This window comes from Stenotrophomonas sp. STEN087, from assembly GCF_056759115.1.
In genome coordinates this window covers 1-56,500 of record NZ_JBRRCR010000016.1, presented here as the reverse complement: position 1 = coordinate 56,500, position 56,500 = coordinate 1, and the positions used below count along the sequence as shown (strand labels likewise).

52 protein-coding genes and 1 pseudogene (1 of these 53 cut by a window edge) are annotated in these 56,500 nt (G+C 66.4%); 30 read left to right on the top strand and 23 right to left on the bottom strand.

Features of this window, described 5'->3' with window-relative positions:
- From ACVOK1_RS06575 to ACVOK1_RS06560, 4 genes are all read left to right on the top strand, one after another.
- Positions 1–194, top strand: the end of a protein-coding gene (locus ACVOK1_RS06575) for a leucyl aminopeptidase (protein WP_481561494.1). It extends 1,285 nt beyond the left edge of the window; 194 of the gene's 1,479 nt are visible here — the last part of the coding sequence; its start codon lies off the left edge, out of view; the stop codon is at positions 192–194.
- Between the two features lie 96 nt (positions 195–290).
- A complete protein-coding gene (locus tag ACVOK1_RS06570) occupies positions 291–716 on the top strand; it encodes a DNA polymerase III subunit chi (RefSeq protein WP_108745936.1) in 426 nt (141 codons plus the stop codon).
- Between the two features lie 72 nt (positions 717–788).
- Entirely contained in the window at positions 789–3,617 is a 2,829-nt protein-coding gene (locus ACVOK1_RS06565) for a valine--tRNA ligase (RefSeq protein WP_481561493.1), read from the top strand.
- A 106-nt stretch (positions 3,618–3,723) separates the two neighbouring features.
- The gene (locus ACVOK1_RS06560) at positions 3,724–4,545 is read left to right on the top strand and encodes an EamA family transporter (protein ID WP_481561492.1); all 822 of its coding nucleotides are present in this window, start codon (positions 3,724–3,726) and stop codon (positions 4,543–4,545) included.
- A 45-nt stretch (positions 4,546–4,590) separates the two neighbouring features.
- Here the strand turns inward: ACVOK1_RS06560 and rimI are convergent, their stop codons facing one another.
- From rimI to pssA, 3 genes are read right to left on the bottom strand one after another with little or no spacing between them, the layout of a single operon-like run.
- Complete coding sequence (rimI, locus tag ACVOK1_RS06555; RefSeq protein WP_481561491.1) at positions 4,591–5,088, bottom strand: ribosomal protein S18-alanine N-acetyltransferase; 498 nt, start codon at positions 5,086–5,088, stop codon at positions 4,591–4,593.
- The gene (locus ACVOK1_RS06550) at positions 5,085–5,534 is read right to left on the bottom strand and encodes a hypothetical protein (protein WP_481561499.1); all 450 of its coding nucleotides are present in this window, start codon (positions 5,532–5,534) and stop codon (positions 5,085–5,087) included. The genes rimI and ACVOK1_RS06550 overlap by 4 nt, the downstream gene beginning before the upstream one ends.
- Before the next feature lie 53 nt (positions 5,535–5,587).
- Positions 5,588–6,364, bottom strand: a complete 777-nt coding sequence (pssA, locus tag ACVOK1_RS06545) for a CDP-diacylglycerol--serine O-phosphatidyltransferase (RefSeq protein WP_079220566.1) — start codon at positions 6,362–6,364, stop codon at positions 5,588–5,590.
- An 80-nt stretch (positions 6,365–6,444) separates the two neighbouring features.
- On the opposite strand from pssA, the gene ACVOK1_RS06540 reads away from it, so the two are divergent.
- The 3 genes and pseudogenes from ACVOK1_RS06540 to ACVOK1_RS06530 form a co-directional block, all read left to right on the top strand.
- Positions 6,445–6,822: a DUF4124 domain-containing protein gene (locus tag ACVOK1_RS06540; protein WP_200751791.1), complete on the top strand. Its 378-nt coding sequence runs from the start codon at positions 6,445–6,447 to the stop codon at positions 6,820–6,822.
- Between the two features lie 680 nt (positions 6,823–7,502).
- Positions 7,503–9,194, top strand: coding sequence for a proline--tRNA ligase (locus ACVOK1_RS06535; protein ID WP_481561490.1), 1,692 nt, complete (start codon positions 7,503–7,505; stop codon positions 9,192–9,194).
- Positions 9,195–9,416: 222 nt separating this feature from the next.
- A pseudogene (locus ACVOK1_RS06530) lies at positions 9,417–9,797 on the top strand (H-NS histone family protein); the annotation flags it as partial.
- 66 nt (positions 9,798–9,863) lie between these two features.
- Here ACVOK1_RS06530 and ACVOK1_RS06525 read toward each other — a convergent pair.
- Complete coding sequence (locus tag ACVOK1_RS06525; RefSeq protein WP_108767663.1) at positions 9,864–11,123, bottom strand: threonine/serine exporter family protein; 1,260 nt, start codon at positions 11,121–11,123, stop codon at positions 9,864–9,866.
- 92 nt (positions 11,124–11,215) lie between these two features.
- Between ACVOK1_RS06525 and ACVOK1_RS06520 the strand changes: the two genes are divergently transcribed.
- Genes ACVOK1_RS06520 through ACVOK1_RS06505 form a run of 4 tightly spaced genes read left to right on the top strand, consistent with a single transcriptional unit; the run spans position 11,216 to position 14,734 of the window.
- On the top strand, positions 11,216–12,337 hold the full coding sequence (locus ACVOK1_RS06520; RefSeq protein ID WP_481561489.1) for an MlaE family ABC transporter permease: 1,122 nt from the start codon (positions 11,216–11,218) through the stop codon (positions 12,335–12,337).
- Between the two features lies 1 nt (position 12,338).
- The gene (locus ACVOK1_RS06515; RefSeq protein ID WP_108767661.1) at positions 12,339–13,166 is read left to right on the top strand and encodes an ABC transporter ATP-binding protein; all 828 of its coding nucleotides are present in this window, start codon (positions 12,339–12,341) and stop codon (positions 13,164–13,166) included.
- 3 nt (positions 13,167–13,169) lie between these two features.
- Positions 13,170–14,096: an MlaD family protein gene (locus tag ACVOK1_RS06510; RefSeq protein WP_079220561.1), complete on the top strand. Its 927-nt coding sequence runs from the start codon at positions 13,170–13,172 to the stop codon at positions 14,094–14,096.
- Positions 14,093–14,734, top strand: a complete 642-nt coding sequence (locus ACVOK1_RS06505; protein ID WP_481561488.1) for an ABC-type transport auxiliary lipoprotein family protein — start codon at positions 14,093–14,095, stop codon at positions 14,732–14,734. The genes ACVOK1_RS06510 and ACVOK1_RS06505 overlap by 4 nt, the downstream gene beginning before the upstream one ends.
- Before the next feature lie 58 nt (positions 14,735–14,792).
- Here ACVOK1_RS06505 and ACVOK1_RS06500 read toward each other — a convergent pair whose 3' ends face one another.
- From ACVOK1_RS06500 to ACVOK1_RS06490, 3 genes are read right to left on the bottom strand one after another with little or no spacing between them, the layout of a single operon-like run.
- Positions 14,793–15,383, bottom strand: a complete 591-nt coding sequence (locus ACVOK1_RS06500; RefSeq protein WP_481561487.1) for an alpha-ketoglutarate-dependent dioxygenase AlkB family protein — start codon at positions 15,381–15,383, stop codon at positions 14,793–14,795.
- A gap of 50 nt (positions 15,384–15,433) precedes the next feature.
- Complete coding sequence (locus ACVOK1_RS06495) at positions 15,434–16,066, bottom strand: CoA transferase subunit B (RefSeq protein WP_481561486.1); 633 nt, start codon at positions 16,064–16,066, stop codon at positions 15,434–15,436.
- Position 16,067: 1 nt separating this feature from the next.
- Positions 16,068–16,802 carry a CoA transferase subunit A gene (locus ACVOK1_RS06490; protein WP_313179814.1) on the bottom strand — a complete coding sequence of 245 codons (735 nt, stop codon included), beginning with the start codon at positions 16,800–16,802 and terminating at the stop codon, positions 16,068–16,070.
- Between the two features lie 139 nt (positions 16,803–16,941).
- Between ACVOK1_RS06490 and ACVOK1_RS06485 the strand changes: the two genes are divergently transcribed.
- A complete protein-coding gene (locus ACVOK1_RS06485) occupies positions 16,942–18,288 on the top strand; it encodes a phosphohexomutase domain-containing protein (RefSeq protein ID WP_481561485.1) in 1,347 nt (448 codons plus the stop codon).
- A gap of 11 nt (positions 18,289–18,299) precedes the next feature.
- Entirely contained in the window at positions 18,300–19,703 is a 1,404-nt protein-coding gene (locus ACVOK1_RS06480) for a mannose-1-phosphate guanylyltransferase/mannose-6-phosphate isomerase (RefSeq protein ID WP_481561484.1), read from the top strand.
- 48 nt (positions 19,704–19,751) lie between these two features.
- Here the strand turns inward: ACVOK1_RS06480 and rfbD are convergent, their stop codons facing one another.
- From rfbD to rfbB, 4 genes are read right to left on the bottom strand one after another with little or no spacing between them, the layout of a single operon-like run.
- A complete protein-coding gene (gene rfbD / locus ACVOK1_RS06475) occupies positions 19,752–20,645 on the bottom strand; it encodes a dTDP-4-dehydrorhamnose reductase (RefSeq protein ID WP_481561483.1) in 894 nt (297 codons plus the stop codon).
- Positions 20,642–21,199 (bottom strand): dTDP-4-dehydrorhamnose 3,5-epimerase, encoded by a 558-nt coding sequence (rfbC, locus tag ACVOK1_RS06470; protein ID WP_481561482.1) that lies wholly within the window; start codon positions 21,197–21,199, stop codon positions 20,642–20,644. Before rfbC ends, rfbD begins: the two co-directional genes overlap by 4 nt.
- On the bottom strand, positions 21,196–22,083 hold the full coding sequence (rfbA, locus tag ACVOK1_RS06465; RefSeq protein ID WP_481561481.1) for a glucose-1-phosphate thymidylyltransferase RfbA: 888 nt from the start codon (positions 22,081–22,083) through the stop codon (positions 21,196–21,198). Before rfbA ends, rfbC begins: the two co-directional genes overlap by 4 nt.
- A 14-nt stretch (positions 22,084–22,097) precedes the next feature.
- Positions 22,098–23,153 carry a dTDP-glucose 4,6-dehydratase gene (gene rfbB, locus ACVOK1_RS06460; protein ID WP_481561480.1) on the bottom strand — a complete coding sequence of 352 codons (1,056 nt, stop codon included), beginning with the start codon at positions 23,151–23,153 and terminating at the stop codon, positions 22,098–22,100.
- Positions 23,154–23,440: 287 nt separating this feature from the next.
- Between rfbB and ACVOK1_RS06455 the strand changes: the two genes are divergently transcribed.
- The 13 genes from ACVOK1_RS06455 to ACVOK1_RS06395 all read left to right on the top strand — a co-directional run bounded on the left by ACVOK1_RS06455 (position 23,441) and on the right by ACVOK1_RS06395 (position 35,716).
- Positions 23,441–24,202 carry an electron transfer flavoprotein subunit beta/FixA family protein gene (locus ACVOK1_RS06455; RefSeq protein WP_481561479.1) on the top strand — a complete coding sequence of 254 codons (762 nt, stop codon included), beginning with the start codon at positions 23,441–23,443 and terminating at the stop codon, positions 24,200–24,202.
- A complete protein-coding gene (locus ACVOK1_RS06450) occupies positions 24,202–25,143 on the top strand; it encodes an electron transfer flavoprotein subunit alpha/FixB family protein (protein ID WP_481561478.1) in 942 nt (313 codons plus the stop codon). The genes ACVOK1_RS06455 and ACVOK1_RS06450 overlap by 1 nt, the downstream gene beginning before the upstream one ends.
- Positions 25,144–25,569: 426 nt before the next feature.
- Complete coding sequence (locus ACVOK1_RS06445) at positions 25,570–26,562, top strand: glycosyltransferase family 2 protein (protein WP_481561477.1); 993 nt, start codon at positions 25,570–25,572, stop codon at positions 26,560–26,562.
- A complete protein-coding gene (locus ACVOK1_RS06440) occupies positions 26,559–27,317 on the top strand; it encodes an N-acetyltransferase family protein (RefSeq protein WP_481561476.1) in 759 nt (252 codons plus the stop codon). The genes ACVOK1_RS06445 and ACVOK1_RS06440 overlap by 4 nt, the downstream gene beginning before the upstream one ends.
- Complete coding sequence (locus ACVOK1_RS06435) at positions 27,314–27,562, top strand: acyl carrier protein (protein WP_317217998.1); 249 nt, start codon at positions 27,314–27,316, stop codon at positions 27,560–27,562. The genes ACVOK1_RS06440 and ACVOK1_RS06435 overlap by 4 nt, the downstream gene beginning before the upstream one ends.
- A gap of 2 nt (positions 27,563–27,564) precedes the next feature.
- On the top strand, positions 27,565–28,308 hold the full coding sequence (locus ACVOK1_RS06430) for an SDR family NAD(P)-dependent oxidoreductase (RefSeq protein WP_406233123.1): 744 nt from the start codon (positions 27,565–27,567) through the stop codon (positions 28,306–28,308).
- Position 28,309: 1 nt separating this feature from the next.
- Positions 28,310–29,710: an AMP-binding protein gene (locus ACVOK1_RS06425; RefSeq protein WP_481561475.1), complete on the top strand. Its 1,401-nt coding sequence runs from the start codon at positions 28,310–28,312 to the stop codon at positions 29,708–29,710.
- A complete protein-coding gene (locus ACVOK1_RS06420; RefSeq protein ID WP_481561474.1) occupies positions 29,707–30,813 on the top strand; it encodes a LuxE/PaaK family acyltransferase in 1,107 nt (368 codons plus the stop codon). Before ACVOK1_RS06425 ends, ACVOK1_RS06420 begins: the two co-directional genes overlap by 4 nt.
- On the top strand, positions 30,810–32,033 hold the full coding sequence (locus ACVOK1_RS06415; protein ID WP_406233129.1) for an acyl-CoA reductase: 1,224 nt from the start codon (positions 30,810–30,812) through the stop codon (positions 32,031–32,033). Before ACVOK1_RS06420 ends, ACVOK1_RS06415 begins: the two co-directional genes overlap by 4 nt.
- 4 nt (positions 32,034–32,037) lie before the next feature.
- Positions 32,038–32,403, top strand: coding sequence for an EamA family transporter (locus tag ACVOK1_RS06410; protein ID WP_317218003.1), 366 nt, complete (start codon positions 32,038–32,040; stop codon positions 32,401–32,403).
- 3 nt (positions 32,404–32,406) lie between these two features.
- Positions 32,407–33,033 carry an SAM-dependent methyltransferase gene (locus ACVOK1_RS06405; RefSeq protein ID WP_481561473.1) on the top strand — a complete coding sequence of 209 codons (627 nt, stop codon included), beginning with the start codon at positions 32,407–32,409 and terminating at the stop codon, positions 33,031–33,033.
- Entirely contained in the window at positions 33,021–34,190 is a 1,170-nt protein-coding gene (rffA, locus tag ACVOK1_RS06400) for a dTDP-4-amino-4,6-dideoxygalactose transaminase (RefSeq protein WP_481561472.1), read from the top strand. The genes ACVOK1_RS06405 and rffA overlap by 13 nt, the downstream gene beginning before the upstream one ends.
- 2 nt (positions 34,191–34,192) lie before the next feature.
- A complete protein-coding gene (locus ACVOK1_RS06395; RefSeq protein ID WP_406233135.1) occupies positions 34,193–35,716 on the top strand; it encodes a hypothetical protein in 1,524 nt (507 codons plus the stop codon).
- Positions 35,717–35,721: 5 nt separating this feature from the next.
- Here ACVOK1_RS06395 and ACVOK1_RS06390 read toward each other — a convergent pair whose 3' ends face one another.
- Positions 35,722–36,132 carry a hypothetical protein gene (locus ACVOK1_RS06390; RefSeq protein WP_406233137.1) on the bottom strand — a complete coding sequence of 137 codons (411 nt, stop codon included), beginning with the start codon at positions 36,130–36,132 and terminating at the stop codon, positions 35,722–35,724.
- A gap of 167 nt (positions 36,133–36,299) precedes the next feature.
- On the opposite strand from ACVOK1_RS06390, the gene wecB reads away from it, so the two are divergent.
- Entirely contained in the window at positions 36,300–37,430 is a 1,131-nt protein-coding gene (gene wecB / locus ACVOK1_RS06385; protein WP_481561471.1) for a non-hydrolyzing UDP-N-acetylglucosamine 2-epimerase, read from the top strand.
- Positions 37,431–37,504: 74 nt separating this feature from the next.
- Here the strand turns inward: wecB and ACVOK1_RS06380 are convergent, their stop codons facing one another.
- The 8 genes from ACVOK1_RS06380 to ACVOK1_RS06345 form a co-directional block, all read right to left on the bottom strand.
- On the bottom strand, positions 37,505–40,924 hold the full coding sequence (locus ACVOK1_RS06380) for a glycosyltransferase (protein WP_481561470.1): 3,420 nt from the start codon (positions 40,922–40,924) through the stop codon (positions 37,505–37,507).
- Positions 40,917–42,218, bottom strand: coding sequence for an ABC transporter ATP-binding protein (locus tag ACVOK1_RS06375; RefSeq protein ID WP_481561469.1), 1,302 nt, complete (start codon positions 42,216–42,218; stop codon positions 40,917–40,919). Before ACVOK1_RS06375 ends, ACVOK1_RS06380 begins: the two co-directional genes overlap by 8 nt.
- 40 nt (positions 42,219–42,258) lie before the next feature.
- The gene (locus ACVOK1_RS06370) at positions 42,259–43,077 is read right to left on the bottom strand and encodes an ABC transporter permease (RefSeq protein WP_406233145.1); all 819 of its coding nucleotides are present in this window, start codon (positions 43,075–43,077) and stop codon (positions 42,259–42,261) included.
- Complete coding sequence (locus tag ACVOK1_RS06365; RefSeq protein ID WP_481561468.1) at positions 43,074–44,246, bottom strand: cystathionine gamma-synthase; 1,173 nt, start codon at positions 44,244–44,246, stop codon at positions 43,074–43,076. The genes ACVOK1_RS06370 and ACVOK1_RS06365 overlap by 4 nt, the downstream gene beginning before the upstream one ends.
- Positions 44,247–44,369: 123 nt before the next feature.
- Complete coding sequence (locus tag ACVOK1_RS06360) at positions 44,370–45,740, bottom strand: pyridoxal-phosphate dependent enzyme (protein WP_108767639.1); 1,371 nt, start codon at positions 45,738–45,740, stop codon at positions 44,370–44,372.
- A 372-nt stretch (positions 45,741–46,112) separates the two neighbouring features.
- Positions 46,113–46,349, bottom strand: coding sequence for an HP1242/YdcH family protein (locus ACVOK1_RS06355; protein WP_079220527.1), 237 nt, complete (start codon positions 46,347–46,349; stop codon positions 46,113–46,115).
- Between the two features lie 324 nt (positions 46,350–46,673).
- A complete protein-coding gene (locus tag ACVOK1_RS06350) occupies positions 46,674–47,558 on the bottom strand; it encodes an OmpA family protein (RefSeq protein WP_406233149.1) in 885 nt (294 codons plus the stop codon).
- Positions 47,555–47,920: a DUF4398 domain-containing protein gene (locus ACVOK1_RS06345; RefSeq protein ID WP_108767637.1), complete on the bottom strand. Its 366-nt coding sequence runs from the start codon at positions 47,918–47,920 to the stop codon at positions 47,555–47,557. The genes ACVOK1_RS06350 and ACVOK1_RS06345 overlap by 4 nt, the downstream gene beginning before the upstream one ends.
- 121 nt (positions 47,921–48,041) lie before the next feature.
- On the opposite strand from ACVOK1_RS06345, the gene ACVOK1_RS06340 reads away from it, so the two are divergent.
- The 3 genes from ACVOK1_RS06340 to ACVOK1_RS06330 all read left to right on the top strand — a co-directional run bounded on the left by ACVOK1_RS06340 (position 48,042) and on the right by ACVOK1_RS06330 (position 52,036).
- The gene (locus ACVOK1_RS06340; RefSeq protein ID WP_108767636.1) at positions 48,042–49,172 is read left to right on the top strand and encodes a PilT/PilU family type 4a pilus ATPase; all 1,131 of its coding nucleotides are present in this window, start codon (positions 48,042–48,044) and stop codon (positions 49,170–49,172) included.
- Positions 49,173–49,299: 127 nt separating this feature from the next.
- Positions 49,300–50,583, top strand: a complete 1,284-nt coding sequence (locus tag ACVOK1_RS06335; protein WP_481561467.1) for a putative DNA modification/repair radical SAM protein — start codon at positions 49,300–49,302, stop codon at positions 50,581–50,583.
- Positions 50,564–52,036: a UdgX family uracil-DNA binding protein gene (locus tag ACVOK1_RS06330; protein WP_481561466.1), complete on the top strand. Its 1,473-nt coding sequence runs from the start codon at positions 50,564–50,566 to the stop codon at positions 52,034–52,036. The genes ACVOK1_RS06335 and ACVOK1_RS06330 overlap by 20 nt, the downstream gene beginning before the upstream one ends.
- Before the next feature lie 49 nt (positions 52,037–52,085).
- On the opposite strand, the gene ACVOK1_RS06325 is transcribed toward ACVOK1_RS06330, so the two are convergent.
- The 3 genes from ACVOK1_RS06325 to ACVOK1_RS06315 all read right to left on the bottom strand — a co-directional run bounded on the left by ACVOK1_RS06325 (position 52,086) and on the right by ACVOK1_RS06315 (position 55,850).
- A complete protein-coding gene (locus tag ACVOK1_RS06325) occupies positions 52,086–54,023 on the bottom strand; it encodes a hypothetical protein (RefSeq protein ID WP_481561465.1) in 1,938 nt (645 codons plus the stop codon).
- Between the two features lie 139 nt (positions 54,024–54,162).
- The gene (maiA, locus tag ACVOK1_RS06320; protein WP_481561464.1) at positions 54,163–54,846 is read right to left on the bottom strand and encodes a maleylacetoacetate isomerase; all 684 of its coding nucleotides are present in this window, start codon (positions 54,844–54,846) and stop codon (positions 54,163–54,165) included.
- A 14-nt stretch (positions 54,847–54,860) separates the two neighbouring features.
- Entirely contained in the window at positions 54,861–55,850 is a 990-nt protein-coding gene (locus ACVOK1_RS06315) for a fumarylacetoacetate hydrolase family protein (RefSeq protein WP_313179833.1), read from the bottom strand.
- Positions 55,851–56,500: the final 650 nt, after the last annotated feature.

The window sequence follows — 56,500 nt, the reverse complement described above, 5'->3', positions numbered from 1 at the left end:
TCTACAACATCGGCGGCCGCTGGGCCGGCGCCATCACCGCCGGTTGCTTCCTGTCGCGCTTCGCCGAAGGCCAGCGCTGGGCCCACCTGGACATCGCCGGCGTGGCCAGCGATGAAGGCAAGCGTGGCATGGCCACCGGCCGCCCGGTCGGCCTGCTGAGCCAGTGGCTGCTGGACCAGGTCGCCCGCGCCTGATGCCGTACCTGCCCCTGGCCGGCGCCCGCCGGCCGGGGCATCCTCCGGCCTGCCCCCGCCCGGCATGCCGGGCCCCTGCCCGACCCGGACCCTACCATGCCCCGCGCTGATTTCTACCTGATCGCCAAGCCCCGTTTCCTGACCGAGCCGCTGCGCCTGGTCTGCGAACTGGCGCGCAAGGCCAACGATGCCGGGCTGCCCGCCCTGGTGCTGGCCCGCGACCAGGCCCAGGCCGAAGAGCTGGACGAACTGCTCTGGTCGTTCGACGAGGATGCCTACATCCCGCACCAGATCGTCGGCGAGGACGTGGACGAGGAAGAGGCCGTGGTGCTGATTTCCATCCCCGGGGACGAGGCGCCGATGCGCCCGCTGGTCATCAACCTGCGCGACGAACCCTGGCTGGGCCAGTGCGAGCGCGTGCTGGAAGTGGTGCCGGCCGACCCGGAAGCGCGCGAACCGCTGCGCGAACGCTGGCGCCAGTACAAGACCGCCGGCTACGACCTGAACAAGCACGACATGTGAGCGCGGCGTGGCCCCCTTGATGGGCCGCCCCGCTGCCCTGATCCTTCAACGATTACCTCCTGGTTCCCCCGCATGACCCAACTCGCCTCCAGCTACGACCCGAAGTCCTTCGAGACCGACCTCTACAAGACCTGGGAGGACGCCGGCCACTTCAAGCCGTCCGGCAAGGGCGAGCCCTACACCATCCTGCTGCCGCCGCCGAACGTGACCGGCACCCTGCACATGGGCCATGCCTTCCAGCAGACCCTGATGGATGCGCTGGTGCGCTACCACCGCATGCGCGGCTACGACACGCTGTGGCAGGTGGGTACCGACCATGCCGGCATCGCCACCGAAATGGTGGTCAGCCGCAACCTCGCGCTGGAAGGCAAGGGCGAGACCCGCGATTCGCTGGGCCGCGAAGGCTTCATCGGCAAGGTGTGGGAGTGGAAGCAGCAGTCCGGTGACATCATCGAGCGGCAGATGCGCCGCCTGGGCACCTCGGCCGACTGGTCGCGCAGCACCTTCACCATGGACCCGCAGCCGTCCGAAGCGGTGATCGAGGCCTTCGTGCGCTGGCACGAACAGGGCCTGATCTACCGCGGCCAGCGCCTGGTCAACTGGGATCCGGTGCTGAAGACGGCGATCTCGGACCTGGAAGTGGAGAGCGCCGAGGAAGACGGTTTCCTGTGGTCGATCGCCTACACGCTGGACGAAGGCCTGAGCTACGAGCACGTCGAGCGCGATGCCGACGGCGTGGAAACCCTGCGCGAAACCCGCGATTACCTGGTCGTGGCCACCACCCGCCCGGAAACCCTGCTGGGCGATACCGCGGTGATGGTGCACCCGGAAGACGAGCGCTATGCGCACCTGATCGGCCGGAGCGTGGTGCTGCCGCTGACCGGCCGCCGCGTGCCGGTGATCGCCGACGACTATGTCGACCGCGCGTTCGGTACCGGCGTGGTCAAGGTCACCCCGGCGCACGATTTCAACGATTACCAGGTGGGCGTGCGCCACAGCCTGCCGATGATCAACCTGTTCACCCCGGTGGCGGTGCTGAATGAAAACGCGCCCGAACGCTTCCAGGGCATGGACCGCTACGAAGCGCGCAAGGCCGTGCTGGGCGAACTGGAAGACCTGGGCATCCTGGTCGAGACCAAGGCGCACAAGCTGCAGGTGCCGCGCGGCGACCGCACCGGCCAGGTGATCGAGCCCTACCTGACCGACCAGTGGTTCGTGAAGATGGACGAGCTGGCGCGTCGTGGCCTGGAGCTGGTCGAGAACGGCAGCATCGCCTTCGTGCCGCCGAACTGGATCAACACCTACCGCCACTGGATGAACAACATCCAGGACTGGTGCATCAGCCGCCAGCTGTGGTGGGGCCACCGCATTCCGGCCTGGTTCGATGCCGCCACCGGCAGCTGCTACGTCGGCCGCAGCGAAGACGAAGTGCGCGCGAAGAACAATCTGGGCAGCGACGTGGTGCTGAGCCAGGAAAGCGACGTGCTGGAAACCTGGTTCTCCTCGCAGATCTGGCCGTTCTCCACCCTGGGCTGGCCGAACGCGCAGGCCATGGCCGAGCGTGGCTTCGACCGCTACCTGCCGTCGTCGGTGCTGGTCACCGGCTTCGACATCATCTTCTTCTGGGTGGCGCGCATGATCATGGCCACCGACAACCTGACCGGGAAGATCCCGTTCAAGGACGTCTACTTCACCGGCCTGATCCGCGACAGCGAAGGCCAGAAGATGTCCAAGTCCAAGGGCAACGTGCTTGACCCGCTGGACATCATCGACGGCATCAGCATCGACGACCTGGTTGCCAAGCGCACCAGCGGCCTGATGCAGCCCAAGGCCGCGGAGAAGATCGAGCGCCGCACCCGCAAGGACTTCCCGGACGGCATCGCCGCCCACGGTGCCGATGCGCTGCGCTTCACCATCGCCGCGCTGGCCACCCACGGCCGCGACATCAAGTTCGACATGAACCGCGCCGAGGGTTACAAGAACTTCTGCAACAAGCTGTGGAACGCCAGCCGCTTCACCCTGATGAACACCGAGGGTGCCGCGTTCAACGGCGTGCCGCAGCCGCGCACCGATGCCGAGCGCTGGATCCTGGCGCGCCTGGCCGCGGTCTCCGCCGAGGCGCAGGGTCACTACGCCAACTACCGCTTCGACCTGCTGGCGCAGTGCCTGTATGAGTTCGCCTGGAACGAGTTCTGCGACTGGTTCCTGGAACTGAGCAAGCCGGCACTGAACGGTGGCGACGCCGCCGACGCCGACAGCACCCGCCACACCCTGCTGTACGTGCTGGAAGCGCTGCTGCGCCTGCTGCACCCGCTCACCCCGTTCATCACCGAACAGCTGTGGCAGCAGCTGGCCCCCCGCCTGGGCCTGGCCGAAACCACGCTGTCGCTGCGCTCGTACCCGACCGCCGACGAATTCGCCGGTGATTTCGCCCAGGCCGAGGCCGACGTGGAATGGCTGAAGGCCGTGATCAGTGCCGTGCGCCGCGTGCGCAGTGAACTGAACGTGGCCCCGTCCAAGCTGGTGCCGCTGCGCCTGCAGGCCGGACTGGAGCTGGACCGCGTGCGCATCGAACGCTTCAGCGCCTCGCTGTCGTTCCTGCTGAAGCTGGACAGCATCCAGTGGTTGGGCGAAGGCGAAAGCGCGCCGCCGGCCGCCGCCGCGATCGTGGGCGAGCTGAAGCTGCTGGTGCCGCTGGAAGGCCTGGTCGATCTCGACGCCGAGCGCGCGCGCCTGGACAAGGAAATCAAGCGCGTGGAAAGCGAGAAGGAAAAGAGCGAGGCCAAGCTGGCCAAGTTCACCGACAAGGTGCCGCCGGCCGTGGTCGAGCAGGAGCGCGTGCGCCTGGTCGACTGGAACACCCAGCTGGCCGGCCTGCAGGAACAGCGCGCGAAGCTGTAACGCCTGCGGTCCGGGTGCCAACCAAGGTTGGCATCTACCAACGCGGAAATGGAAACGCCGGGCATTGCCCGGCGTTTCCATTTCTGCCACATGGCATCATCGGGTGATGCCGCTTTCCCTCTTCCTGCTGGTCCTGGCCGCTGCTGCCCTGCATGCCAGCTGGAACGCGATCGTCAAACGCGGGCCGGATAAATTTCTCGGCACGGTGCTGGTGACCGGCAGCGCCGCGCTGCTCTCAGCTGCCGCCCTGCCCTTCCTGCCCATGCCCGCGGCGGACAGCTGGCCGTGGCTGGCGGCGTCGGTGCTGCTGCAGGTGACCTATTACGGCCTGGTCGCACGCTGCTACCAGCAGGTGGACATGAGCCTGGCCTACCCGCTGATGCGCGGTTGCGCGCCGATCCTGGTCGCATTGGCCGGCAGCCTGTTCGGCCAGTCGTTGCCGCCAGCGGCGTGGCTGGGCGTGGTCCTGGTCAGCACCGGCATCCTGTGCATGGCGCTGGGCGCACGTCGCGGCCAGCTCGGCCAGCCACTGCTGACGGCGTTGATGATCGCCACCTACACGCTGGTCGATGCACAGGGCGCACGCCAGTCCGGCAGCGCGCTGGCCTACACGCTGTGGCTGTTCCTGCTGTCAGGCCTGCCGCTGCCGGCATGGGCGCTGTACACCCGACGTGGCGCAGTGCTGGCCTACGCGCGCCAGCATTGGCCGCTGGGCCTGGCCGGTGGTGTCGGCACCACCGCGTCCTATGCGATGGCGCTGTGGGCGATGACCCAGGTGCCGGTGGCGATGGTGTCGGCACTGCGCGAATCGTCGATCCTGTTCGCGCTGCTGATCTCGGTGTTCGTGCTGCGCGAGCGCGTGCCACGGGTGCGCTGGCTGGCGGCGGGCTTGATCGTGGCTGGCGTGCTGGCGCTGCGGATGGCGTAAACCACCCATCGGTAGTGCCGGCCGCTGGCCGGCAATCCCTCTCCGTTACAGCGGCGGCATCGTCTGCAGGTCGTCGTTGACCAGCTCGATCGCCATCACCAGCGCATCCTCACGACCGTTGGCGGCCGGGTAATAGCGCGGGCGGCGGCCGATCTCGTTGAACCCTTCGCTGTGGTACAGCGCCAGCGCCGGGGTATTGGACGGCCGCACTTCCAGGAAAACGCGCTGCGCGCCACGGTCACCGGCCAGGCGCACCAGTGCGCGCATCAGCTGCCGGCCGAGGCCATGCGACTGCTCCAGCGGATCGATGCAGATGTTGAGCACGTGGGCTTCATCGGCGGCCAGGCTCAGCACGCCGTAGCCGATCAGCAGGCCGTCGCGTTCCACGGCCAGGCCGGGGTAGCCGGCGCGCAGGCAGTCCAGGAAGATGCCGCGGGTCCAGGGGTAGGGATAGCCACGCACTTCGATGGCCATCACCGCATTGAGGTCGCTTTCGCGCAGGGCGCGCATCGACACCGGGCCCGGCCGGGCGACCGCACTCACGGCGCGCCCCGCTTGCGCAGCGCGCGCAGCTGCGGCCACAGCGCGCGCTTTGCCTTCGGATCGCGGCGCAGCTGTTCCAGCGGCCAGCTGTCCATCAGGGCCTGCGTGGCCGGGTCATTCGGGTTGCAGCCCGATGCGCGCAGCAGCGCGATCTGCAGGCGGTCAGGCAGGCGTACCGACGGCTGCCGGGCGTTGCCGCCGGGCAGCGGCCGCGATGCGGCCGGCGCCGTATCCGGCGCCGCCACCGGGGTGGTGCGAACGGGCGGTGCCGGGCGTTCGTACGGGGCCGGTGCGCGTTCGGTCGGCGCATCGGCCTGGCGTTGCGGCTGCCGTGGCGCTTCACTGCGCACCGGTGCGGCCGCGGCTTCGGCCTCGGCCACGCTCAGCTGCAGGGCCGCGTCCAGCTCGGCGGCCAGCTGGCCATCGTGGAAGACGGTGTAGCCCATGGCCTGCAGCCAGGCCTGCTGGGCCGGGGACCACAACACGGGCAGGTCCTTGCTCACGCCGCCTCGGGCTTCTTGCGCAGGCGCTGCAGGGCCCACATCACCGGGCCGGACAGCGCGTAGAGGATGCCCACCACGAACAGCACGCGCGGCAGGTCGATGACCGCGATGGCGATGGCGATCGGCACCAGCGCCAGCACCAGGAACGGCACACGGTCGGACCGGGTGCCCTTGGCAGCACCGCCCTTGAAGCTCCAGAAGCGGATGCGGCTGACCATCAGCAGGGCCGCGACCACGGTGACGGCCAGCGCGACGAAGCGCAGCTCGTTGCCATTCCAGCCCAGGCTGCCATCGGCGAAGGCCCAGACGAAGGACATCATCAGGCCGGCCGCGGCCGGGCTGGCCAGGCCGACGAACCAGCGCTTGTCGACCACTGCCACCTGGGTGTTGAAGCGGGCCAGGCGCAGTGCCGCGCAGGCGGCATACAGGAAGGCCACCGCCCAGCCGAGACGGCCGAGCAGTTCGCCGTCGTACTTCAGCTCCGACAGCGACCAGTGGTACATCACCAGCGCCGGGGCCATGCCGAAGCTGACCAGGTCGGCCAACGAGTCGTACTGCACGCCGAACTCGCTGCTGGTGCCGGTCAGGCGCGCGACGCGACCGTCCAGGCCATCCATCACCGCTGCCACGAACACGGCGATGCTGGCATTGACGAAATCGCCATTGGCCGCCGCGATGATCGCGTAGAAGCCGGAAAACAGGCCGGCGGTGGTGAACAGGTTGGGCAGCAGGTAAATCGTGCGCGAGCGCGGCGGCGGTGTGATCGGGTCCATGGAATCCAGTTTAATCGACTTGCCAGCCGTCGGCGGCAATGCTGCAATCGGCGTTCTACGCCCATTCTGCGGAGTTTGCCATGCGTGCCTTGTCCTGCCTGGGATGCCTGCTGCTGTTGGCCAGTGCCAACGCGGTGGCCGGGCCCGTCTACAAGTGGAAGGATGCCAAGGGCGTGACCCAGTATTCGGAGACGCCGCCGGCCGGGGGCAAATACGAAACCCGGGAGCAGGCCCGCGGCGGCCAGGCGCCCGCGGCAGAGGCCAGCGAGGCCAAGCCGGTGCCGGAGCAGTGCAGCACCGCCCGCGCCAACGTGGCCCTGCTGGACGGCAACGGGGAGGTCATGCAGGACACCGACGGGGACGGCAAGGCCGATACCGCGTTGACGCCGGAGCAGCGCAGCGCGCAGAAGGGGTTGGCCGAAGCGGCGATCAAGGCGTACTGCCCGCCGGCGGGTTAAGGGGTTTTTCGGCAGGGCTTGCAGCCCTGCACCTGCTTGCAAGCCAAGGCAACGGCCAGAGCCAGAGCCAGAGCGGCATTCCGTGGGATGCCGGGGCACTGTGGGTTTGCGGGGACGCCGTAAACCCGTCCATGGGGGCTTGGTCGCCGCATCCATGCGGCTCACACCCGCAAACCCACAGTGCCCCGCCTTCGACAGTTTCACGCGGCCGTTGGTAACGGCGATGTGCAGCTTTTGGTAGGTGTCGACCTTGGTCGACACGATTTTTCTCTCAGATATCGATATTCAAATGGGGTCAGAGCCCGTTGCGCAGCAACGGGATCCGACCCCGTGCTCCGACAGATCGCGGAGGCCTGTCGAAGGCGGGGTGGGTCCGGTTGAGGGGGTGTGAGCGCCATGGATGGCGCGACCAAGCCCCATGGGTGAGGGCGCTTTGCTTGCGAAGCACTGCTTCGCAAGCGCCCGAACGCACAGCCGCCAGCGGCTGGGCCGGACCCCGGAGGGGGGTTCACGGCGTCCCCTGCCACCGGACCCACCCCGCCTCCCCTCAGGAAACCAGCCTCTGCTGTTGCTTCGGCTGTAGCCGTGGCCTCTGCGGGTGCAGGGCTGCCAGCCCTGCCGGTACAAACCCCCGGCCGGGCTGGCAGAATAGGCGTCTCTGCCGTTATCCGAAGCCGCCGATGCGCCTCTCCCAGTTCCACCTGCACACCACCAAGGAAACCCCCAGCGACGCCGAGCTGACCAGCCACCGGTTGATGCTGCGGGCGGGCATGATCCGCAAGCTGGCATCGGGCCTGTACACCTGGTCGCCGCTGGGCCTGCGCGTGCTGCGCAAGGTCGAGCGCATCGTGCGCGAGGAAATGGACCGCGCCGGCGCCGTCGAATTCCAGATCCCGACCATCCAGCCGAAGGAACTGTGGGAGCAGACCGGCCGCTGGGAGAAGTTCGGCCCGCAGCTGCTGAAGATCAAGGACCGCAAGGAACAGACCTTCTGCTACAGCCCCACCGCTGAAGAAGCGGCCTGCGATTTCGCGCGCAGCGAGCTGTCCAGCTACAAGCAGCTGCCGGTCAACTTCTACCAGATCCAGACCAAGTTCCGCGACGAGATCCGCCCGCGTTTCGGCGTGATGCGCGCGCGCGAGTTCCTGATGAAGGATGCGTACTCGTTCCACCTGCACGATGACTGCCTGGTGCGCGAATACGAGAACATGAAGGCGGCCTACAGCCGCATCTTCACCCGCCTCGGCCTCGATTTCCGCATGGTGCAGGCCGATTCCGGCGCCATCGGCGGCGATGCCTCGCAGGAATTCCACGTCATCGCCGATTCGGGTGAGGACGCGCTGGTATTCTCCACCGGCTCGGATTATGCGGCCAACATGGAAGCGGCCGTGGCCGCTGACCCGGCACCGCGTGCAGCGGCCGCCGAAACCATGCGCAAGGTGGACACCCCCACGCAGAAGACCTGCGAGGACGTCGCCGCCCTGCTCGGCCTCGACCTGACCCGCACCGTGAAGTCGGTGGCGCTGATGACCGAAGCCGGCTTCGTGCTGGCCCTGGTCCGCGGCGACCATGACGTCAACGAGATCAAGCTGGGCAAGGTCGCCGGCCTGGAAGACCAGCGCTTCGCCAGCGAGGCGGAGATCACCGAGTACCTGGGCAGCGTGCCGGGCTTCCTCGGCCCGGTCGCCCCGGCCAAGGCCATCCGCGTGATCGCCGACCGTGAAGTGGCGGCCATGGCCGACTTCGTGGTCGGCGCCAACGAGGCCGGTTTCCACCTGGCCGGCGTCAACTGGGGCCGCGACCTGGCCGAGCCGGAAGTGGCTGACATCCGCAACGTGCAGGCCGGTGACCGCGCCGTCGATGGCGGCGAGCTGAAGATCGCCCGCGGCATCGAGGTCGGCCACGTCTTCCAGCTGGGCCGCAAGTACGCCGCCGCGCTCGACGCCACCGTCCTGGACGAGAACGGCAAGGCCGCGGTGATGGCGATGGGCTGCTACGGCATCGGCATTTCCCGCGTGGTCGCTGCGGCGATCGAACAGAACCACGATGACGCCGGCATCATCTGGCCCGAGGCGATGGCGCCGTGGCAGGTGGTGGTGTGCGTGATCAACCCGAAGGGCGACGCAGGCGTGGCCGAAGCGGCGGCCGGCCTGCTGCAGGAACTGCGCGATGCAGGCCTGGATGCGGCGCTGGACGACCGTGGCCTGCGCCCGGGCGCCATGTTCGCCGACATGGAGCTGATCGGCGTACCGCACCGGGTCGTGGTCAGCGAACGCGGCCTGGCCGCCGGCACGTTCGAATACCGTTCGCGCCGTGCCAGCGAGGCGGAAAGCCTGGACAAGACCACCCTGCTGCAGCGACTGCAGGGCTGACCAGAGAGACCGGGGCTTGCCCCGGTCTTTTTTTGCCTGTTTTGTGCGCGCCAGCAAAATGCGGCCGGACATAATCCGGTCAAAATAGACGCATTGGGGCCATCTGGCCGCCATGTCGCGACTGCCGATGTTTGTGCTGGGATTAATTCGTCATTATTCTGTCCCGCGACGCCACGGACCGGCTCGTCCCTGTCCCTAATTCAGTTTCCGGAGTAATCGTAGATGAGCATCGACCTGAGCGGCCTGTCGGCACGCGAGCTGGGCGCCCTGATCCGTACCGCCAAGAAGCAGCAGACCATCGTGGCCAAGCGTCGCCCGATCACCAAGGTACGTGCCCAGCTGAGCAAGCTGGCCAAGGCCGAGGGTTACACCATCGAGGAACTGTTCGGTGATGCCCCGGCCGCCCCGCGCGCCCGCAAGGCGACGAAGGCCACCAAGGCACCGGCGAAGACCGCCGGCCGCAAGCTGGGCAAGGTTGCCCCGAAGTACCGTAATCCGGCCAACCCGAAGGAAACCTGGACCGGCCGTGGCAAGCAGCCGCGCTGGATGGCCGAACTGACCGCCAAGGGCGGCAAGAAGCCGGAAGATTTCCTGATCAAGAAGGCGTAAGGCCGAATATCAGGTTGGAATGAAAGACGCCGGCGAAAGCCGGCGTTTTTTTTTGCACCGTCACAGAGTTTTGCGGGCCGGCATCAGCAGGTTGCCGAACAGCAGGCCGGCCACCAGCGCCATCACCACGTTGAGCACGGTGAGGAACACGCTCTGCCCGGCGCCCACGTCCTGCTGCTGCACCAGGGTCAGCACGCCGCGCAGGCTGGTGCTGCCCGGCACCATCATGATGATGCCCGGCAGGCGGATGATCGCGCCCGGGCGCCCGACCAGGCGGCCGAACAGATTACCGCCGGCGGTCAGCAGCATCGCGGACAGGAAAATACCGGCCGGTGCGCCCCAGGCGTGGCCACCGAATTTGGAAATGGCATAACCGGCCACCGAGGCCGCCATCACCCACGGATAATCACGACGGTTGGCCTTGAACAGCATGGCGAAGGCGAATGCCGCGGTCAGCAGCGAGCCCCATTCCACCCACGGCCCCTGCGGCCGCGCGGCACGGATCACCGGCTCCAGGCCCAGCACATCGGCCAGGGTCACCGCGATCATCGCGCCGACGCTGAGTTTCATGATGGTGGTCAGCGCACCGGCGAAACGCGCGGTACCCGATACCCAGTGCTGGCTGGCCAGTTCATTGACCGCATTGGTCAGCGACATGCCGGGCAGCAGCACCACCAGCGAAGCAATGATGACGGTATTGAGATTGAGCGCGCCGATGAAGGCAGCCACCAGCGTGGCGACCATGCCCGCCAGCAGCGCGGCCAGGGCTTCGGCGGCCTCGCGGGTGGCCGGGCGGCGGTCGGTGACCATGCCCAGCAGGCCGATCATCAGACCGATGACACCGGCGGTGGCGATATCCAGCCACGGCAGTTTCCACATGCCGGCCACGCCGGCCGCGCCCAGGCTGAAGGACAGGATGGTGCGCAGCTTGCCGCGCCGGCCGGGATCCTTGTCCAGCTGGCGCAGCGCGGTATGGCCCTGGGCGATGCTCATGCGGCCGTTGGACACTTCCTCGGCGATGCGGTCGGCCACGCTCAGTTTGTGCAGGTCGTTCTCGCCCGGTGCCAGGCGGATCACCCGGGTGATGTCACTGGAACCGATGGCCTGTGCCGGATCGCTGAAGCTGAGGATGATGCCGGTGGGGTTGGACCACGGCTCGCAATCGAGATCGAGCTGGCGCGCCAGGGCCACCACGGCCGTTTCCAGGCGCTGTGCGGTGGTGCCATAGCTGTGCAGGCGCCCGGCGATCTCGGAAACGAATGCCACGCGCTGTGCGTAGGTGGCCGGGGGCGTGGGGATCGTGTGAGCGTCTGCAGACATGCGCCGTAGTATTACCCACGCGGGGCCCGGCAGGAGAAATTCATCCCGGTTCGACGCGGCGCGCAGGACGAAACGGTTATGCTGCGAACCGAATGGCCCCCATGACCCCGAACCACGCCCCCCGGCTTGAACAGGACGCCCACGATCCCGGGCTGATCCGCCTGTCCGGGCACTGGACCCTGAAGACCGCGCTGGACGCGGCCGAGGTGCTGCGTGGTATTCCCGACACGTTGACCGGCATCGATGCCACCGGCATCGAACAGCTGGACTCGGCCGGCGTGCTGCAGGTGCTGCGCGTGGCCCATCGTGCCGACCTCGGCGAACAGGCACTGCAGTTCCGCCCGGACCACCAGGCGCTGGTGTGCACCATCGAGGAAGTGGCCGACGACCGTCCCAAGGCCAAGCGCGATTTCGGCGTGCTGGCCGCGCTCGAACGCCTCGGCGTCAGCGTCCATGCCACCGGCCACAACATCAAGGCGCTGTGCAGCTTCCTCGGCGAGAACCTGGTGAAGGCCGCGCGGCTGGTGAAGGAACCGCGGCGCTTCCGCCTGACCGCCACCGTGCACCAGATGGAACAGGTGGGGCTGGACGCGGTGCCGCTGGTGGCCCTGCTGTCCTACCTGGTCGGCGCGGTCATCGCCTTCCTCGGCTCGACCATCCTGCGCGACTTCGGCGCGGAGATCTACGTGGTCGAACTGGTCAACATCGCTTTCCTGCGCGAGTTCGCCGTGCTGCTCACCGCCATCGTGCTGGCCGGCCGCACCGCCAGTGCGTTCACCGCGCAGATCGGCGCGATGAAGGCGCGCGAGGAAATCGATGCGATGCGCACGCTGGGCCTGGACCCGGTCGACCTGCTGGTGCTGCCGCGCCTGCTCGCCCTGCTGGTGACCCTGCCGCTGCTGACCTTCATCGCGATGATCGCCGGCCTGGCCGGCGGCATCACCGTCGGCGCGTTCGACCTGGACATCCCGCCGCAGATGTACATCGCGCGCATGCACGAAACGATGGAAGTGCGGCACATGCTGGTGGGCCTGTCGAAGGCGCCGGTGTTCGCGCTGGTGATCGGCCTGATCGGCTGCCTGGAGGGCCTGAAGGTGGAAGGCACGGCGCAGTCGGTGGGCGAACGCACCACCTCCAGCGTGGTGCAGACCATCTCGCTGGTCATCATCATCGACGCCTTCGCGGCGTTGTGGTTCATGCACATGGACTGGTGACATGAACGCACACGACACCCCCACCGATGCCGCCATGCAGGACGACCAGGGCCACGACCTGGCCATCCGCGTGCGTGGGCTGGTCAACCGCTTCGGCAGCCAGACCGTGCACGAAGGCCTGGACCTGGACGTGCGCCGCGGCGAGATCCTCGGCGTGGTCGGCGGTTCGGGCACCGGCAAATCGGTGCTGATGCGCTCGATCCTCGGCCTGCGGGTGCCCGACGAGGGGCAGATCGAGGTGCTCGGCCGCGACGCACGCGCCGACGATGCCGAAAGCCGCCTGCACATCGAGCGCAACACCGGCGTGCTGTTCCAGGATGGCGCCCTGTTCTCCTCGCTGACCGTGGGTGAGAACGTGCAGGTGCCGCTGAAGGAACACCACCGCGAGCTGCCCGAGCGCTGGCATTACGAACTGGCGCTGCTGAAGGTGAAGCTGGCCGGCCTGCCCGCCGATGCGATCAACAAGCTGCCCTCGCAGCTGTCCGGCGGCATGCGCAAGCGCGCCGGCCTTGCACGGGCGCTGGCGCTGGACCCGCCGCTGCTGTTCCTGGACGAACCCACCGCCGGCCTGGACCCGATCGGCGCAGCCGCCTTCGACCGCCTGATCAAGACCCTGCAGGAAGCGCTGGGCCTGACCGTGTTCCTGATCACCCACGACCTGGACACGCTGTATGCGATCTGCGACCGGGTGGCGGTGATCGCCGACCGCAAGGTGGTGGCCAATGCGCCGCTGCCGGAGATCGAGACACTGGACCATCCGTGGATCCAGGAATATTTCCACGGACCCCGCGCGCGTGCTGCACGCGGCGAACAGATCAAGAGTGCCTGAGCCATGGAAACCAAAGCCAACTACGTACTGATCGGCGCGTTCACCCTGATCACCGGCCTGGCCCTGCTGGCCTTCGGCCTGTGGGCAGCCAAGTACTCCTCCGACCGCACCTGGCAGGAATACCGCGTGGTGTTCCGCGAGGCGGTGACCGGTCTGTCGGTCGGCAGCCCGGTGCAGTACAACGGCATCGCGGTGGGCTCGATCACCGAACTGAACCTGGTGCCGGACGACCCGCGCCAGGTGGTCGCACGCATCCGCCTGAACTCCAACACCCCGGTCAAGACCGATACCCGCGCCAAGCTGGCCATCACCAGCCTGACCGGTCCGTCGATCATCCAGCTCAGTGGCGGCACGCCGCAGGCGCCGACGCTGACCACGGTCAACAAGGATCCGGCGCCGATCATCCCGACCACGCCGTCGGCGCTGCAGAACATCACCGACGTGGCCAACCGCATCGTCGAGCGCATGGACCAGATCCTCAGCGACCGCAACGTGGCCTCGATCAACGCCACCCTGGCCAACCTGGAAACCATCAGCGGCGGCCTGGCTGACCGTGACCAGGGCACCCAGGCGCTGCTGCTCAGCGCGCGCGATGCCGCACGCAGCCTGGACACCACGCTGAAGACCACCAACGGCACCATCGAGCGCCTGGACAAGAATCTGGTGCAGCAGCTGCCGGGCATCATCGACAAGCTCGACGCCACCCTGGGCAAGCTCGATTCGGCGGCCGGCAATGCCGATTCGATCCTCGGCGAGAACCGGGCGGCCATCAACAGCTTCGCCAACGATGGCCTCGGCCAGCTGGGCCCGACGCTGAATGAACTGCGTGGCCTGATCCGCGACCTGCGCCGGGTCAGCGACCGCCTCGAGAACAACCCCGCGCGCTACCTGCTGGGCCGCGACGCACCGAAGGAGTTCGAACCCAAATGAGCCCGATGACCCTTCCGCGCCTGCTGCTGGCCGCCTCGGCGGTCGCCCTGCTGGGTGGCTGCTCGATCCTCGGCAGCGGCGACAAGAGCCCGGTCACCCTGTATTCGCCCGCCGTGCAGGTGAAGGTGGACCCGAGCTGGCCGCAGGCCGACTGGCAGCTGGTGGTGTCCAAGCCCAGCGCCGCGCGCATGGTCGACAGCCCGCGCATCAACGTGCGGCCGACGCCGTCCGAGCTGGAGATCTACAAGGGCGCCAGCTGGGCACAGCCGGCCACCGACATCATCGAAGACACCCTGCTGCGCGGCTTCGAGGATTCCGGCCGCCTGCGCGGCGTGGCCCGCACCGCCGCCGGCATCCGCGCCGACTACAAGCTGGCCACTGATATCCGCCGCTTCGAATCGGACTACCAGGGCCAGGCCACGCCGACCGTGGTGATCGAAGTGAACGCCAAGCTGATCCACACCACCGACCAGCGCGTGGTGGCCGACCGCACCTTCCGCCAGGCGCAGCCGGTCGGCAGCACCGAGATTCCAGCCGTGGCCGCCGCCTTCGAGCGTGGCCTGCAGCAGCTGGCGCAGGACGTGGTGGGCTGGACGCTGGTGAACGGACAGAGCGACGCGGCTGCGCTGAAGCGCTGACCGTTGCAGGGGTCAGAGCCCTTTCCCGGCGGGAAAGGGCTCTGACCCCATCGGGCATTCACCCGCGCGGGGTGATCCAGCGGAACGTCAGGTTGATCCGCTCGCCCTGCACCCGCGCCATCTTCGGCAGCGCGTGCTGGTAGAAACGCTGGGTGCTGCCGCCCATCAGCAGCAGGTCGCCGTGGCCGAGCAGGAATTCGGCCTTTCGCGCGGGATCATCGCGCCGTCGCAGCAGGAAGCGGCGCGCCGAGCCCAGGCTGAGCGAGGCGATGAGCGGTGACGACCCCAGCTCCGGTTCGTCATCGCTGTGCCAGCCCATGTAATCGCCGCCGTTGCGGTAGCGGTTGACCAGCACGCTGTTGAACGCACCGATGCCCTGCGCCTGCAGCCGCTCGCGCAAGGCCTGCAGCCGCGGCGGCCAAGGGTGCGGCACGAACTCGGCACCGGAATAGCGATAACGCGCCTGCGGGTCACCGATCCAGCAGCTCAGCCGGGGCGAATCCACCCAGTTGCCGAACATGCGGATGCGGTGCACCTCCCACGGCAGTTCCGCCTGCAGCGCCGGCAGCAGCGCATCGGCGGCGTCGGCGGGCAGCCAGCCCGGCAGGTGCTGGACGTCGGCATCGGGCAGGTCGTGGGGGAACAGCATCGCGGTCGTCCTCATGCGCGGGGCGGCAGAGGCGCCCCGCGCACGGTCACTCAGGCCTGCCGGAACGGCACGCCGGTCTTTTCCTTCAGTTCGTCATCGGCCACGCCCGGCGCCGCTTCCACCAGCACCAGGCCGTCGTCGGTCACGTCGAACACGGCCAGGTCGGTGATGATGCGATCGACCACGCCGACGCCGGTCAGCGGCAGCGAGCATTCGGCCAGGATCTTGTGCTCGCCGTTCTTCGCGGTGTGCTCCATCAGCACCACCACGCGCTGCACGCCGGCCACCAGGTCCATCGCGCCGCCCATGCCCTTGACCATCTTGCCGGGCACCATCCAGTTGGCCAGGTCGCCCTTGTCGGTCACCTGCATGGCGCCAAGGATGGCCAGGTTGACGTGGCCACCGCGGATCATCGCGAAGCTGTCATGGCTGCCGAAATAGCTGGCACCGGCACGCGCGGTGACGGTCTGCTTGCCGGCGTTGATCAGGTCGGCGTCCACTTCGGCGTCGGTCGGGAACGGGCCGATGCCAAGCAGGCCGTTCTCCGACTGCAGCCACACGTCCACGCCTTCGGGAATGTGGTTGGCCACCAGGGTCGGCAGGCCGATGCCGAGGTTCACGTAGGCGCCATCGGTCAGTTCGCGGGCGGCACGTGCCGCCATCTCGTCACGGGTCCACGCCATGTCAGTTGCCCTCCGCGCGGATGGTGCGCTGTTCGATGCGTTTCTCGGGGTGCGCGTTGTGCACGATGCGGTGCACGTAGATGCCCGGCAGGTGCACCTGATCCGGGTCGATGGCGCCCACCGGCACCACCTCTTCCACTTCCACGATGCAGACCTTGCCGGCCATCGCACAGGCGGGGTTGAAGTTGCGCGCGGTCTTGCGGAACACCAGGTTGCCGGCTTCGTCGGCCTTCCAGGCCTTGACCAGGGCAACGTCGGCACGCAGCGCGGTTTCCATCACGTAGTGCTTGCCGTCGAACTCGCGGGTTTCCTTGCCTTCGGCCACCACCGTGCCGTAGCCGGTGGCAGTGAAGAAGGCCGGGATGCCCGCGCCGCCGGCACGCAGGCGCTCGGCCAGGGTGCCCTGCGGGTTGAACTCCAGTTCCAGCTCACCGGCCAGGAACTGCCGTTCGAATTCCTTGTTCTCGCCCACGTAGGACGAAATCATCTTCTTGATCTGCCGCGTTTCCAGCAGCTGGCCGAGGCCGAAGCCATCGACGCCGGCGTTGTTGGAGATCACGGTCAGGCCCTTGGCGCCGCTGTCGCGCAGTGCGGCGATCAGCGCCTCGGGAATGCCACACAGGCCGAAGCCGCCCACGGCCAGGGTCTGGCCATCGGCGATGACGCCCTGCAGGGCCTCCGCCGCCGAAGCGAAGCGCTTGCTGCGCTTGCCGCCGGTCGTTGCCGGGTTGTTCATCTACGCCCTCACCTCGCTGATGTAATCGCACCATTCTAGGCCAGCACGCCGGAGGGTCACGTGGCGATGCGGCATGGAAACGATTCCCACACAGGGCTGGCATTACACTAGCCGACTGAACTCACCAAGGACTCGCTCGATGCCCCTGCCCGCCTTCAAGGCCTATGACATCCGCGGCCGCGTCCCGGAAGAACTGAACGAAGACCTGGCCCGCCGCATCGGCGTGGCGCTGGACGCTCAGCTCGCTCCGGGCCCGGTAGTACTGGGACATGACGTCCGCCTGACCAGCCCCGCCCTGCAGGATGCGCTCGCCGCCGGCCTGCGCGGCGTCGGCCGCGAGGTGATCGACATCGGCCTGTGCGGCACCGAGGAGGTCTACTTCCAGACCGACCACCTGGGCGCCGCCGGTGGCGTGATGGTGACCGCCAGCCACAACCCGATGGACTACAACGGGATGAAGCTGGTCAAGGAAAACGCACGTCCGATCAGCTCCGATACCGGCCTGTTCGCGATCTCCGACGCCGTGGCCGCCGATACCGGCGCCCCCCAGCCGCCGAGCGCAACGCAGACCGCCCGCCACGACAAGGGTGCCTACATCGACCACCTGCTGAGCTACGTCGACGCCAGCAGGCTCAAGCCGCTGAAGCTGGTGGTCAACGCCGGCAACGGCGGCGCCGGTGCCATCGTCGACCTGCTCGCGCCGCACCTGCCGCTGGAGTTCATCCGCATCTGCCATGAACCCGATGGCAACTTCCCCAACGGCATCCCCAACCCGCTGCTGCCGGAAAACCGTGCCGCCACCGCCGAGGCCGTGCGCGAACACGGTGCCGACTTCGGCATCGCCTGGGACGGCGACTTCGACCGCTGCTTCTTCTTCGACCACACCGGCCGCTTCATCGAGGGCTACTACCTGGTCGGCCTGCTGGCCAAGGCGATCCTCGCCCGCAATCCGGGCGGCAAGGTCGTGCACGATCCGCGCCTGGTCTGGAACACCGTGGAAATGGTCGAAGCGGCCGGCGGCGTGCCGGTGCTGTGCAAGAGCGGCCACGCCTTCATCAAGGAAAAGATGCGCGCCGAGGATGCGGTGTACGGCGGCGAGATGAGCGCCCACCACTACTTCCGCGAATTCGCCTATGCGGACTCCGGCATGATCCCGTGGCTGCTGATCGCACAGCTGGTGTCCGAGAGCGGCCGCTCGCTGGCCGACTGGGTGGAGGACCGCATGGCGGCCTTCCCGTGCAGCGGCGAGATCAACTTCAAGGTGGCTGACGCCAAGGCGGCCGTCGCCCGCGTGATGGCACACTTCGCCGCGCAGTCGCCGGCGCTGGACCACACCGACGGCGTCAGCGCCGACTTCGGTGACTGGCGCTTCAACCTGCGCAGCTCCAACACCGAACCACTGCTGCGCCTGAACGTCGAAGCCCGTGGTGACGCCGCGCTGCTGCAGGCGCGTACCGACGAGCTGTCGCAGCTCATCCAGCAGTAACCGAGGCCTCCATGAGCAGCATCCAACCCGTCATCCTGTCCGGCGGCTCCGGCACGCGGCTCTGGCCGCTTTCGCGCGAGGCTTACCCGAAGCAGTTCCTGCCGCTGGCCGGCCAGCTGACCATGCTGCAGGCCACGTGGCAGCGGGTGGCGCCCATCGCCAGCCGCGGTCCGCTGGTGATCGCCAACGAGGAACACCGCTTTGTTGCCGCCGAACAGCTGCAGCAGGTCGGCGCGGAGCCTGCCGCGATCATCCTCGAGCCGGTCGGCCGCAACACCGCGCCGGCGATCGCCGTGGCCGCCCTGGAAGCCACCCGTGACGGTGCCGATGCGCTGCTGCTGGTGCTGCCCTCGGACCACGTGATCACCGGTGAAGCGGCGTTCCGCAGCGCGGTGCAGGCGGCGGCCAACGCCGCCGAAGCGGGCAAGCTGGTGACCTTCGGCATCGTGCCCACGGGCCCGGAAACCGGCTATGGCTATATCAAGGCCGCCGATGGCCAGGGTCTTCGCGCCGTCGAGCGTTTCGTCGAGAAGCCCGACCTGGACACCGCCAGCGGCTACGTGGCCAGCGGCCAGTACTACTGGAACAGCGGCATGTTCCTGTTCAAGGCCTCGCGCTACCTGCAGGAGCTGGAACGCTTCCAGCCGGCGATGCTGGCCGGCAGCCGCACGGCGTGGCAGCAGTCACGCCGCGATGCCGACTTCACCCGCCTGGACAAGGACGCGTTCACCGCGGTGCCGTCCGATTCCATCGACTACGCAGTGATGGAAAAGACCGCCGACGCGGTGGTGATTCCGCTCGACGCAGGCTGGAACGATGTCGGCTCGTGGACCGCGCTGCGCGATGTCTCGCAGCAGGATGGCGACGGCAATGCCCATCAGGGCGATGTGATCGCCATCGACTGCCGCAACACCTATGCCTATGGCCAGCGCCTGGTGGCGATGGTCGGCCTGGACGACGTGATCGTGGTGGAAACCGACGATGCGGTGCTGGTCGGCAAGGCCGACCGCATGCAGGAGGTCAAGACGGTGGTGGCGCAGTTGAAGGCCGACGGCCGCAGCGAAGCCACCTGGCACCGCAAGGTGTACCGCCCGTGGGGCGCCTACGATTCGATCGACAACGGCGAGCGTTTCCAGGTCAAGCGCATCACGGTCAAGCCGGGTGGCACGCTGAGCCTGCAGATGCACCACCATCGCGCCGAACACTGGATCGTGGTCAGTGGCACCGCCGAGGTGACCCGCGGCAACGAAGTGATCCTGCTGAGCGAGAACCAGAGCACCTACATCCCGCTGGGCGTGACCCATCGCCTGCGCAATCCGGGCAAGCTGCCGCTGGAGCTGATCGAAGTGCAGTCCGGCAGTTACCTGGGCGAGGATGACATCGTGCGCTTCGAGGACACCTACGGGCGCAGTTGAGGCGCCCTGCGGTGGGTGCCGACCGTTGGTCGGCACACCCCTACCGGATCAGGCAATCTCAGCCATGACGCGCTTCAGGCCGTCCTGCCAGGCCGGCAGCACGATGCCGAACTCCTGCTGCAGCCGGCGGTTGTCCAGCACCGACCATGCCGGACGCTTGGCCGGGGTCGGGTACTCGGAACTGGGAATCGCTTCGACGGCCGGCACCTTGGCCAATACACCAGTGGCCAACGCCTCGGCGAAAATCGCTTCGGCAAATCCATGCCAGCTGGTCTGGCCACTGGCGGTCAGATGCCAGGTGCCCGACAGCTGCCCGGGGTGCTGCAGCGCCTGTGCGGTGACATCGGCGATCAGCGCGGCCGGGGTCGGCGTACCGATCTGGTCGGCCACCACCCGCAGCTGGTCGCGCTCGGCGCCCACCCGCAGCATCGTGCGCAGGAAATTGGCGCCGTGGGAGGCATACACCCACGCCGTGCGGAAGATCAGGTGGCGGCCACCGGCTGCGCGAACGGCCTCCTCGCCATCCCGCTTGCTGGTGCCGTAGACGCCCAGCGGCGCGGTCGCTTCGTCTTCGCGATAAGGCGCGCTGCCCCGGCCATCGAACACGTAGTCGGTGGAGTAATGCACGAACGGCACGCCATGGGCTGCACACCAGCGCGCGATCACGCCCGGCGCCTGCGCGTTGGCCGCGAACGCGGCCTCCACGTCCTGCTCGGCACGGTCGACCGCCGTGTAGGCGGCGGCATTGACCACCACCGACGGCTGCAGGCGGTCCAGCAGCGCCGGCAGGCTGTCAGGCTGGCCGAAATCGGCCACCTCGCACGCACTGCCGTCGGGCAGCTGGCCACTGCGCGTGGTCGCCACCACCGGCCCCAACGGGGCCAGTGCGCGCAGCAGTTCCTGCCCGACCTGACCGTTACCACCAAAGACCAGCACGGTCATGCGCTATAGACCGGCAGGCGGTCTTCGGCGATGTCCTTCAGGAACGGTGCGCTCTCATCCTTGGCCGACAGGGTCGGTGCGCTCACCGGCCAGTCCACCGCGATGTCGGCATCGTTCCAGCGCACGCCGGCATCGAAGTCCTTCAGGTAGACCTCGGTGCACAGGTAGCTGAACACCGCACGCTCGGACAGCACGGCAAAGCCGTGGGCGAAGCCTTCCGGAATCCAGAACTGCTTCTTGTTCTCCGCGCTCAGCACCACCGCTTCCCACTGGCCGAAGGTCGGCGAGCCGCGACGGATGTCGACGGCGACGTCATAGACCTCGCCTTCCAGCACGCTGACCAGCTTGCCCTGCGGACGCGGCCACTGGTAATGCAGGCCGCGCAGCACGCCCTGCGCCGAGGTCGAGACGTTGCTCTGCACGAACCGCTCCGGCAGACCCAGCGCGGCGAAGCGCTCGGCATTCCAGGTTTCGAAGAAATAACCACGGGCATCGCCGAACACCGCCGGCTCGATCACCACACAGCCCGGCAGTCTGGTTTCGATCACTTTCACGGAACGACTCCACGCAGCGCGAGCTTCTGCAGGTACTGGCCATAGCCATTCTTGATCAGCGGGGCGGCCAGCGCCTCCAGCTGCTCGGCGCTGATCCAGCCCTGGCCGAAGGCGATTTCCTCCGGGCAGCAGACCTGCAGGCCCTGCCGGGTCTGGATGGTCTCGATGAAGTTGGAGGCTTCCAGCAGCGACTGGTGGGTGCCGGTATCAAGCCAGGCATAACCGCGGCCCAGCGCTTCCAGGTGCAGCTTGCCTTCGGCCAGGTAGCGCTTGTTGAGATCGGTGATCTCCAGCTCGCCACGCGGCGACGGCTTCAGATCGGCAGCATGCGCACTGGCGTTGCCGTCGTAGAAGTACAGGCCGGTGACCGCATAGTTCGAGCGCGGGTTTTCCGGCTTTTCCACCAGGTCCACCACCTTGCCGCTCGCGTCGAACTCGGCCACGCCGTAGCGCTCCGGGTCGTTCACCCAGTAGCCGAACACCGTCGAGCCGTCCACGCGCTGGTCGGCGCGCGTGAGCACGTCGCGCAGGCCGTGGCCGTGGAAGATGTTGTCACCCAGCACCAGGCAGCTCGGCTTGCCGGCCACGAAGTCGCGGCCGATCAGGTAGGCCTGCGCCAGCCCGTCAGGGCTGGGCTGCACGGCGTACTGGATGTCCATGCCCCACTGCGAACCGTCGCCCAGCAGCTGCTGGAACAACGCCTGTTCGTGCGGGGTGTTGATGATCAGCACCTCACGGATGCCCGCCAGCATCAGCACGCTGAGCGGGTAGTAGATCATCGGCTTGTCGTACACCGGCAGCAGCTGCTTGCTGACGCCCTTGGTGATCGGATACAGCCGGGTGCCGGAGCCGCCGGCCAGGATGATGCCTTTACGCTGCGTCATGTTCTCTCCCGGTTTCAGGCGCTGGTGCCGATGCGCTGCAGGCGGTAGCTGCCGTCGAGCACGCCGTTGACCCACTCCTGGTTGTCCAGGTACCAGTCAACGGTGAAGGCGATGCCCTGCTCGAAGGTGTAGGCCGGTTCCCAGCCGAGATCGTTCTTCAGCTTCGACGCATCGATCGCATAGCGACGGTCATGGCCCGGGCGATCGGTAACGTAGGTGATCTGGCTGCTGCGCGGCTTGCCATCGTCACGCGGACGGCGCGCATCGAGCAGCGCGCAGATCGCCTGCACGACTTCGATGTTCTGCTTTTCCGAATTGCCGCCGACGTTGTAGGTCTCGCCGACCTTGCCCTTGGCCAGCACGGTGCGGATCGCTTCGCAATGGTCGGTGACGAACAGCCAGTCACGCACCTGCTTGCCATCGCCGTACACCGGCAGCGGTTCGCCGGCCAGTGCCTTGGCGATCACCAGCGGAATGAGCTTCTCGGGGAAGTGGTACGGGCCGTAATTGTTGGAGCAGTTGGTGGTCAGCACCGGCAGCCCGTAGGTGTGGTGGAACGCACGCACCAGATGGTCCGACGCGGCCTTGGACGCCGAGTACGGCGAATTGGGCGCATACGGGGTGGTCTCGCTGAACTTGCCGGTCTCGCCCAGGGTGCCGTACACCTCGTCGGTGGACACGTGGAGGAAGCGGAAGGCCGCGCCCTGCTCGGCCGGCAGGCCCTTCCAATGGTCGCGCACCGCTTCCAGCAGGCCCAGGGTGCCGACGACGTTGGTCTGGATGAAGGCACCCGGACCGTCGATGGAGCGGTCGACGTGGCTTTCGGCGGCGAAATTCAGCACCGCGTCGGGCTGGTGTTCGGCCAGCAGGCGGGCCACCAGGGCGCTGTCGCCGATGTCACCCTGCACGAACACGTGGTTCGGGTTGCCTTCCAGGCTGGACAGGGTCTTCAGGTTGCCGGCGTAGGTCAGCGCGTCGAGATTGACAACCTTGACGCCGCGGGCGACCGCTTCGAGAACGAAGTTGCCGCCAATGAAACCGGCGCCGCCGGTGACAAGCCAAGTGGACACTACCTGTTCTCCTGTTATTTGAATGCTTCCAGGGGGCGCTCGAAGCGCCCCGACACAGCGGCACAGCATACATGCCAGTACTCTTCACGACTGCGTGCAGGACGTGAACAGCACACGGGGCGAGGGCTTTTTTTGCCGCATCGCAGCAAAACCATACGCATTCGCATGGTCACCCCAAGCCAGCTAGAATCGGGATCCCACCCCCGAACCGGTTGCTGTGCGAGGACCGGACGTTTCCCGTTACTGTGAGCCGGCCAACGGCCGGCACTACAAGGATCGAGTACCAGATGAAAATCCTCGTCGCGTACAAGCGCGTGGTGGACTACAACGTCCGCATTCAGGTCAAGCCGGACGGTTCCGGCGTGGTCACCGACGGCGTCAAGCTGTCGCCCAATCCCTTCGATGAAATCGCGCTGGAAGAAGCCCTGCGCCTGCGCGACAAGGGCATCGCCACGGAAGTCGTGGTCGCCACCATCGCCCCGGCCGACGCCCAGGCGCACCTGCGCAATGGCCTGGCCATGGGTGCGAACCGTGCGATCCACGTCGTGACCGACCAGGCCATCCAGCCGCTGACCGCCGCCCGCACCCTGCTCAAGCTGGTCGAGAAGGAACAGCCGGACCTGGTGATCCTCGGCAAGCAGGCCATCGACGACGATGCCAACCAGACCGGCCAGATGCTGGCCACGCTGTGGGGCCGCCCGCAGGCGACCTTCGCCAGCAAGCTGGAGATCTCGGGAGAAGCGGGCGCCGACCGCAAGGCCACGGTGACCCGCGAAGTCGACGCCGGCCTGGAAACGCTGGAAGTGGACCTGCCGGCCGTGGTCACCACCGACCTGCGCCTGAACGAACCGCGCTTCATCAAGCTGCCGGACATCATGAAGGCCAAGTCCAAACCGCTGGAGACCCTGCAGCTGGCCGACCTCGGCGTTGAAGCCGCCGATACCTTCAAGACCACCCAGTACGCCGCGCCGTCCAAGCGCAGCAAGGGTGTGATGGTCAAGGACGCGGCCGAACTGGTTGCCGCACTCAAGCAGAAGGGGCTGCTGTAATGAGCAAGATTCTCGTCATCGCCGAGCACCACGACGGCAAGCTCAACGCCGCCACCGCCAAGACCGTCAGCGCCGCCGCCGCCATCAGCGGTGCCAGCATCGACGTCCTGGTGCTGGCCGCCGACCCGGCCGCCGTGGCCGCTGAAGCCGCGAAGATCGCCGGCGTCGCCAAGGTCCTGACCGTGGCCAACGCCGCCAACGCGCAGGCCATCGCCCAGGTGCTGGCCCCGCAGATCGCGCAGCTGGCCAAGGGTTACACCCACGTCTTCGGCCCGTCGACCACCTTCGGCAAGGATCTGATGCCCTGCGTGGCCGCCCTGCTGGGCGTCAACCAGGTGTCCGACCTGATGGCCGTGGAAGGCAGCCACACCTTCAAGCGCCCGATCTACGCGGGCAACGCCATCATCACCGTCGAAGCACCGGCCGACCAGATCGTGGTCGCCACCGTGCGCGCCGCGTCGTGGCCGGAAGCGGCCCAGGGTGGCAGCGCCGCCGTTGAAGCAGCCAGCGTCGATGCGGCCCTGCCGGCGCACACCCGCTTCGTCGGCCTGGCCGCCGGTGCCAGCGACCGCCCTGACCTGCAGAGCGCCAAGCGCGTGGTCTCCGGTGGCCGTGGCGTCGGTTCGGAAGAGAACTTCAAGGTCATCTTCCAGCTGGCCGACAAGCTCGGTGCCGCCGTCGGTGCCTCGCGCGCCGCGGTCGACGCCGGCTACGTGCCCAGCGACCTGCAGGTCGGCCAGACCGGCAAGATCATCGCGCCGGAACTGTACGTGGCCGTCGGCATCAGCGGTGCCATCCAGCACCTGACCGGCATCAAGGACGCCGGCACCATTGTCGCCGTCAACAAGGACGGCGATGCGCCGATCTTCGAGATCGCGGACATCGGCCTGGTGGGTGACCTGTTCACCATCCTGCCGGAACTGGAAGCGGCACTGGGCTGAGCAACGCACGAAGACCTGCTGTAGAAGGTCAGGCCCCCGGCTGAAGCGACTGCTTTGCCGGGGGCCTCTTGGTTGAAGGGCAGATGATTTCACGGGATTGCCACAATCATGAACGATGCCTGCAATCCGTGACCCATCCGGTCAATGCGGTGGCAGCCATCGGCCGCCCGGCAGCATCGAATCCCGGCCCGCACGACGCCCCATCGAGCTGTGTCGCCGCTGAACACACCACGCCGATACACTGCGCTGGCAGGGGTGGCGCGCGGCCCGCGTGGAACCAGTCGGTGAAGCTATAATTGGCGACTGCCGGCACTGATCGTCGCGCGGTCGGAATGCTGGGGCACGCGCGCCCTCATACCCCCGCAGCTGGGCGATGCGGTGCCATTCATGTGCCGAGGCAGGGCGCGCAAGGGACTTCAGTACGCCATGACAGATGCGACGTCGCACTCAGTGTTGAACGGGCCAGGCAAGGAACTCCGTCCGGAGATTTCGGTGGTGGCGCCGGTCTATGGCTGCAAGGGCTGCCTGGAAGACCTGGTCGACCAGGTGCAGGCAGCGGTGGCGACACTGGGCGTGGAATTCGAAATGATCCTGGTCGATGACGCCAGCCCGGACGGGGCCTGGCCTCGCATCACCGAACTGGCCGCGACCCGCCCCTGGCTGCGCGGGCTTCGCCTTTCGCGCAACTTCGGACAGCATTCGGCCATTTCTGCAGGCATCGAACATGCGGCCGGCCGCTGGACCGTGGTGATGGACTGCGACCTGCAGGACGTGCCAGCGGAGATTCCGGCGCTGTACCGCAAGGCCAACGACGAACAGCTTGATGTCGTTTTCGCCCAACGCGTCGAGCGCCAGGATGCACCGCTGAAGCGCTTTTCCTCCTGGGCCTTCTTCAGCGTGCTGGGCTGGCTGACCGGCGTGCCGCAGGATCCCAGCACCGCCAACTTCGGCATCTACCACCGCAAGGTCATCCAGGCGGTCTGCCAGATGCCCGAACGCGACCGCTCGTTCCCGCTGATGGTCAAGTGGGCCGGTTTCCGCACCGGCAAGCTGCCCGTACAGCACCAGGCCCGCGCCGAGGGTGAAACCTCGTACACCCTGCGCAAGCTGCTGGCCCTGTCCACCAACATCGCGCTGGGCTATTCGGAAAAGCCGCTGCGCATGGTCGCCGGCACCGGCATCGCCTGTTCGCTGGTGGCCTTCGTACTGGTGGCCATGAGCCTGCTGCGTTGGTGGGATGGCGACATCGAAGTCGCCGGCTACACCTCCATCATCGGCTCGGTGTGGCTGATCGGCGGCCTGGTGATGTTCTGCCTGGGCGTGGTCGGCCTGTATGTGGGCCAGGTGTTCCGCAACGTGCAGAAGCGGCCTTACTACATCGTCGCCGATGCCGTGAACGACGCCAGGGAAGCACGATGAACCTGACCATCGACGCGGGCCAGGGCACCCTCGCCGCCCGCCTGACGCCCTGGGATGAACGTGCACTGGGTTTTGCCACTGCCGAAGTCACCACCCTGAAGGTCGAGACCCTCGAGCAGGCGGCCCCGCTGCTGGCCGCGCTGGAGCAGTGGTGTGCCGAGCAATCGGTGCGCTATCTGTTCGGCCGTATCGATGCCACCCAGCCAATCGCCAAGGCGGCCCTGCTGCAGCACGGCTACGCCTTCGTGGAAACGTCGCTGACCGTGTCGCGCAGCGGTTTTGCCAACCTGCCGCCGGTACCGCGCGGCATGCTGCCGACGCTGCGCCCGGCCACCGCCGATGACGTGGCCGAACTGCGCCGCATCGCCGCCGTCGATTTTGCCCACGGGCGCTTCCTGGAAGATCCCGCCATCGATCCAGAGCGTGCGGCCCTGCGTACCGCCAACTGGATCGAGGATCTGGTCAAGGGCGGGTTGGCCTACGTGGCTGAATCGCGTGGCCGCACCATCGGTTTCCATGCCGAGCGCGTGGCCGCTGACAACAGCAACGTCGAACTGCTGCTCACCGGTGCGACCGCGCCGTACGCAATGCTGGCACTGCCGCTGTGGATCACCGCGCTGGAGTCCCTTGGCGCACGTGGCGTTCCGCAATGCACCACCCTCGTTTCCGCCGCCAACACCGGCATCATCAATCTGTATGCCCGGCTCGGCTTCCATTTCAACAGCACCCTGTTTGGGTTCAGGAAATTCCTATGAATGACGCCGTTACCGAAGACCAGGTCGTTGCCGTGTTCGCCCGTGTGCTGGGCATTCCGGCAGACAGCGTGAATGACGACCTGCGCTACGCGACCATCCCGCAGTGGGATTCGATCGCCCACATGTCCGTCGTCGCCGCGCTGGAAGAAGCCTTCGGCGTGATGATCGACATGGATGAAGTGATCGACATGAGTTCGGTCGGCAAGGCACGCGAAATCCTGCGCAAGCACGGGGCATCCGTCTGAACATGGGCGACGTCGCGCCTGTCATCCTGGTCACCGGTGCATCGCGCGGCATCGGTCGGGCCATTGCCCTGCACCAGGCCGCGCAGCACGCACAGCTGGTGCTGGTTGCCCGCGACGCGCAGGCGCTGGCCGGACTGGATGCAGAAGTGCAGGCACTCGGCGCACCTGCGGCGATGTGCGCGGCGCTCGACCTGACCGACGCCGATGCCATCGGCAACCTGTTCAAGCAGGTGTTTGCCCGCTTCGGCCGCCTGGATGGCCTGGTCAACAACGCCGGCGTACTGCATGAAGGCCTGCTCGGCATGATCCGCGCCGAGGACATCGACCAGGTGCTGGCGGTCAACGTCAAGGCGCCGCTGATGGCGATGCAGTACGCCTCCAGGTTGATGGCACGCAACAGCCGCGGCAGCATCGTCAACCTGGTTTCGATCATGGGCGTCAACGGTGCCGCCGGGCTCAGCCTGTATGCGGCCAGCAAGGCCGCGCTGGTCGGCGCCACGCGCTCGGCATCCAAGGAGCTGGCTCCGCGCGGCATCCGTGTCAACGCGGTCTCGCCGGGCTTCATCGACACTGACATGACCCGCAACATGCCCGAAGCCGCGCACGCCAAGCGCGTCGCATCAATTGCAATGGGCCGTGCCGGTACTCCCGGGGAAGTTGCCGCACTGGTGGCCTTCCTGCTCAGCGATGCCTCCACCTATGTCACAGGACAGGTGATTGGCATCGACGGACAGATGGTGGTCTGAAATGCCGTTCTGGAACCTGGAACAACATGGCGCGCGTATTGCGCTGATCGATGGCGAGCAGTCGCTGGACTTCAACGCACTGGCCGCACTGGCCGATGCGCACGCCGCACGATTGCCGGAAGGACGTGGCATGGGCCTGTTGTGCATGCCCAGCCATGTCGAAGCGGTAGCCCTTTACCTGGGCGCACTGCGCAGCGGCCGCCAGGTTCCCCTGCTGCTGCAGCCGGACACCGATCCGCAGCTGCTGGAGGCTCTGGTGGGGCACTACCAGCCCGAGTGGGTTGCCAGCCCGGGGCCGGCCGCCGAAGGCTATCGCACCGTGCACCAGGGCCAGGCACTGTCCCTGCACGTGCGCGATGCAGGCTCGACAGGTGAAGCCCCCCATGCCGACCTTGCATTGCTGCTGAGCACGTCCGGCAGCACCGGTTCTTCCAAGCTGGTCCGGCTTTCTGCCGCCGGCCTGGATGCCAATGCGGCGTCCATCGTCCAGTACCTCGGCCTGCACGGCGATGATCGCGCGATCACCACCCTGCCCCTGGCGTACTCGTTCGGCATGTCCATTCTCAACAGCCACCTTGCCGCAGGTGGATCGGTGGTCCTGAGCGAAGACAGCCTGATGACGCGCGGGTTCTGGGACAGTGCGCGCCAGCATGCGGTGACCTCGCTGTCAGGCGTGCCGGCCACGTTCGAGATCCTGCGCCGGATGGGCCTGGCCCGCATGCAGCTGCCCAGCCTGCGCATGCTGACCCAGGCCGGCGGCCGGCTGCGTGACGAGCTGGTGGCTTATTTCGCGGAATCCTGCCGCGACCATGGCCTGGAGTTCTTCGTCATGTATGGGCAGACCGAAGCGTCACCGCGCATCAGCTACGTGCCTTCGGCGCGCATCGTCGACAAGGTCGGCAGCATCGGCGTCGCCGTTCCCGGCGGCACGATCCAGGTCGATGCCACGACCGGTGAGCTGGTCTATTCCGGCCCCAACGTGATGATGGGGTACGCCACGACCCGCGGCGATCTGGCCAAGGCCGACGAGATGCACGGCGTGCTGCGCACCGGCGATCTGGCCCGGGTGGACGAAGACGGCTTCCATTACATCACCGGACGCGCCAAGCGCTTCCTCAAGATTTCCGGCAACCGGGTCAACCTCGACGAAGTCGAGGCGATGCTCTCGACCGCACTCGGCCAGCAGATCGCCTGCTCGGGCAGCGACGATGACCTGGTTGCCTTCAGTCACGGCGCAGAAGTGGCCGACCAGGGCCAGGTGCGCCAACTGGTGCAGGAGCGCTATAAGCTGTTCGGCGGCCACGTCCGCGCCCTCCACCTGGATGCGCTGCCACTGATGGCCAGCGGCAAGGTGGACTACCAGAGTCTCCGGCAGATGGCCGGACAAGGAGCATCACGGTGACCGCACCTGCCCCCTCGGCCGCGACCGCGGCCGCTGCACTCGATGTCGATGTCTTCGGCCTCGACCGTGCCAGCAAGCGCGCCTGGCTGCTGGACGGCCTGAACCGCCTGACCGCCCTGCACCGCGCGCAGTGCGCCCCCTACGCCCGCATTCTTGATGGCCTGTGGGCGGCAGAAGGTGCCGCCAGCCTCGAAGAGGTGCCGTGGCTGCCGGTGCGCATGTTCAAGCTGATGGACCTGAAGAGCATTGCCGATGACCAGGTCTCGCGCACGCTGGTTTCCAGCGGCACCACCGGTGCCGCGGTGTCCCGCATCTTCCTCGACGCCGACACCGCGCGCGCGCAGGCACGGGCATTGACCCGCATCTTCTCCCACTTCGCCGGCGCCAAGCGCATGCGCATGCTGGTGGTGGACGACGCCAGCTTCCTGCGCGACCGCAGCCGCTTCAATGCACGCGCGGCCGGCATCCTGGGCTTCTCCAACTTCGGCCGCGACCACCTGTACCTGCTGGATGAAGACCTGCAGCCGGACTGGGACGCGCTGGAGCAGTGGCTGCAGACCCATCCCGATGAACCGGTACTGCTGTTTGGCTTCACCTTCATTGTCTGGCAATCGTTCGTGCAGGCCGCGCGCCGGGCAGGCAGGCAGATCCGTTTCCCGGCCGACAGCATGCTGGTCCACGGCGGTGGCTGGAAGAAGATGGACGAGCAGAAGGTCGACAACGCCGCCTACAAGGCCGCACTGTCGGAAACCTTCGGCATCGAACGCGTCCACAACTACTACGGCATGGTTGAACAGGTCGGCTCGATCTTCTTCGAATGCGAACATGGCCATCTGCACGCCCCGGCCTACGCCGATGTGATCGTGCGCGACCTGCAGGATCTGGCGCCGGTCCCGCATGGCACCACCGGCGCGATCCAGGTCCTGAGCCTGTTGCCGGAAAGCTATCCGGGCCACAGCCTGCTCACCGAAGACCTCGGCGTGATCCATGGTGAGGACGACTGCGCGTGCGGCCGTCCCGGCAAGTACTTCGCCGTACTCGGCCGCATCAAGAACGTGGAAATCCGCGGTTGCAGCGATACCCGCACGGTACCCAACGCATGACCAGACTGCTCTTCTCCATCCACCCCGACGCCTCGCTGGACGCCGAACTGGAGCGCCTGGCGGCGCTGCCTCCGCTGCTGCCGTTCAGCGCGCCACTGCGCGAGTTCGTAGCGGATTTCTCCCGTCGCGTGTTCACCCTGCCGCAGCTGCGCCAGCATCCCGAGCTGGCCACGCTGGGCCACTGGTTCCGCGGCGCAGCCGTCAACCAGCTGTCGCAGCGGATCGGCACACGGGCGACCGAGCTGGATCTGGCACGTGGCCTGGTGTTCCACCTGGCACCTGCCAACGTCGACGTGCTGTTCGCCTACGCCTGGTTGATGTCGGTGCTGTCGGGCAATACGAATGTGGCGCGCCTGTCGCAGAAGCAGAGTACCCAGCGCGACGCACTGGTCTCGATCCTGCATGACATGCAGCGCGAGGGCGTGCACCCGCAGGTGCTCGAGCGCGCGGTGTTGCTGACCTACCCGCATGACGATGCCATTACCACGGCCATTTCCCGCCGTTGCCACGCCCGTATCATCTGGGGCGGCGACGCCACCGTGGCAAAGATCCGCTCGCTGCCGATCGCGCCGCTGGCACTTGAGCTCGCCTTCCCGGACCGCTTCGGCGTGGCCGTGATGCGCGCCACGGCGGTTGCCGATGCCAGCGACACCGAACTCCAGGAACTGGCCCGCCGCTTCTGCAACGACGTGCTCTGGTTCGGCCAGCAGGCCTGCTCTTCACCCCGCACGCTCTACTGGATCGGCAGTGACGCCGAGACAGGCGCTGCCAAGTCGCGTTTCTGGCCGGCCGTGCGCCTGCTGGCTGCCGCGCTGGAAGACGAGCCGGCAGCACTGATGGCGCGTGTGACCGATGCCAACCTGCTTGCAGCGCTGGGCCACGGCGTGCACGCGGCGGATGCCATCGGCCTGTATCCGCTGCGGCTGGAAGCGGCCCGCGCCGATGGCGGGATCCGCGAGATCCAGTCCGGCCACGGCCTGGTGGTGGAGATCGATCTGCCCGCGCTGGATGCACTGGCCGCGCAGCTGGATGACCGCGACCAGACCCTGGTCCAGCATGGTTTCAACGCAGAGCACCTGCGTGATTTCCTGTGCCGCCTCGAAAATCGTGCGATCGACCGCGTGGTGCCCTTCGGCCGCGCGCTGGATTTCCATCCCGTTTGGGACGGAACCGATCTGATCGACGTCCTCACCCGCAAGATCACCCTGCCAGCGAACTGAATCGATGAGCTACGTCTTCATTGCCTTGACCATCCTGCTGACCGTGTACGGACAGCTGATGCTTAAATGGCAGGTCAGCCTCAATCCCGGCGCCACCATTGATGGCCTCAACCCACGCGCGATCATCATGCTGCTGCTGAACCCCTGGGTGATCAGTGCATTCGCCGCAGCATTCGGCGCATCGTTGTGCTGGATGGCCGCCATCGGCCGGATGCCCCTGAGCAAGGCCTACCCGTTCACCGCCCTGAGTTTTCCGCTGGTTGCGACGCTGGCGGTATGGCTCTTCCGCGAGTCGTTCGACTCGCATAAGATCGCCGGCACCGCCTTGATCATTCTGGGCGTCATCGTCCTGTCTCGTTCCGGAGCCTGAACCATGCCGCAGAAGACCGATGGGTTGCACGCAGTGCTTTCATACCCGGCGGTCTATGACCTGCTGCAGAACCTGCTTGGGGCACGTCGGTCCCGTACGCGGCTGATCCGCGACCATATCCGCCCGCGCCCGGGCGACCACATCCTCGACATCGGCTGTGGTACCGGCGAACTGTTCAGCCAGTTGCCGGCGGGGCTGCGCTATATCGGCTTCGACCTGTCCGAAGCCTATATCGAGGCGGCGCGGAAGCGGTTTGGCGATCGCGCCCGCTTCGAATGCATGGACGTGGCCGATTATGAAGTCGGCCATGACCAGCAGCAGAAAGCCGATCTGGTGCTGGCAGTCGGCATCCTGCACCATCTGGACGATGCCCATGCGCACGCACTCATGCGCACCGCCTTCGCCGCGCTGAAGCCCGGCGGCCGTTTCATTTCCCTGGATGGTGCCTACGTGGATGGCCAATCGGCGATCGCACGTGCACTGATCTCCCGCGATCGCGGGCAGAGCATCCGCACGCCCGCCGCCTACCACGCGATCGCTGCAGCCGAGTTCGGCACGGTGGATGGCCAGGTACGCACCGATCTGCTTTTCGTACCTTACACACACTACATCATGGAATGCGTGCGCTAGGCGCTCGCCAGCCACGATCAGGAGCCCCAGTGATTCCGTTCAACAAGCCATTCATGACTGGCCAGGAGCTGGTCAACATCACCCATGCGCACGCCAATGGCCACCTCAGTGGCGATGGCCCGTTCACCAAGCAGTGCCACGCCTGGCTCAACCAGCGCACCGGTGCCAGTGCCTCGCTCCTGACCCACTCGTGCACCGCTGCACTGGAGATGTCGGCACTGCTGCTCGACCTGCAGGCCGGCGATGAAGTGATCATGCCGTCCTACACCTTCGTTTCGACCTCCAATGCGTTCGTGCTGCGCGGTGCGATCCCGGTGTTCGTGGACATCCGCAAGGACACGCTCAACATCGACGAAGCTCTGATCGAAGCGGCGATCACGCCGCGCACCAAGGCCATCTGCGTGGTTCATTACGCCGGCGTGGCCTGTGAAATGGACGAGATCCTCGCCATTGCAGAGCGTCACGGCCTGGCCGTGGTGGAAGATGCCGCACAGGGCATCATGTCCACCTACAAGGGGCGTCCGCTGGGCACCATTGGCGATCTGGGCGCGCTGAGCTTCCATGAGACCAAGAACATCATTTCCGGTGAAGGTGGCGCGCTGCTGTGCCGCGACCATGTCTACGCCGAGCGCGCCGAGATCGTGCGCGAGAAGGGGACCAATCGCAGCCGCTTCTTCCGCGGACAGGTCGACAAGTACACGTGGGTGGACGTGGGCTCTTCGTTCCTCCCAGGCGAGATCACCGCTGCCTTCCTGGCCGCGCAGATGGATGCCGCGGAAGACATCACCGCACGCCGCCTGGCCATCTGGGAGCGCTACCACGCCTGGGCGGCACCGCACGAAGCCGCAGGACGGCTGATCCGCCCCACCATTCCGGCGCACACGACCCACAACGCGCACATGTACTACATGCTGCTGCCGTCACTGGATGCGCGTACCCACTTCATCCAGTCTCTGCGCGAACAGGGCGTGCAGGCCGTTTTCCATTACATCCCCCTGCATTCGTCGCCGGCAGGCCTCAGCCATGGCCGCACGGGTTCGTCGATGCAGGTCACCGATGAGCTCAGCGAGCGCCTGGTACGCATGCCACTGTGGATCGGCGTGGAGCAGCACCTGGATGCGATCCTGGCAGCGGCTGATCGTGTACTGATGGGTTGACCATGCAGAGCCGTACTCCTGTCCTGGATGCCTGGATCAACTGGCGTACGCTGACCGTACTGCTGTTGGCGATGCCTGCCTTCATCAATGCTGCTGCCTACATCTCCTACGCCGGCATTCCGTTTGTCACCTCGGACGGTTGGTACTTCGTCGATGCGTTCCTGCAGAAGCACTACCACGCAGGGCTGTCGCTGCAGGACTTCTATGTCAAGCGAAGTGCCGACGACCATGCCCAGCCCGTGCAGAAGCTCCTGCTGCTCTGGAATGCCGAGGTGTTCAACCTGGACTTCGTCATCGAGTCCTACATGGGGCTCGCGATTGCAGCTGTCGCATGGTTGCTGATGCTGCATGTCATGGCGATGGACAATCGCGGCAACAGGCCCGGAATCTGGTGGATGCTGCCTGCAGTCGCCAGCGCGGCCAGCTTCGTGTCCCTCAGCGGGGGGATGGTGTTCAACTGGTCACTGGTGACCCTGGGCTATCTGGGGCCACTGGCCGCCACGGCCCTGGCGGTGGCGGCGTGGACAGGCGTGGAGAAGAAGCGATGGTGGCCATTGGTTGCCGTTGCCGCCCTCGTTGCATTCACCCAGGACGGGACCGCCGTCATCTGCGCGATCAGCGTCATCTGCGCACTGCTGCTTCGTGAGTTGAAGCTGCGCGGCACGACCCTGCGTCCGACCGCGGTCGCTGTCGCTGTCGTGGCCGGCTGGATCGTTGCCTACAAGCTGGCCAGCAGCCTGTATCTGCACGCGGGGCTGCCCGTCCTGGCAACAGGGGGGCAAGGGGTGAGCGCGCTCCTCGACATGGGCGTGGAGCCGATTGCGCGGATGATGCTGACCATCGCTGCCCTGTCGGTGTCCGACCTGCCGCCGCTGCAGCTGCACTTCCCCGGCCGCGGCGAGGTGCTGCACCTGGTGCTCGGTGCCGTGGTCATCGCTTCGCATGCATGGTTCTGGTGGCGCGCCGTCCGTGATCGATGGAACAGCACCCAGTTCCTGGCCGTCGTGCTGATGCTGTTCTGCTACGGTGCAGTGGCAGGCATCATCATCACGCGCGTGTCCATGTTCGGGCCCGGCTACGCCTCCCAGCAGCGCTACCTGATGCTGTACCAGCTGGGCACGGTCGCCATCGCACTTCTGTCGGCTGGCAGCAACTGGCGCACATGGGGCCTTGTGCAGAAAGGCCTCGTCTCGATCGGCCTGCTTGGCCTGATCGCCGCCCAGCTGCCTCTCAGCAGAGCGACCTGGAGTGACGCTCCCTACGTGCAGGTGTACGGCAACAACCTCGGACGACAGATGATCCTGCTGGGTGCCAATCCCCAGGCCAAGCTGGCCGCGTGCGCGCCGACGCTGGTCATATGCGAGGCAGAAAACGGGGAACGCATCCGCTCGATCACGCTGCTGCGCGACCATCATCTCAACGCCTACTCGGCCGAGATGCTGGGCCGTTACTCCATGGAGGCGATCGCTGCCCCCACCGGTCCGATGGAAGTCGTCACGCCTGCGGACGATGCGTCTAAAAAATGAATGGTTCAGCGTTCTGGCGGACAGGCTGAGTCCACTGCCGGCTGGATGTACATCAACTGCTGGGAAGTCGTTTCGTCCAGCACTTCGATGCGATCTCCTGCATGCAGGACTTCAGTGAAGGACGCGGCACCCGCCGTACTGCCGGCGGCGAGATCGGTGCGTCCTCCATCGGTCCGAAGCAACTGGATGCGCACCCCGGTGGCATCCAGCCCGGCAGGCAGGTTCCAACGCAGCTCTCCCGCCTCCGCCCCGTCCCCGCATGCCGTGCGGGCCGGGACAAGACAGACCGCGCACCCCTCGCCGGCCTGCGCGTCCAGCACCTGGTAGGCCACGGCCGTGACGTCTGCCGGGGAACGCTGGCAGGCAGACAACATCAGCACCATGGCTGCGATCGACAATCCATTCATGGTGCGCATGCCGGCTCCTGCGGAAATAGCGCCATTCTATCCATGCTGCGGCGACCTCGCTGGATGCGCCTGAACGCGGCAGCGGCGAGGGCCAACAAGGCCGGCGTGTTCTGGGATAATTCCATGATCGAAGAACTTCTGGGATGGCGATGAGCTCCGTAAAGCAGGAAGAACCGATGAATGACGCGCGCAAAAAGGTACTGGTCGTTTTCGGTACGCGTCCGGAGGCTATCAAGATGGCCCCCGTCGTAGAGGCCCTGCGCAATGCGCCCGGCATCGAGCCTATCGTTGCGGTCACTGCCCAGCACAGGCAGATGCTAGACCAGGTGCTCGAGCTTTTCGAGATCCGGCCCGACGAAGACCTTGATGTGATGGAGCCGGGCCAGACCCTGCAAGGCCTGTTCAGCAAGATCCTGATGGGCATGTGCGACGTCATCGCGCGGCGCAAGCCCGATCTGGTCCTGGTCCATGGCGATACCAGCACGACGCTGGCTTCCGCATTGGCAGCGTTCTACAACCGGGTTCCCGTAGGCCATGTCGAGGCGGGGCTGCGCACAGGCGACCTCTACGCACCGTGGCCTGAAGAAGCCAATCGCTGCCTGACCGCTCCGTTGACGTCCATGCACTTCGCACCCACCCAGCGTGCCCGCGACAACCTGCGTCACGAGAACATCGACGATGGGCGGATTCTGGTCACCGGCAATACCGTCATCGATGCACTCCTGCAGGTGACGAACCGCATCGAGCACGACGACGCCCTGCGCGAAAGCCTCGCGGCACGCTTCCCGTTCCTGGATCCTTCCAGGAAACTGATCCTGGTCACCGGCCATCGTCGGGAGAATTTCGGTGATGGATTCGAGCAGATCTGCCAGGCACTTCGCAGCCTTGCCGACCGCGGCGATACACAGATCGTGTACCCGGTTCACCTGAATCCGAATGTCCAGGAGCCGGTCAACCGATTCCTCGGCAACCATCCGGCGATCACCCTGATCGAACCGCAGGACTATCTGCCCTTCGTGTACCTCATGTCCCAGGCCTACCTGCTGATTACCGACTCAGGCGGTGTCCAGGAGGAAGCCCCGTCGCTGGGCAAGCCGGTGCTGGTGATGCGGGATGTGACCGAACGCCCGGAAGCCGTCGAAGCCGGGACCGTGGTCCTGGTCGGCACCGATGCGGCGCGCATCGTGGCCGAGGCAACCCGCCTGATCGATGATCCAACGGCCTACCAGCAGTTCTCGCGCAGCCACAATCCCTACGGCGACGGCACCGCCGCCAAACGCATCGCCGACGCCATCAGCAACAGCTGAAGTGCAGAAAAAAAAGGGGGCTGCGCCATGCGCAGCCCCTTTTCCGTTATCCGCAACGCTGCTGGAAACGCCGGTTACGACCGATAGCCGTGGGGCGACCACTTGCCCCACTTCGCCTCGTACAACGCCTTGTTCTTCTCAAACAGAGCCTGTTTGGCCTCGGCCTTGAGCTTGTTGAAACTGGCGGAAAGATGGTGGTGCACGAACACGTCCTCCGCGCACAACCGCACCAGCCCTGCCTGCTCCAGCCGACGGCAGTAGTCGTCGTCTTCGAAGAAGCCCACGCCGAACTGCTCATCCAGGCCGCCGACCACGGTGTAGGCCTGCCGCGAGATCATCACGCAGAAGAAGGCACTGGTCGCGATCTCGAAACTCCGCCCGGCATTTGCCCGCGTGTACCGGCCCGCCAGCTCCACCATCTGATCCATGGATTCGTAGCTGATCTGGATCTTGGCTTCGTTGCCGATGTTGTTGGTCACCGGCCCCACCAGACCCGCATCCGCGCGACGGCGAAGCTGGTTGCGCAGGGTACGCAGCCAGCCCGGCGTCACGTAGGTGTCGTTGTTCAGCACGACCAGGTAGTCGCCGCGGGCCACATCCAGGCCTACGTTGTTGCCTGCCGAGAAACCAAGGTTGCTCTGGTTTGCGATGAAGCGCCGGTTGGCCGCGCCCTGCTCCCACTCCGCCAGGTACGCGGGGCTGTCATCGCTGGAGGCGTTGTCAACGACAATGATCTCGACGTTCTCATAGTCCGTGTTGACCTCCAGGCTGTGCAGGCACTGCTTGGTGTAGTCCAGGTTGTTGTAGGTCAGCACGACGATGCTGATCAGCGGTTCGCTGATCGAGGAGAGCGCATCATCCAGGGCCTCGGCACGGTGCAGCCAGGTCTGCCGGGCCGCGAAGGCCTGGCGCGACGCCAGCAGGCTGCCATCATCGACCTCCGCCAGTGCGAGGCGGACCTGCTCCAGGTATCCCTCGTGGTCACCTGCCAGGCGCACCAGCCCTTCAAACTGGGCCAGCTCCGGCAGATCCACTGAAACGACCGCCTTGCCCGCACTGAGATACTCGTACACCTTGACCGGGTTGGTCGCCAGGGTCAGGGGAATGACCTTGAAAGGCAGGAGGCAGACGTCGAATGCATGGAGCCAGTACGGCAGTTCGGCATACGGCACCTCGCCGACGAAACGCACGTTGTCGATGCCCTGCAGGCTGGCGGCAACGTTGGCCGTGTCACGACCGATCATCAGGACAAGCGCATCCGGGTTGTCCAGGGCAACCCGGCGCAACAGCTCTGCATCAAACCACTCTGCGATGGCGCCGTAGTAGCCAATGATGCGTCGGCCCTTCGCATCGGCGAAGACCTTGGCCGGCGGAGTGCAGAAATGAGCGTACTCGGTGGCATTGCGCACCATCGCGATGTTTCGCGCGCGCGGGCTGAGCTCGTCGTGCAACCACTGGGAAGTAACGACCAGCAGGTCCGATTGCTCGATCAGCTGGCGCTCGCCCTCCATGATGCTGGCAGCGTTGTCTTCGAAACCGCCATGGTGGTCCATGCAGTCATAGACAAGCTTCGCGTTCGGAAGGCACTGCGCCGGCTGCAGCCAATACGGGTGCTGCACGAACGACATGCAGCGAACCGACCGGGTCCATCCCAGCAACGCAGACAGGCTGGACTGGATCGCAGCCACCTGCTCACTGCCGGGCATCGCGTGGTAGATCTGCGGCGCAGTGGCCAGGTTGAGATTCACCTGGAACAGGCGACCGCTGTCATCCAACGGTTCGACCTTGAAACCCGCCTCGGAGGCGTCGACGAAATTGTTGGAGATGTAGAAGACCCGGTGCCCCTTGGCAGCCAGGGCCATTGCCAGATGCTGGGGACGCTGGACGCGGAAGTTCCAGTCAATCACAGCCCAGACGAACACGTCAGTGGAGCTGGCGTCGGCCGCAGCGAGGGTCGGCAGATGGGAGTAATCGACGAAGCCAAGCGGATCGCCCACGGTCACCTTCGGAGAAGGCGAGATGATCTGCGCCAGCCGCGCGCGGTCCGACGGATCCAGGCGCCCATTGCGCAGGGTCCGGATACCAAAGCGCGTGGCTGCCTGCACCGAGCGCGGGGCATGCTTGCCGATGTTTCGAAGCTCCTGCATGGGGCTGGAGAGAAAACGCCGGATGACACGCATCGGCCGGGTGATACGCCAGGACGTGCTCCGCTGGAATGCATCCAGTTCCTGGTCCATGGCCAGCAGGCGCAACCGCAGTCGCTGCAACTGCACGTCGGCCGGCTGTCCGTCATCCGTGCCTGCAAGCGCATCCAGCTTCGCACCTGCCGGGGCCCCCACCAGATTGACGATCTCCGCTCCCAGGCGGAGCGTCGCGCCCACGCTCTGATCGGCCTCGACGCGCGCCGCCGATGCCTGTGCGAGCAGCGCTTCGGTATCAGCCAACAGGCCGGCTCGAATGTTCCGATCCTCCTGCAGCTCATTCCTCAGCTGCACCAGGTCAGCCTGTGCATCGTTGAGGCGGTCCAGCAGGGTGCTGCCGACCAGCAGGGGCTGCAGCGCCTGCAGCGCCGACTCCAGGATCCGCGCATCGCGCGCTTCGCGTGCCACCTGCTCGTGGCTCCACGCTGGCCCGGTGGACTGCGCGGTCAGGTCGCGCACCAGCAGCCACTTGTCCAGATCCACACGCAGCTGATCCAGTGCCTGCACCTGCTCCGGTGCAGCAGGCACGTGGCTGCGCAGCGTACCCAGGTCGCCATTGAGCTGCAGCGCAAGCTGCGTTGCCGAAGTGAGAAGCGGACGCAACGGGCTGGGGGGTTCGGTACCCAGCTGCAGATCCTGCAGGGTCAGTGACTGCTCACCCAGCCAGGCAGGGTCGGCCCAGACCAGCAGCACCTGCTCGCCCGGCCAGAAGCAGGGGTGATCATTCCGCGTGTCGCGGACACTGGCATGCACCAGCACCTTGCCGTCGATCTGCTGCGGAATGTTCTCCGGCATGAAGGAGGCATGGTGCTCTTCAATGCGATGCCGCTCGCGATAGGGCAGCATCAGGACGATGCAGTGCCGGGCGCGCGCAGCAACCGTGCCGAGTACCTTCCACGGTTCGTGGAAGTGTTCCAGCGTGTTGGAGCTGAAGACCACGTCGAAGGCGGTCGCATCGGCCTGTGCGGTGGAGGCAAGCCAATCGTCGCTGATGAAACTCAAGCCCGGGAAGCGCTGCTTTGCGTCGGCAATCGCAACGGCAGAGAAGTCGACCCCGGTGAACGTCGCGCCGGGAATGCTCTGCGCTACCTCCTGGGTACCGTCGCCCAGTGCGCAGCCCCAGTCGCACCAGGTCAGGCGGCGCTGGCTGCTGGCACGCACCAGCCAGGCGGGAAGCATCTGCACGGCAAGCGCGCCAAAGAAGCGTGACTGTTCGCGTCCACCGAGATCTTCCCAATCCTCACCGAAACGACCGTTCCAGTAAGTCTTGGAATTGATTACGTCATCAGACACGAGGCAACTCCTTGAACACATGCTCGATTTTGGGTTGGTAAATGCCGAAGTGGCGAACCGGGCTGATCACCGAGAAGTACCGCACGCCTTCGATGTACTCGTAATACTCCACAACCGGCCCCGTGCGCTTCTCGACTGCAGCGACGAGGAAGTACTTGCCTTCAACCAGTCCGTTCTCGAAGGCGAACTCGATCTCCACCTCGGCACCCGCTGACCAGTGCGCCGGCGGCGTGGTGCTGCTGTCGTCCGTACTGGATACGACGATGTCGTGTCCTCTCAGATCCTTGATCGAGAACGCGACCCGGAACGACTCCGGCGCGTAATCAGGAGGCAACAGGACCCGGATCCCGATGCGGCAGCGCTGGCCCCATTCGAGCAGTTCGCAGTCGCGTTGATCACCCGCGGCCAGGGTCACGGCGCGTATCAGGCCGATCTGCTGCCCCCAGTGCGCCAGGGGCTTTTCCTTGTGAACCGTCGGCACGTCGGGCGCTGCCGTGTCCTGCACGCCAGCGTCCCCGCCTGCACGGGTTCCCTCTTCATCGTGCGCATCGACGCCCATCGATGGATGCAGCGCCTCGGGATCATCCTGGAAGATGGATTCCATGTACCGGGAGCTGACCTGCAGCACCGGCCCCAGTTCCTTCATCCCGCCGCGCTCCAGCCAGAGTGCGCGCTGGCACAGGGTGCGCACGGCGGCCACGTCATGGCTGACGAAAAGAACGGAGGCGCCGTCATCCTGGATGGCCCGGATACGCTTCATGCAGCGCGCCTGGAAGCGCGCATCGCCCACCGCGAGGGCTTCATCAACCACGAGGATGTCCGCATCCACGGACGTCGCCACCGAAAACGCCAAGCGGACGAACATGCCGCTGGAATAGGTCTTGGTCGGCTCATCGATGTACGCACCGATGTCGGCAAACGCACAGATGTCGTCGAAGCGGCTCTCGATCTCCGCGGTTTCCAGGCCGAGAAGGCGACCATTGAGGAACACGTTCTCCCGGCCCGTGAACTCGGGGTTGAAGCCAGCGCCCAGCTCCAGCAGCGCTGAGATACGGCCACGCACCTGGACATGCCCCTCGGTCGGGGTCAGCGTGCCACACAGCATCTGCAGCATCGTGCTCTTGCCCGAGCCGTTGCGCCCCATCACACCCAGCGCTTCACCGGGCGGAACCTCGAAGCTGACACCACGCAATGCCCAGACTTCCTTGCTGTGCTTGGCAGGTGCCATGCCCAGGCCACGACGCAGCGGATCCGACATCAACTGCATCAGCCGGTCAACCGGCTTGGCAAACATGTCATATCGCTTGCCCAAGCCCTCCACCCTGATCAGCGCGTCAGATGACATCGGCAAAACCCCTACGCACGTACTGGAACACGGACAGCCCGAACAGCATGATCAGCAGCCCCACAAGGTACTGCCACAGCAGAAGCCCCATGTCCGGCCAGTGGCCGAATATCAGCGTATCGCGCACCCCGTCCATGACGCCGGTGATGGGATTCAGCTCGACGACATGACGGAAGGAGGCGGGAACCGCGGTAATCGGATAGAACACCGGCGACAGGAACAGCAGCATTGTCGTGACCAGCGGCATGATCTGCCCCAGATCGCGCAGATAGACACCCAGCGCGGAGAACAGCCAGGTGCAGCCAAGGGTCGCCAGCAGCAATGGCATCATCACGACCGGGAAGGCGATGGCCGTGACAGGGACGCTGCCCTTCAGCAGGAGCATGGCGATCAGCAGCACCAACAGGCTGACCAGCATGTGGAACAGCGCGGACAACGCGGTCGATACGGGCAGTACCTCCAGCGGGAACACCACCTTCTTCACGAACTGCCCATTGGCCGTGATCAGGCCCGGCGCCTTGTTCAGGCATTCGGAAAAGAAGCCATAGACCACCAGTCCCGAGAACAGGATCAGCGCGAACTCCGACGTCAACGGCGCGTCACTGTGCGTGCCTGTCCAGCGCGAGCGGAAAATGACGCCGAACACGAACGTGTACACGCCCAGCATGAGCACTGGATAGAAAAACGACCAGGCAAGACCGATCACCGAGCCCTTGTAGCGTGCGAATACATCCCGCTTGGCCATTTCCCAGGCCAGGCTTGCCCGGGTGGCCAATGAACGCTCCGACGTGGCGGGCGCATGGGTCACTGCAGCGCCCTTTCCAGATCCAGCTGCAGGTCACCCAGATCTTCCACGCCCACGCTCAGGCGCACCAGCGCATCGCTGATGCCCAGCTGTTCGCGGCGTGCCACCGGGATCGAGGCGTGGGTCATCACCGCCGGGTGGTTGACCAGGCTTTCCACGCCGCCCAGCGACTCGGCCAGGGTGAACAGTTCGGTCTTCTCGCAGAAGCGCTTGGCCGCTTCGAAACCGCCCTTGAGCACGATCGAGACGATGCCGCCGTAGCCGGCCATCTGCTTGCCGGCCAGCGCATGCTGCGGGTGCGAAGGCAGGCCCGGGTAGATGACCTTCTCCACCGCCGGGTGCTTGTCCAGCCACTGGGCCAGGGCCAGCGCGTTGGCGCAGTGCGCCTTCATGCGCAGCGGCAGGGTCTTCAGGCCACGCAGGGCGAGGAAGCTGTCGAACGGGCCCTGCACGCCACCCACCGAGTTCTGCAGGAAGGCCATCTGCTCTGCCAGTTCGGCGTTGTCGCTGGCCACGACCATGCCGCCGACCATGTCCGAGTGACCATTGAGGTACTTGGTGGCCGAGTGCAGCACCAGGTCCGCGCCCAGCTCCAGCGGACGCTGCAGCATCGGCGAGGCGAAGGTGTTGTCGACCACCACGATCAGGCCATGGCGCTTGGCGATGGCGGCCACCGCGGCGATGTCCACGATCTTCAGCATCGGGTTGGTCGGGGTCTCGATCCAGACCATCTTCGTGTTCGGCGTGATCGCTGCTTCGAAGGCCGCCAGGTCGGTCAGGTCGACGAAGCTGAAATCCAGGCCGGCGGTGCGGCGACGCACGCGCTCGAACAGGCGGAAGCTGCCGCCGTAGATGTCGTCCATCGCCACCACGTGGCTGCCGGCGTCCAGCAGCTCGATCACGGTGGAGGTCGCCGCCATCCCCGAGGCGAAGGCGAAGCCACGGGTGCCGCCTTCCAGCGAGGCCACGCAGCGCTCATAGGCGAAGCGGGTCGGGTTGTGCGTACGCGAGTACTCGAAGCCCTGGTGCTCGCCCGGGCTGGACTGGGCATAGGTCGAGGTCGCGTAGATCGGCGGCATCACCGCGCCGGTGCTCGGGTCGGGCGACTGGCCGCCGTGGATGGCCAGCGTGGCCAGGGCCAGCGCGCGGTCGGGCGAAGAAGGGTTGGACATGTCGTTTCCTGAATGGCGCCGACGAACGGCGCCGTCAAAGGAGCGGGAGTCTATCAGCGCCGCCTTAACAAGCTTTGACGCGAATAAACCGGGATTCAGCAGGGATCGGCAGCGATCTGCGGCTTATTGCACGCGGCGGCGCAGATAGTTCAGCAAATCGATACGGGTGATCAGGCCAAGGAAGGTGCCGCCGTCCATCACGATGGCCACCTGGCCGCGGTCGAACACCGGCAGCAGGGCCTCGATCGGCGACTTCACGTCCAGCCGGTCCAGCTTGCTGACCATGGCCGTGGCGACCGGATCGCGGAAGCGGGCCTCGTCACCATAGACATGCAGCAGCACGTCGCTTTCATCGACGATGCCGACCAGCTGGTCGCCGTCCATCACCGGCAGCTGCGACACGTCATACAGCTTCATGCGCTGGTAGGCGGTGGTCAGCAGGTCGTTCGGGCCGATTACGACAGTGTCGCGCTGGCCGTAGGGGCGCAGGATCAGGTCGCGCAGGTCGCCGTGCTGCGGGCGCTCCAGGAAGCCGTTGTCCAGCATCCAGTAGTCGTTGTACATCTTCGACAGGTACTTGTTGCCGGTGTCGCACACCAGCACCAGCACCTTCTTCGGCGTGGTCTGTTCCTTGCAGTACTTCAGGGCCGCTGCCAGCAGGGTGCCGGTGGACGAACCACCGAGGATGCCTTCCTTGCCCAGCAGCTCGCGGGCGGTGTGGAAGCTCTCTGCATCGGTGATCGCATACGCCTTCTTGACGCGGCTGAAGTCGGAGATCGACGGCAGGAAGTCCTCGCCGATGCCTTCAACCAGCCAGCTGCCCGACTTGTCGTTCAGGTTGCCGTCGTTGATGTACTCGGCCAGGATCGAGCCGACCGGATCGGCCAGCACCAGCTCGGTCTTCGGCGACAGCGTGGCGAAGGCGCGCGACAGGCCGGTCATGGTGCCCGAGCTGCCGCAGCCGAACACGATGGCGTCGAGGTCACCGCCCATCTGCTCGAGGATTTCCGGGCCGGTGCCGAATTCGTGCGCGGCCGGGTTGTCCGGGTTGCCGAACTGGTTGATGAAGTACGCGCCCGGGGTCTGGTCGGCGATGGTCTTGGCCAGGTCCTGGTAGTACTCCGGGTGGCCCTTGGCCACGTCCGAACGGGTCAGGCGCACTTCGGCGCCCATCGCCTTCAGGTTGAAGATCTTTTCGCGGCTCATCTTGTCGGGCACGACCAGGATCAGCTTGTAGCCCTTCTGCTGCGCCACCAGTGCCAGGCCCAGGCCGGTATTGCCGGCAGTGCCTTCGACCAGGGTCGCGCCGGGCTTGAGGTCGCCGCGCTGTTCCGCTGCTTCGATCATCGACAGACCGATGCGGTCCTTGATCGATCCGCCCGGGTTGGCGTTCTCGAGCTTCAGGTAGAGCTCGCAGACACCGGTATCCAGGCGCTGGGCCTTGACGATGGGGGTCTGGCCGATGAGTTCGAGGACGGAGGAATGGATGGGCATTCGGAAACTTCGCTTCGCGCCACGCTGGGCCGGACAGATGATTATCCGCCGGATGGCTGCGAAAGTCAGGAGCCGCTGGCGTGCCGACCAGCGGTCGGCACCCACCAGGGCGAGGTCGGCACTTACCAGAGCGAGGTCGGCACCTGCTAGGGCAATGAGCGCCCGGCTGGCGGCCCAAGGGGATGCGGACGGCCCCGGATCGACGAGGAGACCAGTACCGCCCGCATCGGTGGACTGAGGGTATGCACGGGTGCAGGCCGTTGCCTGCGAGCCAAGGCACCACCGCCTGTGGTGCCTTGGCGCGGCCGCCGTTGCCGGCAACCGCGAGGCCATCGTTGGCCGGGTCACGCCGTTCCCGGCGCGACCGGAGCGTCAGTGCGTGGGGGACGTCGTTGCGAGCGGTGTTTCGTACATACGCAGAAGGCGTTGCTTGGCCAGCAGCTTCTCGCGCTTCATGCGACCCAGGGTGACATCATCGATCGGGAGTACACCCAACTCCGCGTCCATGCACTTCTTGTTCAACTTGCGGTGCTGGTCATGGAGTGCCCGGAACTCCGGATCACGCGCGCGACGGGCGTCGATCTCGCTCTGGGGCTGATCTTCAAACATGATGGACCTCCTTCGACAGATACACGAACGCCCCGGCCGCAAGGCACGGGGCGTTGTTCATGGAGGAGCGCCGGTCGATTGCCACATGGGTGCCCACAACGACCTGCGACACTGGCCTGCGCACGTCGGTCTGCTGCGGTTCGCGCCCTGCTTTCATCGGCCCGGCCCTCCCATCGTCCGGTCCGCGGCATTGCGTCCCGGACGATTGACCCTACGCCTGCTCCGGGCCGGGTACAAGACCCCCGCGACAAAAAGACCGAACCCCGCCGGGGCGGGGTTCAGGCTGAATGCTCAATGCAACGAAAAACAAACGAATTCAAGCAATTACGGGGCGACGATGACCTCGGCCGAGCGTGCCTTGGTGGACGCTGCCTTCTTGCCGCTGACCTGGATCCGGCTGCTGGCGACACCGGCTGAGACCAGCGCATCACGCAGGGCTTCGGCGCGCTTCTGGCCGACGCCATTGGCGCTGTCATAGGCCTCGATCCGGACCCGGCCCTTCTTGCCGATGTTCAGGTACTCGGCCAGGGCCTTGGCCTGGTTCTTCGCACCGCCGGACAGGCTGGCCGCACCGGTACCGAAGGCGTCGCCGCCGAGGGTGAAGACCTCGCCGCGGGCGTCGAACTTCGAGCCCGGCAGCTTCTGCCCGGACACCAGCTCGGCTTCCTCGCGCGCCAGCTTGGCGGCGTTCTGCTGGGCCGAGCTGAGGCGCTGCTGCTGCTTGCCAGCCACGCTGGTCAGGGCGTTCTCGGCGTCCTGGCGGGCCAGGGTCTCGGCTTCGGCGGCCTGGCGCAGGCGCTCGGCCTCCTCGGCCTGCATCTGCGCCTGCATGCGCAGCTGTTCGGCTTCCTGGCGGGCACGGGCGGCGTCGCGGCGGCTGGCTTCGATCAGCAGGTCGCTGCGGGTGCGGTCCAGGCGGTCGACCTCGCGGGCGGCCAGGGCGGCGCGCACGCTGGTTTCGGCAATCTCGACCCGGCGCTCGGCCAGGTAGGTGGCCAGTTCCTGGTCGCGGCGCTTGGCCTTGTCCAGGGTGGCAATGGCCTGCTGGGCCTGCATGCGCTCGAAGGCAGCCAGCTCAGCGGTGTCGGGATTGGCCTGGATGTTCATCAGGCGCTGGCTCAGCTGGCCGACCATCGGGTTGTCGGCGGCGACAGCCAGGGCCGGCAGGGCCAGCGCGGTGGCCAGGGCCAGGGCGGAAATCGACTTCATCGGCGGTCCTCCCCGGTCGACAGCTGGCGCTGCAGCTGGTTGACCTCGTTGCGGCGCAGCTGCAGCTGGGCCGTGGCGGTGGCTTCCTCGCTGCGGGCACGGGCCAGGTCGGCGTCGGCAGCGGCGCGCAGGGCCAGTGCCGGGGCATTCTTGCGCTCGCGGCGGTCGCCGGCGGCGCGCTGGGCCTGCTCCAGGCCCTGGCGGGCCAGGCTGATCAGGTCCGGGGCGTACTGGTCGGCATCGGCCTGGGTGGCCTTGTCCACCGCCTGCCGGGCCTGGGCCAGTTCCTGTGCGCCATCCTGCGCCCAGACGGGAGCAGAGAGTGCGAATGCAAACGCCATCACATACAGGCTGTGGCGCATTCGTGCGAAGCTAAGTCGTTTCATTGGGGAGGCCGTACCGGTTGTCGGTTCACGGCCATTGTCGTCAAGCCGACACCGTGCTTGCAACGGGCGCCGGCAGTTTCGTTGGGGAAAATTCGCAATGGATATCGGCTACTTCCTGAAGCTGATGACCGAAAAGAACGCTTCGGACATGTTCTTGACCACCGGTGCGCCGGTCTACATCAAGATCGAGGGCAAGCTGTACCCGCTCGGCAACACCGGGCTGCCGCCGGGCATGGTCAAGAAAATCGCCTATTCGCTGATGGACGAGGGCCAGGTGCCCCAGTTCGAGCGCGAGCTGGAACTCAACATGGCCATCGCCCTGGCCGATGCCGGGCGCTTCCGTGTCAATGTGTTCAAGCAGCGGGGCGAGGTCGGCATGGTCATCCGCGCCATCCGCAGCCGGATTCCGAGCATCGAAGAGCTCAACCTGCCGCAGGTGTTGAAGGACGTCATCATGACCCCGCGTGGGCTGGTGCTGGTGGTGGGGTCCACCGGCTCGGGCAAGTCCACTTCGCTGGCGTCGATGATCGACCACCGCAACAGTACGACCACCGGACACATCCTCACCATCGAGGATCCGATCGAGTACCTGCACAAGCACAAGATGTCGATCGTCAACCAGCGCGAGGTCGGCCTGGACACCCATGCCTTCCACAACGCGCTGAAGAACGCGATGCGTGAAGCGCCGGACGTGATCCTGATCGGCGAGATCCTGGATGCCGAGACGATGGAGGCGGCCATCGCCTTCGCCGAGACCGGCCACCTGTGCCTGGCCACCCTGCACTCCAACAACGCCGACCAGACCATCGAGCGCATCCTCAACTTCTTCCCGGAAAGCGCGCACAAGAACGTGCTGATGAACCTGGCGCTGAACCTGCGTGCGGTGATCAGCCAGCGCCTGGTGAAGAACAAGGAGGGCCGTCGCCTGCCGGCCACCGAGGTGCTGATCAACACGCCGATGATCCGCGACCTGCTGCGCCGCGGCCAGGTACACGAGATCAAGGCGGCGATGGAGTCGTCGCTGGAGGAAGGCATGGAGAGCTTCGACCAGTGCCTGTTCCGCCTGGCCAAGGCCGGGGTGATCGAGCAGGAGGAAGCACTGCGCGCGGCCGACTCGCGCGACGGCCTGGCCCTGAAGTTCCGCCTGTCCGAGGGTGGCAGCGGCGAGCACGATCCGTACGCGGATTTCTCCTCGCCCACCCAGACCAGCATCACCCACGGCTTCTGATGCAAAAAGGGGACGGAGGGGATTAAGTCGTTTGTGCACAAACGACTTAATCCCCTCCGTCCCCTTTTTTCTGAAGGGTTAAGGGGCGGTCTCATCCAATGAGACTGCCTGTCCGTAGGTTTCCTCAATGGAAACCATCCGCAAGCTGGCCATCCTCGCCGACGCCGCCAAGTACGATGCCTCCTGCGCCTCCAGCGGCGCGGGCAAGCGCGACTCGCGCGCCAGCGGCGGCATCGGCAGCACCGAAGGCATGGGCATCTGCCACAGCTACACGCCCGATGGCCGCTGCGTGTCGCTGCTGAAGATCCTGCTGACCAACTTCTGCGTCTACGACTGCGCCTACTGCGTGAACCGCGTGTCCAGCAACGTGCCGCGGGCGCGCTTCAGCGTGGACGAAGTGGTCGCGCTGACCCTGGATTTCTACAAGCGCAACTACATCGAGGGCCTGTTCCTTTCCAGCGGCATCATCCGCAATGCCGACTACACCATGGAACAGATGGTGGAAGTGGCGCGGCAGCTGCGCGAGGAACACCGCTATGCCGGCTACATCCACCTCAAGACCATTCCCGAGGCGTCGCCGGAGCTGCTGGCCAGCGCCGGTCGCTACGCCGACCGCCTGTCGATCAACGTCGAACTGCCCACCGAGGCCGGGCTGAGTGCGCTGGCGCCGGAAAAGACCGTGCACTCGATCCGCGGCGCGATGGGCGAACTGCGCTGGCGCATCGAGGAAGCCAAGGAAGCACGCAAGGCGCCGGCCGTGGTCGCGCCAACGGCCACCCGCAGCGCGCGCCCTCGCCCGCCGCGCTTCGCCCCGGCCGGGCAGAGCACGCAGATGATCGTCGGCGCCGACGGGGCCAATGACCAGCAGATCCTGGCCAGTGCCGACGCGCTGTACGGCAACTACCGCATGCGCCGGGTGTATTACTCGGCCTTCAGCCCCATTCCCGATGCCAGCCGCCAGCTGCCGCTGCAGCCGCCCCCGCTGCAGCGCGAGCATCGCCTGTACCAGGCCGACTGGCTGCTGCGCTTCTACGGTTACGGCGTGGAGGAGATCACCGATACCACCCAGGACGGCATGCTGGACCTGGACATCGACCCGAAGATGGCCTGGGCGATCCGCCACCCCGAGCGCTTCCCGGTGGACCTGAACCGCGCGCCGAAGGAACTGCTGCTGCGCGTGCCCGGGCTGGGCGTTCGCAACGTGAAGCGGGTGCTGATGGCGCGCCGGCACGGCCGCCTGCGGGTGGCCGACGTGGCCCGGTTGAAGGCCCCGATGAGCAAGCTGCTGCCGTTCGTGCTGCTGGCCGACCACCACCCGCGCAAGGCGCTGGATGATCCGGCGGCGTTGCGCGCACAGCTGGCGCCGCGGCCACGACAGGGCTCGCTGTTTGATGCACCGCCCGCCGCCTGACGCACAGCGCTGGTCGCTGCGGGTGAACCCGCCGTGGTCGCTGGACGCCTGGCGCGATGCCGCGCGCGAGGCGCTGCTGCGCGGCGTGGCACCGGCGCAGCTGGACTGGCTGGAAGGCAGCGAGGCCTCGCTGCTGGACGCGCCATCGGTGCAGGGTGCTCCCCTGCCCGCCGACGCCAGCGCGCCCAGCGTGCCGCGCGATTTCATGGAGCTGGCGGCGACCTGCCTGTGCCATCGCGAGCCGCAGCGCCTGGCCCTGCTGTACCGGCTGCTGTGGCGCATCGCCCATGGCGAGCGCAGCGTGCTGTCCAACCCGGCCGATGCCGACGTGCTGCGGGCGATGGCACTGGCCCAGGCGGTGCGCCGCGACACCCACAAGATGAAGGCCTTCGTGCGCTTCCGCGAAGTGCCCGGGCAGACCGATGCCTTCATTGCGTGGTTCGAGCCGGACCACCACATCGTCGAGCGCGTCGCGCCGTTCTTCGCGCGCCGCTTCGCCGGCATGCGCTGGGCCATCCTCACCCCTGGCCGCAGCGTGTACTGGGATGGCCAGGCCCTGGCCTTCGGGCCCGGTGCCCGTCGCGAAGATGCACCGGCCGAGGATGCGCGCGAATCGTTGTGGCAGACCTACTACGCCAGCATCTTCAACCCGGCCCGCTTGAATACCCGGATGATGCTGCAGGAGATGCCGGCACGGTACTGGCGCCACCTGCCCGAAGCGCAGCTGCTGCCGGGGCTGGTGCGCGATGCCGCCGACCGCGTGCAGGAAATGCACGACCGGCCGGCGCAGGCTCCGCAGCGGAAGATTCCGCAGCGACCGGCCCTGCCGCCCTCAGGACCAGGTGCGGACAGCCTCGATGCCCTGCGCCAGCAGGCCGCCGGCTGCCGCCAGTGCCCGCTGTGGGAACCGGCCACCCAGGTGGTGTTCGGCCAGGGCCCGGCCGATGCACGGGTGATGGTGATCGGCGAACAACCCGGCGATACCGAGGATCTCTGCGGCCGTCCCTTCGCGGGCCCGGCCGGCCAGCTGCTGGACCGGGCACTGTCCGAACTCGGCATCGACCGCGCCACGCTGTACCTGACCAATGCGGTGAAGCACTTCCACCATGAGCGGCGCGGCAAGGTGCGCCTGCACAAGCGCCCCGAAAGCCGCCATGTGCGGGCCTGCCAGCCGTGGCTGCTGGGCGAGATCGCGCGGGTGCGGCCACAGGTGATCGTCTGCCTGGGCGCGACCGCTGCTTCCTCGGTGTTCGGCGCAGGCTTCCAGCTGTCACGCGACCGCGGTCGCTGGCACACGCTGGAAGACGGCACCCGCGGCTATGCCACCGTGCACCCGGCGTGGGTGCTGCGGCAAGGCGACGACGCCCGGCGTGAGGAGGCCTACCGGCTGTTCCGCGATGACCTGCGGCGGATACATGAAGTCGCTGGGGATGGGATTGCAGGGCGCCTGTAGCCTGACATCTCCGTAGCGAACCCTCTCCCGCTGCGGTCGTCGGTGGAACCTACTGGACAGATGGCCGGATCAGCGACACCTCGACGTAATCCGCCCCGGCCTCCGCCGTTCTGTCCAATCGAAGGTGCACCACGCCTTCGTGCGGGCTGGCAAGGGAGGCTTCGACCCATCGAACCGTCTGCCGCCCCATGCTTCCCGAAGCAATGCCCACGCCATTGGAGTACAGCGTGTATGAGACCGGCGACTGCGGACGCTCTTCGAACTTGAAGGGGAACGTCGATCCACTGACATAGAAGCCAACCGACGTGGCGTCCGATCTGACGGGAATGGAAAGCACGGCGCAGGTGCTTCCGTCCTTGAAATCGATCCGTGCGCGCTTTTCATCCAGCGACAGGACGGCATCGGAGCGCTGGCACGCACCCGGTGCGCTGGCTCCCGCCGGCAGAAGCCTGACACCCTTCATGACGTCTGCCGCCGAGGGCAGAACGGCGGACACCAGGGTAACCAGCAGATAGACGACAACGATCCCTGCTCCACCCACCAGGTAACGACGACGGTTGCCCGTGGGGCCATCCGCATTGTCACGGGCGAACACAGACATCGCAGCGAGCAGCGACAACGCCGGCGCAATCACGACGCTGTACCTGGCCTGAGACTCGCCCGCACCGATCACCATCAGCGCGAATGCACCCACGAAGATGAGGCAGGCCAGCGGAAGACCCTCAAGCTTCGTCTTCAACACCCCTGCCACCGACAGGCTCAGACCGGCGAACACGACCAGACCCAGCCAGGGAAACAGCGCGGAATCGAACGGGATGTCACTGAGCACGCCATTGTCCAGGGAATCCGGATTGCCAGGCGGATAGTTGAAGGCTGACAGGCCGTAGTAGCCGGAACCTGCAAAAACAACCTGTGATTTTCTGAACAGATAGCCGGGCCAATCCCAGAAACCCGACGAAAACTCCGTGGACACCTTGTAGGCCGTGTTGGCGAACCGGGCTGATTCCGGGGTTGCCGTCCAGAAGTGCTCTGCCCACCTGTAGTTCACCGCAAAGTTCTGGTCGGAACTGAAGTCGATGGAGGAAAGCGCGCGCATCGGCTCGACCAGGTCGGGCAGGCCTGTCGGATTTGCCTTGTTGAAAGCAGCCGTCATTGCGAAGAAGCAGATGATCGACGCCATCGGCAACGTCACCAGGGCCAACCGTCGCTGCGCAATACTCCTGCACAGGGCCCACAGCAGCAATGCAACGACGAAGATCGTGCCGATCGATCTCAGCTGGTTTCCCAGGAACGCGATGGCGGCAATGGCCAGCGCCGAGAACAGGGCGACGGGCCACTTGCCCTCGAGCCCGGGTATGAGCAGGAGGAATGCGGCGATGGCCAGCACCGCGGCGTTGTCCGTGGTTACCAGGGTCGTGGTGAACCAATACTCTGGATACAGTGCGAGCAACAGCGTGGCGAGCGCCGCCGCTCTGCCGCCAAGATTTCGCCTGACGCCGAAGTACCACAGTAGAAGCGTCGCGCAGTGCAGGCCGATGTTGCTGACCTTGAACCACGCGTAGCCCTCGCCGAAGATGCGCCCGACAAGCGTGGAATAGAAGTACGAACGCAGCCAGTAGGTGCTGTTGTCGGCAAGATACGCGGACTGGCATTTATCCAGCCACTGCACCATCGACGATGTTGCGCCGACACCACAGCGGTAGTAGACGCCGAAATCACTTGGCTGGCTCGAGTTGAACGCGAATCCCCACGCACCCGTTGCACAGCAGGCAAGGATCGGTATCAGGATGTTCCAGCGGTCGTGCCCCAGGGGTACACGCGATCTGTAAGCCAGCGCTGCCATGACCGCGACCGCCACATAGCCCGCCAGCACGCCGTAGCCACCCAGCCCAACGCCAACGGTGAAGGCTGCCAGTGCGCCGACCAGCAGCATTCCCAACCCCCAGCTCTGTACGAGCGCGGGCAGCACCGCCAACAGCCTTTTCATTGATTGTCCTTGCCAGTCGCCGGTTGTACCGGCGGTGTGCGGCGCGCCGGAATGGCGATTCTACCTACGCACGGGTTTGCCGCGGCATCCTCCCCGGTATCGAGCGGGATGCGCGGGCAGGACAGGCAGGGACCGACGATCAGCCTGCGTCGGGCTGGTTTTCCGGGCGGGCGCGGTCGAAGGCGTCCAGCGCCTGGCAGGCCGCTTCGATGCGGCGCAGGGTCGGGTATGGCGCCAGGTCCAGACCGAAGCGGTGCGCGTTGTACAGCTGCGGCAGCAGGCAGATGTCGGCCAGGCCGGGGCGGTCACCGTGGCAGAACACGCCGGTATCCGCACTGTCCGCGAGCATCGCTTCCATCGCCGCGAAGCCTTCAGACATCCAGTGCAGGGTCCACTGCGTGCGCGCGTCGGCCGGCGCTTCCAGGCGGCGTTCGAGGTACTGCATCACCCGCAGGTTGTTGATCGGATGGATGTCGCAGGCCACCAGCTGGGCCAGTGACCGCACCCGCGCGCGGCCGACCGCATCGGCCGGCAGCAGCGGCACCTGCGGGTAGCGCTCATCGAGGTATTCAAGGATCGCCAGCGACTGGGTGAACGCATGCCCGTCATGCAGCAGGGTGGGCACCAGCTGCTGCGGGTTGAGCGCGGCATAGGCGTCGGCATGCTGCTCGCCACCGTCGCGCACCAGGTGCACCGGCCGGCCCTCCCAGGCCAGACCCTTCAGCTGCAGGCCGATGCGCACGCGGTAGGCGGCGCTGGATCGCCAGTAGGTGTACAGCACGAGGCCGTCGTCGACCGGGCCGTCGTCAACCAGGATGTCCATCGCCGCCTCCACGCTCAGGGCCTGGCCGCCTGCTCGATGCGCTGTTCGATCGCACCGAAGATGCTGTTGCCGGCGGCGTCGAGCATCTCGATGCGCACCACGTCGCCGAAGGACATGAACGGCGTGCTCGGCTTGCCGTCGCGCAGGGTTTCCACCACGCGCTGTTCGGCGAAGCAGGAAGCGCCCTTGCTGGTGTCCTCGTTGGCGATGGTGCCCGAGCCGACGATGGTGCCGGCGCCCAGCGGACGGGTCTTGGCCGCATGCGCGACCAGCTGGGCGAAGTTGAACTGCATGTCCACGCCGGCTTCCGGCGCACCGAACCACTTCCCGTTGATGTGGGTCAGCAGCGGCAGGTGCACCTTGCTGTCCTGCCAGGCAGTGCCCAGCTCATCGGGGGTGACGAACACAGGCGACAGCGCCGAGCGCGGCTTGGACTGCAGGAAGCCGAAGCCCTTGGCCAGTTCGCCCGGGATCAGGTTGCGCAGCGAGACATCGTTGACCAGGCCGACCAGCTGGATGTGGCCGGCGGCCTGTTCCGGGGTGGCGGCCATCGGCACGTCATCGGTGATGACCACGATCTCGGCTTCCAGGTCGATGCCGTACTCCTCGCTGACCACCTTGACCGCATCGCGCGGGCCATGGAAGCCGGCGCTGGTGGCCTGGTACATCAGCGGGTCGGTGTAGAAGCTTTCCGGCACCTCGGCGCCACGGGCGCGGCGCACGCGCTCGACGTGCGGGAGGTAGGCGCTGCCATCGACGAATTCATAGGCGCGCGGCATCGGCGCGGCCAGGGCCTGCGGGTCGAGGTCGAACACGCCATCGGCGTCGCCGGCGTTCAGCGATTCGTACAGGGCGTTCAGGCGCGGGGCGATGTGGCTCCAGTCTTCCAGGGCCTGCTGCAGGGTGGCGGCAATGCCGGTGGCGCGGACGCCGAGGCGCAGGTCACGCGAGACGACGATCAGGGTGCCGTCGCGGCCGCCTTCCTTCAAAGAACCAAGCTTCATGGGTGGGTGTCCGGAGTCGTGGGCAAACAAGTTTCAAGTGTAATCAAATGCGCGGGTTAGCCAAGCTGCAGCGCGGCATCCGCTCCACCCTACCGTAGTGGGGGGTTCGGCAGGGCTTGCAGCCCTGCACCTGCTGGTAGTGCCGGCCGCTGGCCGGCAACCTGAAGATCAAGAGCCGAAGCGGCATTCCGTGGGATGGCGGGGCACTGTGGGTTTGCGGGACGCCGTAAACCCATCCATGGGGGCTTGGTCGCCGCATCCATGCGGCTCACACCCCGCAAACCCACAGTACCCCGCCTTCGACAGGTTCACGCGGCTGTGGGCAACTGCTGCTTTTGGTGGGTGCCGACCGTTGGTCGGCACATCTGTCAGATATCGAAATGGATCTGGGGTCAGAGCCCGTTGCGCAGCAACGGGATCCGACCCCGTGCCGACCAACGGTCGACACCCACCAGACCAGAACGCCGTTCCGGCAGATCGCGGACAACTGTCGAAGGCGGGGTGGGGGCCGGTGAGGGGGGGGGGGCGGGCTGGGCCCCCCCCCCCCCCCCCCCCCCCCCCCCCCCCACCCCCGGCCTCGGTGGTTTTGGGGGTGCGGGGGTGTGCGGGGGGGGGGGGGCCCGCCCCCCCCCCAGCCCCCCTACCTGAAC

Bases quoted from the DNA above. Each gene is read 5' to 3' on its own strand.
- ACVOK1_RS06570 (WP_108745936.1), top strand. From the start codon at position 291: ATGCCCCGCGCTGATTTCTACCTGATCGCCAAGCCCCGTTTCCTGACC.
- ACVOK1_RS06565 (WP_481561493.1), top strand. From the start codon at position 789: ATGACCCAACTCGCCTCCAGCTACGACCCGAAGTCCTTCGAGACCGAC.
- ACVOK1_RS06560 (WP_481561492.1), top strand. From the start codon at position 3,724: ATGCCGCTTTCCCTCTTCCTGCTGGTCCTGGCCGCTGCTGCCCTGCAT.
- ACVOK1_RS06550 (WP_481561499.1), bottom strand. From the start codon at position 5,534: ATGGGCTACACCGTCTTCCACGATGGCCAGCTGGCCGCCGAGCTGGAC.
- pssA (WP_079220566.1), bottom strand. From the start codon at position 6,364: ATGGACCCGATCACACCGCCGCCGCGCTCGCGCACGATTTACCTGCTG.
- ACVOK1_RS06540 (WP_200751791.1), top strand. From the start codon at position 6,445: ATGCGTGCCTTGTCCTGCCTGGGATGCCTGCTGCTGTTGGCCAGTGCC.
- ACVOK1_RS06535 (WP_481561490.1), top strand. From the start codon at position 7,503: ATGCGCCTCTCCCAGTTCCACCTGCACACCACCAAGGAAACCCCCAGC.
- ACVOK1_RS06525 (WP_108767663.1), bottom strand. From the start codon at position 11,123: ATGTCTGCAGACGCTCACACGATCCCCACGCCCCCGGCCACCTACGCA.
- ACVOK1_RS06520 (WP_481561489.1), top strand. From the start codon at position 11,216: ATGGCCCCCATGACCCCGAACCACGCCCCCCGGCTTGAACAGGACGCC.
- ACVOK1_RS06515 (WP_108767661.1), top strand. From the start codon at position 12,339: ATGAACGCACACGACACCCCCACCGATGCCGCCATGCAGGACGACCAG.
- ACVOK1_RS06510 (WP_079220561.1), top strand. From the start codon at position 13,170: ATGGAAACCAAAGCCAACTACGTACTGATCGGCGCGTTCACCCTGATC.
- ACVOK1_RS06505 (WP_481561488.1), top strand. From the start codon at position 14,093: ATGAGCCCGATGACCCTTCCGCGCCTGCTGCTGGCCGCCTCGGCGGTC.
- ACVOK1_RS06500 (WP_481561487.1), bottom strand. From the start codon at position 15,383: ATGCTGTTCCCCCACGACCTGCCCGATGCCGACGTCCAGCACCTGCCG.
- ACVOK1_RS06495 (WP_481561486.1), bottom strand. From the start codon at position 16,066: ATGGCGTGGACCCGTGACGAGATGGCGGCACGTGCCGCCCGCGAACTG.
- ACVOK1_RS06490 (WP_313179814.1), bottom strand. From the start codon at position 16,802: ATGAACAACCCGGCAACGACCGGCGGCAAGCGCAGCAAGCGCTTCGCT.
- ACVOK1_RS06485 (WP_481561485.1), top strand. From the start codon at position 16,942: ATGCCCCTGCCCGCCTTCAAGGCCTATGACATCCGCGGCCGCGTCCCG.
- ACVOK1_RS06480 (WP_481561484.1), top strand. From the start codon at position 18,300: ATGAGCAGCATCCAACCCGTCATCCTGTCCGGCGGCTCCGGCACGCGG.
- rfbD (WP_481561483.1), bottom strand. From the start codon at position 20,645: ATGACCGTGCTGGTCTTTGGTGGTAACGGTCAGGTCGGGCAGGAACTG.
- rfbA (WP_481561481.1), bottom strand. From the start codon at position 22,083: ATGACGCAGCGTAAAGGCATCATCCTGGCCGGCGGCTCCGGCACCCGG.
- ACVOK1_RS06455 (WP_481561479.1), top strand. From the start codon at position 23,441: ATGAAAATCCTCGTCGCGTACAAGCGCGTGGTGGACTACAACGTCCGC.
- ACVOK1_RS06450 (WP_481561478.1), top strand. From the start codon at position 24,202: ATGAGCAAGATTCTCGTCATCGCCGAGCACCACGACGGCAAGCTCAAC.
- ACVOK1_RS06445 (WP_481561477.1), top strand. From the start codon at position 25,570: ATGACAGATGCGACGTCGCACTCAGTGTTGAACGGGCCAGGCAAGGAA.
- ACVOK1_RS06440 (WP_481561476.1), top strand. From the start codon at position 26,559: ATGAACCTGACCATCGACGCGGGCCAGGGCACCCTCGCCGCCCGCCTG.
- ACVOK1_RS06435 (WP_317217998.1), top strand. From the start codon at position 27,314: ATGAATGACGCCGTTACCGAAGACCAGGTCGTTGCCGTGTTCGCCCGT.
- ACVOK1_RS06430 (WP_406233123.1), top strand. From the start codon at position 27,565: ATGGGCGACGTCGCGCCTGTCATCCTGGTCACCGGTGCATCGCGCGGC.
- ACVOK1_RS06425 (WP_481561475.1), top strand. From the start codon at position 28,310: ATGCCGTTCTGGAACCTGGAACAACATGGCGCGCGTATTGCGCTGATC.
- ACVOK1_RS06415 (WP_406233129.1), top strand. From the start codon at position 30,810: ATGACCAGACTGCTCTTCTCCATCCACCCCGACGCCTCGCTGGACGCC.
- ACVOK1_RS06410 (WP_317218003.1), top strand. From the start codon at position 32,038: ATGAGCTACGTCTTCATTGCCTTGACCATCCTGCTGACCGTGTACGGA.
- ACVOK1_RS06405 (WP_481561473.1), top strand. From the start codon at position 32,407: ATGCCGCAGAAGACCGATGGGTTGCACGCAGTGCTTTCATACCCGGCG.
- rffA (WP_481561472.1), top strand. From the start codon at position 33,021: ATGCGTGCGCTAGGCGCTCGCCAGCCACGATCAGGAGCCCCAGTGATT.
- ACVOK1_RS06395 (WP_406233135.1), top strand. From the start codon at position 34,193: ATGCAGAGCCGTACTCCTGTCCTGGATGCCTGGATCAACTGGCGTACG.
- ACVOK1_RS06390 (WP_406233137.1), bottom strand. From the start codon at position 36,132: ATGCGCACCATGAATGGATTGTCGATCGCAGCCATGGTGCTGATGTTG.
- wecB (WP_481561471.1), top strand. From the start codon at position 36,300: ATGAATGACGCGCGCAAAAAGGTACTGGTCGTTTTCGGTACGCGTCCG.
- ACVOK1_RS06375 (WP_481561469.1), bottom strand. From the start codon at position 42,218: ATGTTTGCCAAGCCGGTTGACCGGCTGATGCAGTTGATGTCGGATCCG.
- ACVOK1_RS06365 (WP_481561468.1), bottom strand. From the start codon at position 44,246: ATGTCCAACCCTTCTTCGCCCGACCGCGCGCTGGCCCTGGCCACGCTG.
- ACVOK1_RS06360 (WP_108767639.1), bottom strand. From the start codon at position 45,740: ATGCCCATCCATTCCTCCGTCCTCGAACTCATCGGCCAGACCCCCATC.
- ACVOK1_RS06355 (WP_079220527.1), bottom strand. From the start codon at position 46,349: ATGTTTGAAGATCAGCCCCAGAGCGAGATCGACGCCCGTCGCGCGCGT.
- ACVOK1_RS06350 (WP_406233149.1), bottom strand. From the start codon at position 47,558: ATGAAGTCGATTTCCGCCCTGGCCCTGGCCACCGCGCTGGCCCTGCCG.
- ACVOK1_RS06345 (WP_108767637.1), bottom strand. From the start codon at position 47,920: ATGCGCCACAGCCTGTATGTGATGGCGTTTGCATTCGCACTCTCTGCT.
- ACVOK1_RS06340 (WP_108767636.1), top strand. From the start codon at position 48,042: ATGGATATCGGCTACTTCCTGAAGCTGATGACCGAAAAGAACGCTTCG.
- ACVOK1_RS06335 (WP_481561467.1), top strand. From the start codon at position 49,300: ATGGAAACCATCCGCAAGCTGGCCATCCTCGCCGACGCCGCCAAGTAC.
- ACVOK1_RS06330 (WP_481561466.1), top strand. From the start codon at position 50,564: ATGCACCGCCCGCCGCCTGACGCACAGCGCTGGTCGCTGCGGGTGAAC.
- ACVOK1_RS06325 (WP_481561465.1), bottom strand. From the start codon at position 54,023: ATGAAAAGGCTGTTGGCGGTGCTGCCCGCGCTCGTACAGAGCTGGGGG.
- maiA (WP_481561464.1), bottom strand. From the start codon at position 54,846: ATGGACATCCTGGTTGACGACGGCCCGGTCGACGACGGCCTCGTGCTG.
- ACVOK1_RS06315 (WP_313179833.1), bottom strand. From the start codon at position 55,850: ATGAAGCTTGGTTCTTTGAAGGAAGGCGGCCGCGACGGCACCCTGATC.